The organism is Acidobacteriota bacterium (genome assembly GCA_028875575.1).
In the GTDB taxonomy this organism is placed as follows: Bacteria; Acidobacteriota; Terriglobia; order Versatilivoradales; family Versatilivoraceae; genus Versatilivorator.
This window is the reverse complement of the sequence record JAPPDF010000033.1, coordinates 1-57,671: the sequence shown is the minus strand read 5'-3', so window position 1 is coordinate 57,671 and position 57,671 is coordinate 1. Positions and strand designations below refer to the sequence as shown.

Genomic DNA, 57,671 nt, shown 5'->3' with positions numbered 1-57,671 from the left:
CGGAACCGTCAGACGCAACCAGCCGCGAAAAGCCGTGTTCCGGGCGGAGCAGCCCATTGACCATGCCAACGGTACTCTCCTGACCTTTTATCTCACCCAGAAACACGCGGGCGGCGATGACCAGGGGACCGGAAACCGCAACCTGGGCCGCTTGCGGCTCTCCATCACCGCCGAGGCCGATGCCGATGCCGATCCCTTGCCCAAGAGGGTCCGGGAAATCCTGTCCGTCGAGCCCGCCCGGCGAACTCCGGAACAGATCGGAGAAGTCTTCAGCTACTGGCGGACCACGGTGCCCGAGTGGGACCGCTTCAATCAGCGCATCGAGGAGTTGTGGCGCCAGCACCCCACGGGGACCACTCAGTTGGTGCTTTCCGAACGCCAGAGGCTCCGGCCCACCCACGTGCTGTCTCGGGGAGATTTCCTTCGTCCGGGCAAGCGAGTCAAGCCGGGAGTTCCGGCCTTTCTGAATCCCCTGACGGAGAACGGTCCCGCCGACCGCTTGGCTTTCGCCCATTGGCTGGTGGACCGCAAGGCTCCCACGACGGCCCGCACCCTGGTCAATCGGGTCTGGCAGGGGTATTTCGGCATGGGCCTGGTGCGAAGCAGCGAAGACCTGGGAAAGCAGAGTGAGACGCCCTCTCACCCCGAGCTACTGGACTGGCTCGCAGTCGAGTTCATGGAACGGGGATGGAGCCTCAAGTCCCTGCATCGCCTCATCGTGACTTCGGCCACCTATCGCCAGTCATCCAGTGCGGCTTCCCAACAGTACCGCGAGGATCCTTACAATCGTCTGCTGGCCCGAGGCCCGCGATTTCGAGTGGACGCCGAGGTGGTCCGCGACATTGCTCTGGCCGCCAGCGGCCTGCTTAGCCCCGAGGTCGGCGGTCCCAGCGTCTACTCGCCGGCGCCCAAGTTTCTCTTCGTTCGGCCTGCCAGCTTCAGCACCAAGGTCTGGGAGGAGGCCCAGGGATGGAACCGCTACCGGCGGGGGATCTACACCTTCCGTTACCGCTCCGTTCCCTACCCCATGCTCCAGACCTTCGACGCTCCCAGCGGAGAGTCGTCCTGTGTGCGCCGGCCTCTTTCCAACACTCCCCTTCAGGCTCTGACGACTCTCAACGAACCGGTTTTTCTGGAAGCGGCTCGAGCCCTGGCATTGCGGACGCTGCGCGAGGGTGGAGACAACCGGGAGCAGCGGCTCAACTATGCCTTTCGCCGTTGCGTGGCACGGCAGCCCACCCGGGAAGAGGTCGGCCGGCTGCTGGCCTTCCTGCGTGATCAGAAGCGCCGACTGGCCGACGGATGGGCCAGCCCCTGGGATCTGGCCGGGTATAGTCCCGAAGAACGCCCGAGACTGCCGGATGGGACCACCCCGGTCCAGCTGGCCGCCTGGACAGCCCTGTCCCGCGTGCTGCTGAACCTGGATGAGACCATAAGCAAGGAATGAAAGAAGTAGGAAGTTAGAAGTGGGAAGTAGGAAGTTAGAAGTAGGAAGTAGGAAGTTAGAAGTAGGAAGTAGGAAGTTGGAAGTGGGAAGTAGGAAGTTAGAAGTAGGAAGTAGGAAGTTAGAAGTAGGAAGTAGGAAGTTGGAAGTGGGAAGTAGGAAGTTAGAAGTAGGAAGTAGGAAGTTAGAAGTAGGAAGTAGGAAGTTGGAAGTGGGAAGTAGGAAGTGAGGAAGAAGGAAGAAAGAGTAAGGAAGAAGGGTAAAGCCATGAGCAATCAGCATAGAAACGGAACTACGGATCCCCATGAGATCTCCCGTCGCTGGTTTCTGGCCCAGTGCGGTGTCGGACTGGGGTCGGTGGCCTTGGGCCACCTGCTGGGAGAAGCCGGCCTGGCCGCTGCCCGGCAGCAGCGCAGTGATCCTCTGGTTCCCAAGGCGCCCCACTACGCGCCCAAGGCCAAGAACGTCATCTTTCTCTTCATGGCGGGGGCCCCCAGCCACCTGGAACTGCTGGATCACAAGCCCGAGCTGACCCGGTTCGACGGGACCATGCCGCCCGCCGAGCTGCTCGAGGGGTATCGGGCGGCCTTCATCGACCCCCATTCCACGCTGCTGGGACCCAAGTTCAAGTACAGCCGCCACGGCCAAAGCGGTGCCGAGATATCGGAGGTGCTGCCCCACCTCGGCACTGTCGCCGACGACATTGCCATTGTAAAGTCCATGACCACCGACGCCTTCAACCACGCTCCCGGCCAGATTCTGATGAACACCGGATCCCAGCAGTTCGGCCGGCCCAGCCTGGGGTCCTGGGTCACCTACGGCCTGGGCAGCGAGTCCCGGGACCTGCCTGCCTTCGTGGTCTTCAGCTCGGGCAGCAAGGGACCCAGCGGTGGCAACGCCTGCTGGGGGAGCGGCTTCTTGCCCACCGTCCACCAGGGCGTGACTTTCCGCAGCGCCGGAGAACCCGTCCTCTATCTTTCCAACCCGAAGGGTGTCGATTCCGGCCTTCAGAAGGCGTCGCTGGACGCGGTTCGGGACCTGAACCGTATGCGGCTGCAGGCGATCGGGGACCCTGAAATCGCCACGCGCATCAACTCCTTCGAGATGGCCTTTCGCATGCAGTCCAGCGTGCCCGATCTCATGGATATCTCCACCGAACCCCAATCCATCCTGGATCTCTACGGGGCGGAACCCGGGAAGTCCTCCTACGCCAACAACTGCCTGCTGGCCAGGCGCCTGGTGGAGAGAGGCGTCCGTTTCGTGCAGCTCTTCCATGAATCCTGGGACCAGCACGCCAACCTTACCAAGCGCATTCATGAGAACTGCCGGGACACCGATCAACCCTCGGCGGCGCTGATCAAGGATCTCAAGCAACGGGGGTTGCTGGATGAGACCCTGGTGCTGTGGGGAGGCGAGTTCGGTCGCACGCCCATGGTGCAGGGACCGGAAACCGACGGCCGCGACCACCATCCCAACGCTTTCGCCATGTGGCTGGCCGGCGGGGGCGTCCGCCCCGGCACCACCTTGGGAGTGACCGACGACCTGGGCTTCAACGTGGTAAAAGACAAGGTCCACGTGCACGACCTGCACGCCACCATTCTCCATCTGCTCGGTTTCGACCACACCCGGCTGATCCATCGTTTCCAGGGTCGGGACTTCCGGCTGACGGATGTGCACGGGAATGTGGTAAGGCAGCTCCTGGCCTAGACGGTGTGGAAGCCGGGCAAATCCGGCAGCGCGGCGAAGGATTTCGAACCGCCCCTTTCCCGACCATGCCGAACAGTGGCGGCTCCCTTCCACCGTGCTTCCCCACCATCCATTGCACGCGAAACGCACACAAAGGAGATCCCATGTCGAAGGTATTTCCGGCTCTCATTGCGATGGCTCTGTCCCTAGCGGGATGCGCCGCCAATGAGCAGTCCCCTGTTTCCGAAGAAGCCGCCACGCCGGATCGCCCCCTGGAAATCTACTGGGTGGATGTCGACGGGGGAGCCGCCACACTGATCGTCACTCCCGGCGGCGAGTCCGTCCTGGTGGATGCCGGAGAGGACAGAGATAGCCACGCCGACAGGATCCATCGGGTGGCCAGCCAGGTCGCCGGCCTGACACGGATCGACCATTTCGTGGCTACTCACTGGCATGGAGATCATTACGCCGGAGCGACCCGGGTGCACCAGCGGATCCCCATCAGGAACTTCTATGATCGGGGGTTTCCCAGCGAAAGCGACTATGCCGCCAAGGGCGATTTGAAGCGGGCAAGGGAGGGGATCGCCAAGTATCGGGAAACCACCCGGGGTGGTTCCCGGACGCTCAAGCCCGGCGATGAGATTACACTGAGGCAGTCAGCGGGACTGCCGAACGTGGGGCTGTACTGCCTGGCCTCCGCCGGAGAGTTTCTGCCGGCAACCGGAAACTTCACGCGCAATCCGTTTTGCGCTGCAAGGACGTCCAAACCACCGGATGAAACCGACAATGGCCAGAGCCTGGTGTTGTTGTTGAGCTACGGCGACTTTTCGTTCCTGGACACGGGAGACCTGACCTGGGAGTTGGAAGCCGAGCTGGTCTGTCCGGTGAACCGGGTCGGCAGGGTGGATCTCTTTCAGATCAGCCACCACGGACTGGACTCCAGCAATAATCCGGTCCTGATTGAAAGCATTCGGCCGCGGGTCGTAGTCGTCAACAACGCTCCCAAAAAGGGGGCGGAGCCCGAGACCATGAAAACCCTGATGGGGGTGGAGGGGATCGAAACCATCTGGCAGGTTCATCGCAACCTTCGGACCGGTCCCGAGTTGAATACCCCGCCGCGGTTCATTGCCAACGCCGAGGGGACGGCCGGCGAGTTCATCAAGGCCACGGTCCGGGCGGATGGGACCTTTTCGGTGCAGATCGGCAAGGAAGGCACCCTCGAGAGCTACGCCGGAAATTCCTCAAAAGCAGCATCGGCCGAGAATCAGGGTTGATTTTCGCCGCGCCCGCATCCAACTGCGACCTCAAGAAAACTTCCACTGCTTCACCCTTGGGGGGTGGGCTCGTACCGCCTCCTCATTCACCTCGGTACCCCAGCCCGGTCCGCTGGGCAGATGCAGGTATCCCTCCACGATGCTGGGCCTCACGGTGACCAGGTCGTCGTACCAGGGAACCGTATCGGGGTCGATCTCCATGATCCGCACGTTGGGAGCGACCGAGCAGAAGTGCGCGCTCATCAGGGTGGCCAGGGGGCTGTAGAAGTTGTGGGGGGCCACGTTCACCTCGTGGATGTCGGCCAGGGAGGCAATCTTCAGCGATTCGGCCAATCCGTTCCAGGGGATGTCGATGATGGCCACATCCATGGACTGCTGTTCCAGGTAAGGCTTGTAGTCGCGCCTGCCGAAAAGGCATTCACCCGAGGCAAGAGGGATTCGGGTGCCGCGGCGAATCCACTGGAGCGCCTTGGGATCCCGGCTGTCGATCTCCACCCACAGCAGGTCGAAGGGCTCCATGGCTCGGGCCATCTTCAGGAAGCCCTCCGTCTTGAAGTTGAAATTCAGGTCGACCAGGATATCCATGTCGGGACCTGCGCCTTCCCTGAAGGCTTCCAGTTGGTCGCACATGGCCCGCAGGACCGACCGTTCCGCGTTCAGGGCCGGAAACTCGTCGACCAGGGAGAAGCCGGGGATGTGCAAGCGCGGTTTCCCGTCCAGCAGGAAGATGTTGGTCTTCAGAGCCGTAAATCCCGTGGCCGCCACTTCCTTGCCCACGGCCGCCACGTCAGCCAGCGTTTTTACCGGAGGAAGCCTCATCTCCTCGTGCCAGGCCACCCGGTAGGTTCCGCAATGGGACCAGTAGAGGCGAATCCTGTCTCGCACCGGTCCGCCCAGCATCTCGCAGACTGATATTCCCAGCGACTTGGCCTTGAGGTCCAGCAGCGCGTTTTCGATGGCCCCCAGGGCCTGCTGCACCAGGCCACCGCTGGCCTGGCGCCTGACGGCATAGAGCATGGCGCCGATGGCCTCGTAGGCCCGAGGGTCTCTTCCCAGCAGCGTGGGCGCCAACTGTTCAATGACGGCCGACACCCCCATTCCGCCAAAGGACTCGTTGAATTCGCTCCATCCGGTGAGACCGTCGTCGGTGGTGATCTTGAGGTAGTCGAAGTTGCGGCATCCCGCGTCGGCATGCAGGCATTCCAACCGGCTGATCTTCATGGTCTCTCCTTGTTCAAACGTTCAATAGCTAGAAAACCGGAGCTTCTTGCAATATTCGCAGCGGGGCAGGCCATCTTGTCCGCAAACCTGAGGTTCTGCCTATTTCATAATCGGGTGCGACTTGGTGAAAAATGCTGTCTAACCACAAAAAGCACAAAATTCACAAGTTGTGTTTATGTGCCTTTTGTGGCCATTCCCGGTAAACGTCGCGCTGCCGAATTTTGCAAAAGGCTTAACCGGTTTAACTGGACAGGATCCTTGTTCCCGATAGGCTCAGATGATCCGCGCGGCAGGGCACGCCGCCCGCCTTGCCTGCCATCCCCCACTCGGCTATAATCAGCCGACTTTTGAGCTACCGAACTTGCAGCGCCCGTAGCTCAGCTGGATAGAGCGTCGGCCTTCGAAGCCGCAGGTCGGGGGTTCGAATCCCTCCGGGCGCGCCAGCTCTATTGAAAAATACCGGGCGACGGAACCTCCGCCCATCCTCCCCGCCGGATCCATTGGCACGGGGCCGGAAAAAGACCGGGGGAACCGAACGTAATTGTAACCCGGCCTTCCCACTCACATCGATCGCTGCCGCGCGCGATCAGGGAACCCATGACATCTTCAGACCAACAGAACCGGCCTGCCCTGTCCCAGGACGGCGCCTGCCGCGCCTGCTTGCTTCTGGCTCTGGTTTGCATCCTTCTGATCCCGGTCTTCGTGTTCACCGGCGCGGCGCGGTTCATCGGACCGGCAGTTGTCGTGCTGTTCAGCCTGCTGGCCATTGCCGTGGGCAAGAGCCGAAAATATTCGGCCTTCGCCTTCACGCTTTGGGTGGCCGCCTTTGTTGCCGCGGCCATGTTTTATCCCGCCGCCTTTCACACCTGGTCCGGGTTCGAGCTCAGCACGCTGATGGTGCCGCTCATACAGATCATCATGTTCGGCATGGGCACCCAGCTGACTCCCGGTGACTTCCTCCGGGTGTTTTCCTTTCCCAAAGCCGTGATCATCGGTCTGGTTCTGCAGTTCTCGGTCATGCCCTTCGTGGGGAAGGGACTGGCAATGCTGACCACCACCGATCCGGAGATCGCGGCCGGCATGGTGCTGATCGGCTCCTGTCCCGGGGGAGTGGCCTCCAATGTGATGACCTTCCTGGCCAAGGGAAACGTGGCCCTTTCGGTCACCATGACCTCCTGCTCCACCCTGGCCGCTCCGCTCATGACCCCGGCCATGACCAAGCTCCTGGCCGGCACCTACGTTGAAGTAAAGTTTATCGCCATGATGGTGGCCATCATCAAGATGATCATCCTTCCGGTGGCGGGAGGGCTGGTGGCCAACGCCATCCTGACACGGCTGGGAGCCACCCGCCCCAGCCTCAAGGTGGTTTCCACCTCCATCATGAGGGCCCTGCCTTTCATCTCCATGTTCTCGATCTGCTTCATCATCGGGATCATTACCTCCCTGTCCCGCGACTCTCTGCTGGCCGGCGGCTTCGTGCTGACCATCATCGTGGCCGCGGTGATCCACAACGTTGTCGGTTATCTCTTCGGCTACGGAGGCGCCCGAGCGCTGGGCCTGGGGGAGACCGACTCCCGTACCGTGGCCATAGAAGTGGGCCTTCAGAACGGAGGCATGGCTTCGGGATTGGCGGTCAAGGTGTGGCAGAGCTCCATGGCGGCCCTGCCCTCGGCCGTTTTCGGACCCTGGATGAACATGTCAGGCGCCATGCTGGCCTCCTGGTGGTCCAGCCGGCCTCCACGGGATGAAGCAGTGACTTCAGAGCAATCCCAACCAACCGCTCCCGCCCCCGGCAGCAGCCGGGATTCCCGGGGATAGGTTTCCTCAAGTAAGTTCACGACGGACCACGAAGCCATTTGCAAGCCTCAAGTATCACTCCCCTGGAGGGAGACGGTGGGCGGCGCCCGCAGTCGAACCGGTGGGGGGGAGGGCAGCGGCGGGATCGCCAGATAGGAGATTCAGCCCGCCGTCGAGCAGGAGGGGGACCACCGCGGCGCCCCGTGAGTGGAATTCAACGGTATGTGAGCAGGGTCGTTCTGGAAACCCTGTACGTTCCGGGAGGGCAATTCCAAATCACCGCTTAGGCGGCTATAGTCGTTCATTTGTAAAACGCTACGTATAAAAGACTTCACGTGGTTCATCAACCTGGGAATGGGAGTAGCTATGCTCGACTTCCGATAGTGTAGGCCGTTACTCCCGCACCGGAAGGCTGCCGGTTTTGCTTGTTGCCTTGGCCGTTCTGATGAGGTTTCCACCTGGATTCGCCGAGACTCAGAGCATCGAGCAGTTCCGCAAGGTCGCCTGGCAGGCAGATTCCAACGCTCAAGACGTCCTTGGCCGACGGTAGGCCAACTGGGAAGGAGTTCGCGGGGACTGCAGCGAAGCCGTGGTGCGGTTCCCTTGTCTCTAATCCTGAGACATCCTCTTTTCGACCTCCAGGACCGGCAGCGTGATGAAGATGCGGGTGCCGGAGTCCATTTCCAGGGCTGCGGCGGTGAACTCTCCGTCCCCGACCGCAGTGCAACGCACCGATCCGGAAAACTCCGAGGTGTCGGCCGCGGTAAACGCCTGGTCGATCGACCAGGAGGTCTGCCCGTTGGCCGCCAGAGGAATGGAGACGGCGTCAACCAGGACGCCCTCGCGCAGCAGCTCGCAGTCCACCCGCGTCTCGGTCGATTCCAGGTTGTGAATCGCGACCCCGGTCGTGATGCCTCCCTGCCGGCGCCGCACCGGGAAGATGACATCGCTCGTGGCTGCGCTGGCTCCCACCACTGCTTGGCCAACGTGGGGGAGGTCGAACCTCAGCATCCCGCCCATGTGACCCTCCGAGAGTACTTTGACCGATCCGGTCACCACCGGCCCCCGCCCATGGGTAGAGACCGCGAGTTCTCCCAGCGGCTCCATCTCGGTCCGGACCGTCAGGCCGCCGTCCTCGGTGACCTCCAGATCCCCTCTGGTATCCACGACCGTTTCCGGAGCGATTGGATTGCCTTCCGGGTCGTAGAAGTAGATCACCGGGCGCGTCGGAGGAATGGCCGCATGGAAGGGGCTGATCCGCGGGCGGCTCGGTCGCGTCTCCAGATTCACGAACACCAGTTCGGAGAGGATTGACTCTCCGTTGGCGAAATGCGCAAAGTCGAGGGTCGTCGCCTCGGTGGCCGTGTTGGCAAAGGCCCGGTACACCTCCAGGACCGGCAAGGTGGTAAAGATGCGGGTGCCGGAGTCCATTTCCAGGGCTATGGCGCTGAACCGCGCCCTTCCCTCGGCATCGCAGCGCACCGATCCGGCAAAGTCCGAGGTATCGGCCGCGGGGAACGCCTGGTCGATCGACCAGGAGGTCTGCCCGTTGGCCGCCAGAGGAATGGAGACGGCGTCAACCAGGACGCCCTCGCGCAGCAGCTGGCAGTCCACCAGCGTCTCGGTGGATTCCAGGTTGTGAATCGCAACCCCGGTGTTGATGCCTCCCTGCTGGCGCCGCACCGGAAAGACGGCTTCGCCGAGGGGCGTGCCGGCTCTCACCACCGCTTGGCCGATGTGGGGGAGTTCAAACCTCAGCATCCCACCGAGGGGACCCTCCGAGACCACCTTGACCGACCCGGTCACCAGCGCCTCCCGGCCGTGGGTAGAGACCGTGAGTTCTCCCAGCGGCTCCATCTCGGTTCCGACTGTCAGGGCGCCGTCCTCGGCGACCTCCAGATCTTCTGCGATATCCACCACCGATTCGGCGGCAATCGGGCTGCCCTCCGTGCCGTAGAAATAGAGTGTGGGACGAACCGGCCGGGTTCCCACATTCACGAACACCAGGTCAGAGGTAATGCCCTCCCCATTGACAAAATGCGAAAAGTCCAGCACTTCCGGAGCTTTCGGTGCAGCCTCGACTCGGTTGGAAGCCGAACCACTGCCGACGCGGTTCACGGCACGCACCTCGAAGAGATAGGTGGTGCCACTGTCGAGGCCGCTGACGGTATGGGTGGTATCGGTGGAGCCGGTGGAAATCCAGGGGGGACTGCGGTCGATGCGGTACTCGTAGTCAGTGATTGCAGCGCCGCCGTCATTTTCCGGAGCTTCCCAGCTCAGCACGACCTTTCCGATCCCGCCCACCACCGTCAGGTTGCGGGGAGCCCCCGGCGCGGACGGTCCCGGTGGTGGAGGCGGAGACGGCGGAAAACGCCGGGTGGCGCAGAAGGCTCCCTGGAAATTGATCGTTGCCAGCCACGTGTGCAGCGAAGTTCCCCGCTTCACACACAGACCGGTGTTGCGGATGTCCAAGACCTGCAGCTGGGGCAGGCTCTCTAATTCCGCAGGGACCCTTCCAGTCAATCGGTTGTCGTTGAGATACAGCCCCGTGAGCTGGGTCAAGGCTCCCAGCTCGGCACCGAGCGTTCCGGTCAGTCCATTGGAGGAAAGCCGAAGTTCTTCGACGCGGCCCTCTACATCCGTGGATACACCGTACCAAGTCGATGGTCCGCCCCCGCTCAACCAGTTGGTCTTATCGGTCCAGTTGGCGCCCCCGGTCGCGTTGTAGAACACCCTCAGCGCCCCCCGTTCCTGGGCCGCAGCCAACCCGGCCGGGATCATTCCGGTCAACGGATTACCCCAGAGCGACAGTTCCACAAGTGTCGGCAAGTTCGCCAGCTCGACAGGGATCTCCCCGCTCAACTCATTGTCGTGGAGACGCAGCCTCAGGAGGTTGGCCAAGTTACCCAACGCAGAAGGGATCTCCCCCGTCAGCTGGTTCCCGTCGAGATATAGCCGCTGGAGGTTACTCAACTGCCCCAACTCGGCAGGGATCTCCCCGGTCAACTGGTTCCCGCCGAGCCCTAGGGTCTCGAGGTTGCTCAACTGCGCCAACTCGGAAGGGATATCTCCCGTTAACTGGTTCTTGTCGAGACGCAGCCATAGAAGGTCGCTCAACTGCCCCAGCTCGGCAGGGATCTCCCCCGTCAACCGGTTCTCGTCGAGATATAGCTGCTCGAGGTTGCTCAACTGCCCCAACTCGGCAGGGATCTCCCCCGTCAACTGGTTCTCGTCGAGAAACAGGGCCCCGAGGCTGAACAACTGCCCTAACTCGGCAGGGATCTTCCCCGTTAACTGGTTGTCGCGGAGAATCAGGGCCCAGAGGGTGGTCAAGTAGCCCAACTCGGCAGGAATCTCCCCGGTCAACTGGTTGGAGTAGAGGTTCAGGGACTGGAGGTTGCTCAACTGCCCCAACTCGGCAGGGATCTCCCCCGTCAACTGGTTCTGGCTGAGCCCCACTTGGCTAACACGACCGTCGCTGTCGGTGATGACCCCGTACCAACTTCCCAGCGGGTCGCTGCTCAACCAGTTGGTGTTGCCGGTCCAGTTGGCTCCCCCGGTCGCGTTGTAGAGTGCCTCCAGAGCCGCCCGGTCCTCGGCCACCGACCCCTGTGCGCGGGCGTTTCCGATGGTCAGCAGCAGCACGGCCACCAAGACGCAGACAGCGCGCCCCGGCACCATACCGGCCAGGTTCCACTGCATCGGCCGATTCCTCTGTCTACTATTCATTGCATTGCTCTGTCGATCCATACCGGTATTTCCCCGCTTTGGATATCGTCGTCTCCCTCATATTCCGATCTGCCTCAGTGCCGCACGGGAGAACACTTGTGGACCCGCTCAGCAGTTCGGTCAGGGGGACTGCAACTCAGCTGAAAACACGCTTTGATGACCCAGGACGGTTGAGACTGGAAAACCGAACGGTTTTGGCAAAAAAAGATGAAAAAAAGGAACAAACCCCAGGTGCTACCGGTTGCCGGCCCCTGAGACATCGCAACACAGTGCACATCTCTTCCTGTGTTTCGCCCGATGGTCCCTTTCGTTCCCCATCCCCGCTGAAGACCCATTCCGGTTTGAGCGCGCGGCTACCCGCTGGCCGGACGCAGGCTCTTCAGGATCGATTCAGAAAGAGCCGCCCCGGGGCAGGGGTGGTGGTGAGGGTTGTTGGGAGGAATGAAGAGGAGGGGGAATGACCCGCAGGCGGGATCCGGCTCGACTACTCGGTCGCGGGGCAGCTCATGCCGAGAATCCACCGAATCGCCGACATCAAGGCTGGTCTGGTTTTCCAGAAGCTGACCGTGTCCCGATCGAGCTCAGTCCAAACCGCCTCGATGGCCTTCCGGGAGGGATCACTGTGGAGGGAGCCTGTACTTTATCTGAGACAGCCCATGCGTGGATAGTTGCGTAGAGGTTGGGCAGGCCGCCGGGAGCAACCGGGAGCGACGTTGTGTCCTGGAATATTCTCGGGGAACTGGTGCCCAGGCGGTTGGAGCCGACCGATCCTGTGATCGTCGAGTTGCGAGAGTGGTCGCGCCTGAGCCAAGACTTGACGCAGAAGCGAGTTCGCCTGGCGAACTGGATGCGGGAGCCGTTGTGGATTGCAAAGGATGTCGGTAGCAAGTCAAGCCACAGCAGAATTTAGATAAACCACTGATAAAACAGACAGGTATAGACCCTATGGGACGACCAAAAACATCACTGGAATACGAATGACGGTGGCCTGTACGGCTACGGCAGAACCGGGATTGCTCAGCCGCCGACTTTTGCGGGTTTACTGCGCCAGCAGTTCCTCGATCAGCCTCTGGAAGGCGGGATAGGGGTGGGCTCCGGTCAGGGTTTGTCGGACCCTTAGGGTGGGTTGGGTCTTGTCCGTCAAGCCAAAGAAAAAGGAGGGGGTTCCGCGGACCCCGACCCTCTTGCCCTGACTCAGGCCGTCCCGGACCTTTTGAGCGTATTTGCCGCTTTCGACACAATCCAGCAAGGCCTGGGTGTCGAGCTTCAGGCTGCTGCCGAAAGCTTTGATCGTCGTCTGGGTGAGGGATTGGGGGTGCCGGAACAACAGGTCGTTCATTTCCCAGTACTTGCCTTGATCGCCGGCGCAGTGGGCCGCCTGGGCCGCTTTGGATGCCCCGGCGTGGGACGCCAGCGGAAAATCTGCAAAGACATACTTCACCTGGCCACTCTCGACGTAGTCCTTCACGATGCGGGGAGCGACTTGCCGGTCGTGGCGGCGGCAGAAAAAACACTGGTAGTCCGAAAACTCGATCATGGTCACCTTGGCCTCTGCGGATCCCATGAAGGGCAGGCCACGGATATTGATCTTGAGGAAGTGAGCTTGTCCGCCGCCCTGGACGGCGAGAAGGCGGCCGATCCGGGAGTTGCCGTCCCCCGGCCCTTTCCTTTCCGCCTGCGCCAGAGGGGCAGGTTCCCGGTCTTTCTGGGGTGCAGCCGTTTGCACGGCCCCCAGCACAAGGGCTACCGCCATCCAGCCGCGAAGGATACTCATGAGGTTGCTCTCACTAGTAGTCGGATTCCGGCAGAACCACCTGGCGAACCAACTCCTCCAGGGGAAGCCGGGACATGGCCCGAAGCGCGCCTCTCCAGTCGGCGCTGTTGTTCATTTGAGCGTTGAGAGCCAGGTGCCTGACAGCCGGTTCCGCCACCAGGGCCAGGGCTTCCAGGGGCAGGCCGGACCGGTCGGCCAATTCGGCCAGCGTCAGCATGAAGTGACCCAGTCGTCTGGAGAGATGGTGGGTCAGCAAGGAGTTGTTGAACTCTTCGTAGGGTGGTGGCGGGCGCCGTTTGCCATAGCTGCGGTCAGCCAACTCGGATCCGGCAAAAAATCGGTCCTGATGGGATGGAACCAGGGCTGAGGCGCGCTCCAACGCCTCCCGGACCGGCCCATTACCCAGATGCGCGGCCTGCTGTTCGTGCCACAGGCGATCCCCCAGGTAATAGAGATCGGAGGAGCTGAGCAAGGCGGATATGCCTTCCAGTTCCCGCGTGGCCACGGACTCCAGCAACTGGGCTCTCCGGGTCGGCCCCAGCAACCCCTCGACAATTCGCGCCACGTCCTGTTGCATTTCCGGCTGCAAGGCTGACCGGGCCAGGAATTCCCGCGCCAGCCGAATCTTCAATGCCACCAGGTGCATGCTGAGCGGGTTGAGGTGTGACCAGGGCAGGGATCTCACCCCGGAAAGCTGTGCGGCCGCGAATCCCTCGACCACCGGGTCCGTTCCTATGGATTCCCCGGCTTCGGCTTTGACCAGCCCGATTTCTCCCGTCAGCGTTGCAATCTGACACAACGCTCCGCGGAGGTAGTTCCCTGTCTGGCGGCGCAGCGTCTGCCGGGATGCCGCCGGCCAGTAATAGCGACCGCTGCTGCCAAGGGTGACGTGGAACTGATGCTTCCTGGTCAGCAGCGGATCTTCAGCGACCACCAGGTCCCGGGGAGAGAAGTAGTAGGCGTAGACCCATCCGACCAGGGCGTCCTTGAAACTCCCGTCGAGATGACTGACCACTTCCTGAGACAACTCGGGAACGGCATCCGAGCGGTTGCCTTTGACGACCGCATTGTTCAGTTGACGGACCCACTTTGAGGTCCGGCCCCGCTGCAGAAAGACCGCATTGCCCCGCTGCGCGTCGGTCAACTGATTCTCGAGTTGTTGCTCCAGTTCATGGAGTTCCCCCAGATTCCTCTTGAAAGCATCCAGGACGGTCTGGTCCCGATTCCCCCGGACGGCCTGGGCCGCATCGTATAGTTCCAGCAGACCGGTCAGTGAGGGGACCCGCTGCAGCCGCAGGACCTCCTCGATTCTTTTCCGATTGATCGAGCCGGCATCGATGGCTGCCGTCCGGCCGTTGGACTCGAACTCGACCTGCCTGGATCTCCCTCCGAGGGCCGCCATCAATTGCCCGTCGATGCCGGCCGGTTGCGGTCCCAGGATCTTCAAGCGCCCGGCATTGCCTTGCGGATAGGATGACGAATCGCTTTCCGCCGGCGGAGGCGGGACGGGCAAACCCTGCTCGAGACGCCGCAGGATGGCCACCGTGGCCCCGGTGAAGTCCGCCTCGGTCCTGGCGTCGGCGAATCTCTGGCTGAGAGTATCCAGAATCGAGGAAATTTCCGATTCGTCCAGAGCACGGTTTTCCGAGAGGAGCACCAGGGTCTGGAGCAATCCGTGGAACAGTCCCAGGGTGTCGTTCAGGCTGGCGAGGTCCACGTCCTCGACATTGCGGGCCGCCTGGAAGAACCGCTGGAGTTGCTGGGTGGAGGGTCGCGGCAGAGATGCCAGATAGGGGAATATCTCGCGATATTTGGGATAGCGCCTGGACAGCAGCAGGGCGGCTTCCTCTGCCATGGGCCGATCCCAGTGCCGTTCCAGGTGCACCGCCGCCAGAAAATTCTCCACCATGCTGTACTTCTTCATGCCGAACTGGTACTCCGCCAAGGGCAGTCGAAGCAGGATTTCGTCTTCGGCTTCCGGGGAGACTGTCGGGGCGGCCAGCCCCGCGGATCCGGGGATCTCATCCGGTCTGCCCGACCATCCATGGGATACGGACCAGACCCTGGCGCTACCCGGAAATCGAATCCGTCTCTCCCCGTTCAGCGGCAGTTCCCGCACCATGTTCCTGAAGGGGATGCGATGGTTGACGATGCGCCGCTTGGCTTCCTCGGAACCCGTGAAGGGAAAGGCTGCATAGAACTTGGCCAATCGCCCCGGGCTGCTGGTGAGAAAGCGCTGGTTCTCTTCGGGCAGGTTGATGAGCGTGTGATAGAAGGCCAGCGGCTTGCCGTTGTCCTGGTTGAAGAGGCGCCGAACAAAGCGCTTGGGTCTGTCGGTGCGAGCCCCCAGGAGCGACTCCCAGGCGGACGCCGCCGTGGCCCCGCCGGGCAGAAGCAGTTGTCCCTCGATGGCCGACAGGGCTGAACCGTAGGCCAGAAGGCTGTTGGGATGCACCTCCAACAGTTCCCGGCTGGTGTAGGTTTCCACCACCAGGCGCCGGGCCTCGTCGTTCATTGCCGCCAGTCCCGCGTAGAGACGGGCGGAGGGAATGTTCTCCGCGAACGCTCTCAAGAGTCCGCCGACCGGGCGATTCCCGTCAAAGAAACGCCTCAACCAGAACCTTTCTTCAAAGATGATCGGCACCCTTTGATCGCTGAACGTCAACTGGTAAGAGTCTCCGGCCTCCAGTTGCGACTTCATCTCCATTTCGTCCACGCCCAGGGCGGAAGAGAAGGTTTGCCTGAGTGCAGCCAATTCGTCGGTGCCGAGCTCCACCCGGACCCTTCCCTCGGACCGTCTGATGGTCCACCCCAGGAGTGCGAGGACCTCCCGGGTCTTCCTGAGACGCGACTCGTTCCCGGTCTCGAGCAGGATCTGAAACTCCAGCTTCTTGGAGCGGGCCTGGGAGCGCAGAGCCGCAACCGAGTTGAAGTAGTGGCGCAGGGCCTGGACGTACCCGGCCCCGGCCTTTCCATAGGTTCGGCGTATCAGGTGGGAGACGAAGTCTGATACGAAGGTTTCGGGGGGCGTGTTCTCCCGCAAGCCGGCTGCCCTCGCCAGGCCCCGCACTCCGCCGGGAACCACCAGCAGGCCCTTCTTTGGGGTTGTTTCCGCGATCGGATCGATGGCCGGAATATCCGCTCTTCCCAGTCGCTGCAGACGCGCGGACATGCTCGCGGCCCGGGCTCGATCCCCGTCCCGCAGGGCAACCAGCAGGCCTCGTTCCAGCACCCGTTCCAAGCGATCCGAACTGGCTTGCTCGGCTTCCAGGACCTCGACCAGGCTCTCATAAGCTTCGGCCGCCCGATAACCGAAGACGTCCCGAACCCGGGCCAGCCTGTCCAGGATCTCGACATTTCCGGGAAAGGTGGCGGCCGCGTTTTCGACCGCCCGTCGCATTTCCGGAATCCGGTGGCTTTGCTTCAGGAGATCGACCTGGAACTGGTGAAGATCCACCGAGCGGGGGACGACTTGCAGCCCCTGGTGCACGGAGGCCAGAGCTTCATCGATCTCACCCAGATTCATCTGAACCCGGGCCTGCCCCAAGTAGGCGCCCGGCAATCCCGGGTCGCCATTCAAGGCCTTGCGATAGAAGTCGAGCGCCTGGTCATCCAGGCTTTCCTTTTCACAGAAGTCGGCGAAACGCATCTGGAGCCCGGGCGTATTGGGGATCTTGCCGGCGGCCTCCTGCAGCACCTCCCGGGCCTGGTCTTTCCGATCCCGCGCCAGATGGATTCGAGCCAATCCAAGGTGCCCGTCTCCCAGTTCAGGCCTGAGCTCGACGGCTCTGCCGTAGGCCTTGAGAGCCTCCTCGGCCCGGCCGGACTTCTCCAGCAAACTGCCGCGACGGGCGTGGAGGTCGGCTCCCTCCGGAAAGCGCTGCAGGGCGGAACCGACTTCCTGCAGCCCCCGGGCAATCTCCCCCTGCGCCTCACGGATCCCGATGAGTTTTGCCAGCACGGCCGATCTGCCCGGATCGGCGTTCATGGCCCGCCGGTAGGCCTGCTCGCTCTGCTCCCACGCTTGAAGGTCGAAGTGGAGGTCTCCAATCTCGGTGAAGACGGAAGCGTTGCGCGGCATCAGCGAGGCCAGGGGGGTCATCAGTTGCAGGGCGGTTTTCAGCTCGCCCTGTCGGCGGTAGACTCCTGCGGCGTACCTCAGGGTGGGAGGATGAAAGGGGTTGAGGTCGAGGGCTTCCTTGAGCGAAGCCTGGAGCACTTGGCCGTTCCTTTGAGCTGCCGCCTGGCGGGCGTTGCGAAGCGCGCGCAAGAGTCGGGCGAAGTCTCCTGGCAAGACCGTGCCGCCATCCAGCGACCGGGAAAGCGCCGGGAACTCCGTCACCACCTGTCCGTCCGCCCGGTCCACCAGTCGGGCCCGGTACTGAACCACGCCCTTGGGCAGGGCGACCTCCGGCATCGGGATTTCGGTGCAGGAGGCCGGCAGCAGGGCATGGGTGAGCTCCCCAATGGTTTCTATGACGGAACCGCAGGTGGCCCGGGCGACGGTGCCCCAGACCCCTTCGCCGGCGTCGGCTTCCTCCGAGGTCCCTACGCCCTCGGACATTTCGGCGGTGGATGGCGTGCCGGGAGCTGGATCGCCGGGGATCCGCCAATAGATCAGACGGACCCTTTGCCGGCCGAATCGGTCGGCCAGATAGGCGGAACAGTAGGATCTCAACTCCGGATCGGAGATCAGCGGCTCCGGAGCGATCAGTATCAGGGTTTCCCACGGGACCGACGGCTGCGGCAGAAGCTGTCCTGCCTCCTGGTAGATGCCGACCGCCCGTTCATCCCTTCGGGCCGGCGGCTCCGTCTCGTCGTCGGTCAGGCTCTCGCTGCCGGATCTGAGCCCGGCCAGGTCGTGCGGGAGCGCTTGTGCGGAGGTTTCCCAGGAACTGACCCTGCCGTCGGCCACAACGTGAAGCCGGAATCGCCCCAGCCGGTCCTCCAGCATCGCCAGTTTCCGCGCCCTGAGCTCGACCTCCTGCCAGGCCCGCTCGGAATAGCTATCCGGCAGCACCAGAACCGAAATCCTCGCCGGGAGCTGCAGGGGCGCCGCCGTCACCACCTGAGCTCCGGCGAAGGTTTGAAACTGGTAGCGGTTTTCGTCTCCGGACAGTACCCGTGGAGACAGAAAAGACCCGGCCAGGTGCAGGGAGGCCGCCCCCCAGGCAAGCAGCAGAAGCGGAATCCAGATCAGGGGAAGCGCGACCGGCCTCACCGGGCGGAAAAGGGGAATCGTCGGCCGGTCTCGGCGAAATGGGGTCATGGGGACCGATCGGGAGACTTGGAGAGCGATAAGACCACCCATTCTAAGGAGGGGTTAGCGATTATTCAACGAAAGAATGGCCCGGCCCTGTCCCCCGCCGGGTCGCCGGGCACTTGACGAGCAAGAGCTTTCTTTCGTCCGGATTTCCAACCGGGTATTGCAGATGAGGAGGGTTGTAACGGATTTAAAAGACCGTTGCTGACCGCCTATGCTGGGCGATCCGCGTTAGTCATCGGATAAGCATAAAGGTTGAAAGAGGCAGGCTCACGATGCGGGGGTCGTCAACTCCACCGGAATAATCCTGCGTGACTAACAGGCCAAAGGTGGCGTTGTTGACTGCCTTTTCGAGAAACGACCGAATGCCCAGCGTATCCCTTAACGGATCGATCCTACGTTGATATTTAATTTCTACCGGAATGCGATGAACGCCAACGGTCAATATGAAATCCACTTCACGGTCGGTTCCTCTTTCGGGGAAGTGAGCGATGTCCAAGCCTGGAATTGTCGAGGCAACCGAGCCGAAAATACTCTCGGCCAGATGTCCGGCAACCGTAGTCAGCTCCGGGCGCTCTGCCAGAGCCTCAGGCGTCAATGGTATCTGCTCCTGTAGCCAACTGGCTCGCAACCCGTGATCTACCAGACAAAGTTTGGAACTCCCTCGCTTTCTCTTCAGCCGTATCTCGAGCGGAGGAATTAATCGGAGCAGAAGCGTCTCACCGAGAAACTTCAAATAGTGATTCACCCGCTGGCTGCCCACGTTGGCTCCGAGTGATTGTCGGGCTTCGTCGGCCAGCACCGAAACAGTCGGTGTCTGCCCGGCATAGCGGCAAGCCATGCGGAAAATTTCCTCGAGCAATTGGGCGTCTCTCTTTCGACCGCGCTGGCCCACGCGGAGATCGTGTTGGATCACGCGCTTGATAACCGTTTCGTTCAACTGGTCGGCCAGTAACGCCCACTCGTCGTCCTTCTGCTTGTGGACGATCGGATAGCCTCCCCGTTCTGAAAAATGGTGAAAGGCCTCTTTCACAAATCCGGTATTCTCTTGTCCATACTCACACAATTCCTGCCAGAACCCCTTGTTAGTCAGCTCATGCAGACCATTTTCGCGGAGGAACGGCTTTAGGGTCTCCGATTCTCGCAAGGCCGCAATTTCGGTTAATGAGAGCACTCCCGCCTCGACCGTGCTGATTCGTCCTGCCAGGCTGTCCCGACCCATTTCGATTCTCAGTGCGGAACTCCCCGTGACCACGACCTTTACGGAGGCGTTGTCCACCAATGATTTGAGTTGCGCGTCCCAATCCTCGATATTTTGCACTTCGTCGAAAAATAGATATGCCTTGTGTCCGGCTTGTGCCAGCGCGTTAAAACGGTCCTCGGCGATATTTCGTTCGAACCAGTCCGAAATGGACAAAATCGGCTCGGGTGTCTTTCGCAATGACGGCAATTCATCGAACTGAACCCGAAGGATGTTCTTGGCGGGAGTGCCTTCTTTGAGCAAGTCCGCAATCATCTGAAACTGCGCCGTGGTCTTTCCGACTTGGCGGGGGCCGCTCACCACGACAATGGGTGCGATCTCGGCCTCCAACAGACGGCGAACCCGTGCCACCAAGTGGCGACGCGTCTCGGGTTGAAGGGGCATGGGATCGCCCTCCCACCAAGGATTGTGGCGTCTCAGGGTGAGGGCCACTTGGGGCGACAGCCCGGCATCGGAAAAAAGCAAGCCCTGTGTGCCCGCCATTCTCGTCTCCCTCAACTTCTTTGCGGTCTCTACTCTTCAGGCCAAACGCACCTGTCGAAGTCTAGCATCGTCCCGTTTTCGCACCAAGCTGCAGGTCGCCCATTGGGATCAAGGCGCACTCAACCCCGACGGCTCCTGTCAGAGCCCCTTTTCGCTCCCTGCTCACGGCGACTGAATTCGTGATTCGGAATTTTGCGAACAGTTAGGAGCAGGAGGTCGGAGTCGGTGGATTGAGAGGGTGTCGCCCGGGACTCGGGATCAGGGCCTTATGGCTTGTTCCTAAGCGGCTTCCGGTTCCCGGGCAGGCCGGTCCAGCAGGTGCCACAGGAACCCGAGCACGGATAGGGTGCCGATGGTGATGGGGATGACCCAGATCCCCTGCTCCAGGGTTCCGCTGTGGTCTCCCACAAAGCCGATATAGTAGGGTCCCATGGCCGCGCCCAGGTGCCCCAGAGCCTGGGTGATCCCGAAGGCCCGGGCGGCCTGTCGGCGGAATCGCAGCGCCGTGAAGGACTGCAGGGCAATGGCGTCGCCGCTCATACCCATCCCCGCCACGAAGGTCATCGCCAATGCGAGCTCATAGCTCCCGCTGAGAATGGTCAGGACATAAAAAGTGGCTCCCACGCCGGCGCTGCAACCCAGCAGAATGCGCTCGGGGATGCGCCCGCCCAACCAGGTCCAGATCACCCGTCCGGCAATGAAGCCGGTAATGTTGACGGCAATCATCGATCCCACCTGGGTCTCGGAGAGAAGCAGGCGCTTGGCGAAGAGCCGGCCCAGCCAGACCACTGCGCCCATCTGTCCGATCCCGTGCAGGGTGAAGGCCAGACCGATGAGCCATAGCGAGGGAGATAGAACCAGGCGCCGGCCGGGCGATTGGCCGCCCCCGTTTGCTGCCGCGGGAGTCCACTCCGGAATCGAAGGAACCGTCAGACGGGTCAGCAGGTAGAAGCACATCAGGCCGGCATAGGGAATCCACCAGGGCCATCCTCGTTCCAACCAGGCATGGTCCACGTAGGCTCCCAGACCCAGGGGAGCCAGAGTGCCGCCAATGGCCATGGTCAAGGCCAGCGCCGCGAAGACCCGTTGGCGGGATTCCTGAAATTGGTGGGCCGTGATGGTGGCATAGACTACGGTGAGCCAGACCTGCCCCGCCCCCATGAGGACGGCGCCGGCTTGTGCCATCAGCCAGTTCTGGGCGCCCCCCAACAAGAGAAAGCCCAGCGCGCCGACGGCGAGGCCCCGTTTTACCGACACGGACGGGCCCCTGCTATGGGTGACCTGCCCGGCCAGGATGTTTCCGGCAAGGGCGCCGAGGAAAAAGAGCGCCTCGGCCCTTCCCTGCATTTCATAGCCGGCCTGGAACAGCTTCTCGAAAACCTTGAAGGTGACCGGCAGCAGGTTGATGGTCATGCCCACCAACAGGCTCAAGCCGATCGAGAACCAGAAGAGCCTGTTCCCGGTCGGAAGCGGAGGCTTCCCCGGAGGGGACGCGGGAGGGGAAATGTCGGGAGGTCGCTCTCCCATTGAGGGCTCCTGGGAGTGAGTCCAGCGGAGCCTAGCAGAGGCCGGTTGAGATCGTCAACAGGGGCAGTACGGGAACCTCGATCCCGCACCGCTACGGCTCCTGACCCGCTCTCTGGAATCTTTGCAGGCGACATGCTATAGATTACGCCCGCCGTTGGGTCCCTGCCGGCCGGGAGGATAGAGAGTGCGCGCCCAAGAGAAGACGGACTATCCGGAGGGTCTGTTCGACCTGGAGGTGACGATTCGAGAGCTCCACAGGCTGAGCCGGAATCTCTGGTGGAGCTGGAACCCGGATGCCCGCGAGATATTCGCCGAACTGTCACCTCTGGTCTGGGACGCCTCCCGCCACAACGCAGTGGCGGTTCTGGGGGCGGTTTCCGAGGCGGAATTGAAGTCGCGTCTGATGGACAGGGACTTCGCCGCCCGAACACGGGAGGTTCTGGTCGCCTTCCACCGGTACCTGACCCGTGAGCGGACCTGGTGTTCGGCCTACGCGGCTCCTTTCCTCAATAGCCCCGTCGCCTACTTCTGCGCGGAATTCGCGCTGCACGAATCTCTGCCGCTCTATTGCGGAGGACTGGGAGTGCTGGCGGGGGACCACGCCAAGTCGGCCAGTGACCTGGGGGTGCCATTCGTCGGGATTACCCTGTTCTACCGGCAGGGCTACTTTGAGCAGCTTGTCAGCCGCAACGGCTGGCAGGAGGAGCATTACCCCTCTCTAGACAGAAACAACCTGCCGCTGGAGCCGGTGCTGGACAGCCAGGGCAAGCCGCTGCTGCTTTGGATAGAGTTCTCGCAGAGCCGGATCTGGTTCCGGGCCTGGCGGCTCCGGGTCGGCAGCGCCGCCATATACCTTCTCGATACCGAGCTTCCCCAAAACGACAGCGCCTACCGCGGTCTCACCTCCAGAGTCTACGGCGGGGACATGACGACCCGCATCGGCCAGGAAATGGTCATGGGAATCGGCGGCGTGCGACTGCTGCAGGCCCTGGGAATCACTCCGGCCGTCCACCACTTGAACGAAGGCCACTCCGCCTTTCTGGCTTTGGAACTGTTGCGTCGCCGGCTGGATTCGGGCTCCGATCTCGAGGAGGCGGAGACCTGGGTGAGAGACCGCTGTGTGTTCACGACTCACACACCGGTGGCCGCCGGTCATGACCGTTTCAGCCCGGAATTGATGGAATACGCCTTTGCCGGCTATCGGTCATTGCTGGGCATGGAGGCTCAGCAGTTTCTCGCCTATGGTCGAACCAGACCGGAGGATTCCGGGGAGTACTTCTGCATGACCGTGCTGGCGCTCAAGATGTCGAGAGGAGCCAACGGGGTCAGCCAGCTCCACGGTCAGGTCAGCCGGGAGATGTGGAAAGACCTGCTGAATTCCCCGACCTATCGGGGACCGTCCATCGGACACATCACCAATGGCGTCCACGTGCTGGGTTGGATGTCTCGTCCGGCGCGGCGTTTCTGGAAACGGCACCTGGGACCGGAGTGGGAAAAGCGCTCGATGTACCCGGACCTCTGGAAGGTGATTTCAGACGAGGAGGCGATCAGCGACGAGGAGATCTGGGCGCTACGCTACCACCTCCGCCGGGAGCTGATCGAATTTGTCCGCAAGCATGTGCCGGACACCTTCCCCGCCAGCGGCACAGAGAGGGCCCGGGCCTTCGAGACCATGCTCTCGCCGGATGCCCTCACCATCGGCTTTGCCCGGCGTTTCGCCACCTACAAGCGGGCTCCGCTGATCTTCGGCGATTTGACGCGAATGGCCGAAATGGTCAACGACCCCGAGCGTCCCATCCAGTTGATCTTTGCCGGAAAGGCCCATCCCCAGGATGTCCGGGGGAAGGAATTCATCCAGCGCATCCTCGACATCTGCAAGCGCAGCGAATTCCTGGGCAAGGTCGTCTTCCTGGAGAACTACGACATGAACGTGGCCCGGCGGTTGATCTCGGGTGCGGACCTCTGGCTCAACACGCCTCGCCGTCCCCTGGAGGCCAGTGGAACCAGCGGCCAGAAGGTGAGTGTTCACGGGGGATTGAATCTGAGCATCCTGGACGGCTGGTGGAGGGAAGGCTATGACGGCAGCAACGGGTGGGCCATCGGAGAGGATGAGCACCCGGCCGACGAAGCCGCCCAGGACCAAGCCGACCTGGAGTCGCTCTACGGGACTCTGAGCCGGAACATCATCCCGCTGTTTTTCGAGCGGGATTCTCGGGGAATCCCCAGGGGCTGGATCGCGAAGATTCGCCGGGCCATGCAAACCCTGATTCCGCAGTACAACACCGACCGCATGGTGACCGAGTACGTCACCCGCTACTACCTGCGGGGGAAGTGACCTGGCCGGGATCCAATTCAGCGCAAAGGCAGTCCATGAACTGACGGGCGGTGCGCCCCGAGCGGGCGTTGTAGCGTTGGGCCCATTGCAGTGCGCGCCGTTCCAGGTCCCCGGGCTTCACGGTGAGGCCGCGCCTCCCGGCCATGGCCTGAACGATGGCCAGGTACTGCTTCTGATCGGGAGCCACAAAGGACAACTGGATTCCGAAGCGGTCGGCCAGAGAGACTTTTTCCTGCAGAGTGTCCTGGCGCCTGATCTCGTCACCCTGCAAGTCGTTGCGGTCCGAGAAGAACTCCCGAATCAGGTGGCGGCGGTTGGAGGTGGCATAGACCACCACGTTGCCGGGGCGCGATTCCAGGCTTCCTTCCAGCACGGCCTTCAAGGTCTTGTATTGAGTCTCCCCTTCCTCGAATGAGAGGTCGTCTACAAAAACGATGAAGTGCTGCGGCCTCTCCCGGAGCAGGCTCATCACCCGGGGAAGGTCATTCAGGTCGTCGCGGGAGACTTCCACCATGCGCAGGGAGGATCCGGCAAAGCGGTTCAAGAGCGCCTTGATGGCCGACGACTTACCGGTCCCTCGATCGCCGTAGACGAAGACATTGTTGGCCGGGTGACCCGCCAGGAAGTAACCGGTGTTCTGGACCAGCCACTGCTTCTGGTCCTCGTACCCAACCAGGTCTTCCAGGGTGATGGGGTCGGGCGATGCAATGCCCTCCAACGCGCCGCCCCGGGATCGGGGATTCCAGTGAAAAGCCTGGAACTCGCCGAAAATCCCGGTGCCGTTCCGGGAGTAGAAGGCGGCCAGCTCCGGCACCAGGGGACTCCAGTCAGGAGTCCGGATCAGCCTTCGTTTCATATCCAGGCGTTGGTCGGAGAGCGGCTCGCAGGGAACCTCGTCCGGTCGCAGCCGATCCCAGCCCGGCCAGGCTCCGTCCCAGCCCATCATCCGGAAAGCGGCCGCCACCTGCTCGCTCCGCAAGGCAAAGAGCTCCCGCAACCGGTCCAGGTCCGCTTCCAACTGGAGCACAAGAGAAGGCCCCAGCCGGTCCAGGCCGTGACACTCTGCCCCTCGGGAAAAGGGATTCTCGTCGCGCAGCATCAGGTTCAGCAGGTGGTTCTGCCAGGGGGTGCCCACGGCCGCGTCTGTTCCGGGAACGGACTGCGAAGCCAGGCCGGAAAAAAAGGAGGCGTAGCTGGCGGCAACCCGCCTGGAAACCTTGGCGGTGTGGAGTCGGCTGCCGGCGATTCCTCCCAGGAAATCGAGCAGAGCCGCCACCACCGGGTCTCTCAGGACGGCCCGGAAGATCACCAGTCGATGCGCTTGTCGAACCAGCGAGCGCAGCGATTCGATGGCATCGTCCACCTCGGAATCCAGAACCGGTTCCGCTCGCTTTCTCATCGAATCCTCCCTCCGGATGTCGAGAAAACTTAAACGTTTGGACCTGGATTGTCAATTGGAGGGCCGGGTTCCGGCGCCTTGACATGCCGGGGGGTTTTGTCAATCATGGAGTGGCGTTGGCAGGAGGCCCCCCGGGCAGAGGCACGGGCCAAGGGCGTCAGACACTTTCTCCGGAGCGCCGGTCCATGATTCATCTGAAGTCGTCCAATGAAATCGCGATCCTGAGAGAATGCAACCAGATCGTGGTCGACATCCTCAACACACTCAAACGCCACTGCCACCCCGGCATCACCACCCTGGAGCTGGACAAGATTGCGGAGGATTTGACCCGCAAGCACAAGGCAAGGGCCGCCTTCAAGGGCTACAACGGGTTCCCGGCCACTCTCTGCACCTCGGTCAACCACCAGGTGGTGCATGGGATTCCCTCCAGGCAGGTCCTGAAGGAAGGCGATATCGTTAGCGTCGACTACGGAGTATTCCACCGTGGTTTCTATGGTGATGCCGCCCTGACCCTGCCTGTCGGCCGCATCTCCGCGGGTACCGAACGTCTGTTGCAGACCACCCGGGAGTCGCTGGTGCTGGGGATCGAGAAAGCGGTTCCCGGAAACCACCTGGGAGACATCTCTGCGGCGATACAGGCCCACGCCGAGGGCCGGGGCTATTCCCTGGTGAAGGAGTTTTCCGGGCACGGCATCGGGAGAAACCTCCACGAGGAGCCGGCGGTGCTGAACTACGTGGTCAACGGGCGCGGCATACTGCTGAAGCCCGGCCTGGTCCTGGCCATCGAGCCCATGGTGAGCCTGGGCACGGACAAGGTGCGGGTGTTGCCCGATCGCTGGACGGTGGTGACCCAGGACGGCAAGCCCTCAGCCCATTTCGAGCACAGCGTCGCCATCACCGAGAATGGCCCGGAGATCCTGAGCCTGGGAATTTAGGCGGCCCGTGACCGGTGTGCCGGGACCCTTGGCGAAAAGGGAAGGGAATTCCCTCAACAGGTGGAGATCGTGAAAAGGGGCGCCGGCGGACCCTGCCGCGGCGCCCCTTTTGGCTTTTGCACCCGAACAACCTTCCGGCAGCCCTTCAATCGTCCGACCTGCCTCCCAACAGACCGGCTCGCAGCAGGAAATAGAGCAGGGTCAGCAGCGTGCTCACCACCGCCGCCACGTAGGTCAGGGCAGCGGCGTTCAACACCTTGTCCATTCCCTCGCGCTCACCCGGATAGATCAGGCCGCGCTCCAGCACCAGCGCCTTGGCGCGGTTGGAGGCGTCGAATTCCACCGGAAGGGTGACGATCTGGAAGAGCAGCACCGCCGAAAAGAGGACCGCCCCGATCAGCACCAGGGTCGGATCGATGAAAAGGCCCAGGAACATCACGAAATATCCGATGTTGGAGCCGATGCTGGCCGTGGGAACCAGCGCCGAGCGCAGGCGAAGCGGTCCGTAGTTCTGAGCGTGCTGGAGCGCGTGACCCGCCTCGTGGCTGGCGATGCCGATGGCGGCCACCGAAGTGGAGCCGTAAACCCCGTCGGAGAGGGCCAGGGTCCTGGTGACCGGGTTGTAGTGATCGGAGAGCATGCCGTGAGAGCGTTCGATGCGCACGTCGCGGACGCCGCCCTGGCGCAGCAGTTCCGCCGCCGCCTCGGCACCGGTGAGCCCGCGCATGGACCGTACGGCCGAGTATTTCCTGAAGTTGGACTTCACCCTCCAGCTCGCCCATAACGACAGGATCAAGCCGGGAGCTATAAACAGGAAATACGTGAGATCGAACATGGGAAACATCAGCGCAACTCCTTATTCTTCTTTATTCTCGCTTGAGTGTAAAGGAGGACGGGAGGAGCGTCAAGCGGTCCCGGCTTCGGCTATTCTTCAGGTTGAGTGGCCGGTGGGTATCCCCGTCCCTGGAGAGGTGCAGCCGCGAAGCCGCTGCCGGGGTGGGTTTGACCCTGCCGGGAAAACCGCACTCTTCAGGACCTGAACCTCTGGAGGAATTGCCGCCGCCGTCGCGGCTCGTTGACCTTTGGGTGCACTTCTCTCCATGGGCTCACACCCACGGCCATCTACTGCCACGGCTTGCACAGTTCAAAAGAGCTTGGACTCATCATTCGCCCGATACCGCACCTGCAGTTCCAGTTTTTCGATCCGAATGGACTCCTCCAGATCGCTCGTAGACCGGCTGAGCACGGCACCGATCAGGTTGTCGCCGACGGCGAACAAGCGCGGATTCAGGTCGTGAAATACCAACCAGCCGTCTTCCAGGACCGGCGCGGGTAGCAGGCTGTTGTGGATCCGTAGCTGCAGGCGTTTCTCGATGCCTTTCCTGGCCGGGTAGTTGTAGAGAAAGCTTCTGTGGCGGAAGGCGCGGATCGTACCGCGCTCGATTCTGGTGTCATCGGGGGGGTTGGGTTTCTTCGGGGAATTCGAGGATAGATAGTCGCCGGCGCCGGCGTCATGGAGCAGGATACGCAGCCTCAATTTCGAGATACGGTCGGCTGCGGCACTCAGGTCGTCACCCACAAACAGTTTCAGAAGGGTGTCGGTCTTGCCGTCTCCGGATAGCGGACAGGGCAAGGGTGCCAGCATGTTGGTGTAGCCGAACATATAGCGCGGCGTGTACCACTTCTCCGGGTTGGGCACCACGGGATCACCATGACCGCCACCCCGGCGGGACAGGACGAAGACCTTGTCCTTGTGCTTCATCAGTTCAGGATCACCCATTTCCCGATAGGCCTGCTGGTGTACCTTGGACTGCTTGGCATTCATCGCAGGAAGGGGATAGCCGGCGATGGCTGGCGCCCAGGAGAAATTGAAGGTCTCAATGCCGTCGGCTCCTTGCCGGTACCAGTTGGAAAACACGCCTCGAAAGACCTCGATGGGCGGGTAACTGTAGCCGTCGGGGCCGTGGTGATCCTGAATGACGGGGTAGAGCTTGATGTGGGTTCCGTCAGTGATCCGGCGGAACGCGTAGACATCGACGTCCAGGGAACGGGTGCCCAACACGAACATGTCGACCAGACCTTCCCTTGCCCAAGTCTCCACGTCAATGCCGTCAAAATGGCAGCTCTCGATCCTATGGCTCACTCGCACGGCCAACAGAAAGGGCCGGCCACGCTTCCGGGCAAGCGTCTGCAGCATGGCTCGAACCGAGCGCACGAACTCTGTCAGATGATGGCGGTTTTCCCACTGACGTCCAATCGGTAGCAGCAGCGGACTGCGTTGCATGTCCAGCTCAATACCGTCGAATTCATAGTTCTCGGCTGCCTCGCGCAGCACGCTCAACTTAAAGTCTCTCACCGGCTTGAAGGCAAAGTTGAACAAGATCACTTGATGAAGCGTGGGGTGGTCCGGCCAGGGGCGAATGGTCCATTCGGGGTGCTCTTGCTTGATGGCAACCGGGGCGGTGGTTCCAAGGTCCGAGTCTCCTGCGTTGAGGCGGTAGGAAAAGAAGGCTTCCAAACCTCGTTTTTTGGTCGCCTCCAGATAGAGGCGCATGACATCGATGCCCTGATTCACCCAGCGCCGGTACTTTTCGCGATCGTATAGCGGTAGGATCTTGCTGGGATAGGGCGCCGTCTGACCCTGGCCCCAACTCCACCAAATACTGTCGATGTGGCTGCCGGGTTCATCGGCGAACCCGAAGGCCTCATCCACCTGTGCCGGCAGATCCTTGACGAACCGATCCACGTGCCAGGAGGCGTCGATGTTGACGATCACCCGCCTGGGTCGATTGACGGCGGCGATGTGTGCTTCACTGAGGCTGATGCTTGAACTCGTTTCAGCCGCAGCCACGTCGGTGGCAATTAACAAGATGAGAACCGACCACAGTATGGAGATCATTGGGACCTCATCCCGCAAGGTTGGGTCCCGGCGGGGCGGGCGATAGTATGCTAGGATGGAACTCTCAGCGTGACAGTGTAGCATCGCACGGCCTCCTCCGGTCGGATTTGAGTGCCGCTCCTCCCGCCCGCGCCCGGCAGCCATAGGACTGATCGCCTCCGAATCACGCCCACACGGGGTCGGAAAAGGAAATGATAGGCATGCAGCCTGACCCCCACGGCGCCCCTCCAACACCCCGGTCGGACTCCGCAACCCCTGAGAACGAGGGTGAAGTCCTGGCTCAGGTACTGACCCTGAAGGAGCACGACGAACCGCGGATATCGATGGGAGACAGCGAGCGGGCCGAGCTGGTCCGGTACGACCCGGTTCGCCACTACCTGTTGGAGATCAGCAAGTATCAGCCCCTGACTCCCGGAGAAGAACGGCACCTGGCCCGTCTCTACAGGGACAGCGGGGACAGGGAAGCGGTCCGCCGGCTGGTCACCTCCAACCTCAAGCTGGTGGTGAAGATCGCTTTTCTATACAACAAGGTCTACTCCAACCTCATGGACCTGATCCAGGAAGGCAACCTGGGTCTGCTCCAGGCTGTGAGGAAATTCGATCCCGACCGGGGCACCCGCTTGCCCACCTACGCCTCCTGGTGGATCAAGGCCTACATCATCAAGTTCATTCTGGACAACTTTCGCATTGTGCGCGTGGGAACCACCAACGATCGCCGCAAGCTGCTGATGAATCTGCGCAAGGAAAAGCGGAAACTGGAAGCCCAGGGAATCGCGCCCACGCCCAGGCTGATCGCCAGGAACCTGAACGTGAGCGAAGGGGATGTGATCGACGTCGAGAACAGCATCAGGGCTCATGACCTTTCCCTGGATGCCACGACTTCCGGCGACTCCGACCTCTACTATCTGGAAACCCTGGCCTCTACCGAGGATCTGATCGACGAAAAGCTGGCGGCCGGAGAGTTGAAGAGCCTCATCGAATCCAAGTTCGCCCAATTCTCCCAGGACCTCGGAGAAAGGGACCGGGTCATTCTCCAGCAGAGACTGATCGCCGAAGAGCCCCTGACTCTTCAGGCCATCGCGGACCGGTATGGAGTGACCCGCGAGGCGATTCGCGTGTCTGAAAAGAAGCTGGTGGGAAGAGTCAAGGACTACATGAGGGAGGCGCTGAAGGGGCTTCCGGAAGTGGATTTCAAGCTGGGTGAGGGATAGCGCAGTCCGGCACCTCGCCTGGTAGTCAGGGCCATCTCCCCCTGAATCCCCCCACTGTAGGGGCAACCCTTTTGGTTGCCCGGTGGTTCCGGGTCGCCCGGTCAGGGCCGCGTAGGGGGCGCCAACAAGGGACGCCCCTACCATTCCACCTGGAATATCGGCGTGATTCGGGTGCCTTGACTGTTCTGTCACCCTGAATTCGGTAGCGTGGGATACTCCCCGCCCAGCGGTGTTGACTCGTAGAGAGGCCTGGCTTAAGATTCCAGATAGAAACAAATCCGAAAACGAGGGTGGACGAAACCATGATGACCTGGTGTCGGATGAGACAAATGGCACTCTTCGGAGCCCTGGCGCTGGGCCTCGTCCTTGGCGGCAGTCGCCTGTCGGCGGGCCCGGAGGGAGAGGAACCCTCTCAGCCCGAGCGGGGAGAAGAGAGCAGAAAAGTAGAGAGGGGCGGCCCTCAGCAGCGACAGTCCGACCCGGTGATCGTTCGAAAGCGGAAGCCCAGGCCGAGAAAACGCCGCCTGAACCCGGCCCGTCCCAAGGGCTCCAAGCCCGAAGAGAACTTCACCCTGGCGGTCGACATCGAGCTGGTCAATCTGGATGTGGTGGTCACCGACAAAAAGGGGAATTTCATCCCCGAACTGACCGCCAAGAACTTCAGGGTCTTCGAGGACAAGGTCGAGCAGAAGGTCACCAACTTCAGCCCCACCTCGGCGCCGCTAACGGTGGTGATGGTGCTCGAGTCCACCAGGAACCTGGCTTGGTGGTGGTACGACGACGCGACGATGCCAGCGGCCTATTTTATCCAGATGCTGAGGCCCGACGACTGGGCGGCGGTGGTGGCCTACAACCTGAACCCCAGGATTCTGTCCGACTTCACCCAGAACAAGCGCGAACTCTTCGGGTCGCTCACCCGCATGGCCTTTCCCGTCTCTCAGGAATCCAACCTTTTCGACGCTCTCCAGTTCACCCTGGACCGCCTGGACGAAGTAGACGGCAAGAAGGCCGTGCTTCTGGTCAGCACCGGTGTGGACACCTTCAGCAGGATCACTTTCAGCTCGGCCTTGAAGCGGGTACAGGCGACCGACGCCGTCATCTACTGCCTGGGTATCGGCCAGAGAGGGCGCATGAGCAACGAACCCTACATGGGAGCCACCACCCGGTTGACCTATCTGCAGGCCGACAATCAACTCAAGACCTTTGCCAAGGTCACGGGCGGCAAGGCCTGGTTCCCCCGTTGGCAACAGGACCATCCCGCCATCCTGCGGCAGGTCGGGATCGAGCTCAGGAACCAGTACAGCCTGGGCTACGTTTCGACCAATGCCGACCGCAACGGAAAGTTCCGCAAGATCAAGGTGGAAGTCGTTGACGAGAACGGGAAACGCGTCAAGAGAGTCAAGGCGCGAACCCGCACCGGCTACCACGCCGTCAAGAGTTGACCTGAAAATAGACCGAAACTCGCCCGGCTGGATCCCCGATGCCGGGCTGCCGCAAAACGCGGGCTGGAGGGGATGCCCCCAAGCCGGTCTGCAATCTCCCTCCGGTGAGTCCGCGGTTCCAGCGGGCTCAAGGTTCTCTTTTCCCTCCGGGCGATCCGAAACAGCCACCGTCGTTGCCCGGAGGGGCTTACAATGCAAGCTGGACTTGGCTCAGCCCCGCACTGAGACATCACACACCCGGAAGCATCATGTTGCGAAAAGCCGCCGTTGCCGGCCGTTTCTATCCCTCACAGCCTGACCGGCTTCGCCGGGACCTGCAGGAGCACCTGGGACCGCCCCGGGCACGACGCCAGGCCCGAGGCGTGGTGGTGCCTCATGCCGGCTACCTTTATTCCGGCGGTGTCGCCGGAGCCGTGTTCTCCGGAATCGAGATACCCGAAAGGGTTTTGATCCTCTGTCCCAACCATACCGGATTGGGAGCCTCTCTCTCGATCATGTCTCGGGGAGAGTGGCAGATCCCACTTGGCCGGATCCCCGTCGATGAAGAGTTGGCTCGGAGGCTTCTGCATCACTGCCCGTTCCTGACGGAGGATACCGAAGCTCATCGCTTCGAGCACTCGCTGGAAGTGCAACTTCCCTTTCTGTTGCATTTGAGGCCGGACCTTCGCCTGGTGCCCATCGCCCTGGGCCGTCACGATTTCCCCGCCTTCCAGCGGCTGGGGAAGGGTATCGCGAAAGCCTTGCGGGATCTGTCCGGGCAGCCGGTGCTGGTGGTTGCCAGCAGTGACATGAACCATTTCGAGCCGGATGCAGTGACACGCATCAAGGACGAAAAAGCCATCTCCAGGATCCTGTCTCTGGATGCCCCAGGCCTCTACGAGGTGGTCCGAAAGGAGTCGATCAGCATGTGCGGCTACGGACCGACCATCGCAATGATGTATGGAACCGAAGCCTCGGCCCGGACCTGCCGGGCCGAGCTGGTCCGCTATGCGACTTCGGGAGACGCCGGCGGAGGAAGGAAAGAAGTGGTGGGTTACGCCGGCATCGCCATTTACCCCAAGGCTTCCGGCTCGGGCGGCCGAACGCCCCCGTAACAAGTGCGGGCGCAGCGGGCCGATCAGCCGGAGGGGTGGCGGTCGATCTGTCTGAGGAGTCTTCGGGCCGTCTTGCGGGCCAGGTTCATGAGGGAAGTGTTCTCGGAAATTCTCTTCAAGATGGGTGAGAACCGTTGGGGGTCCACAATCGTTTTCCTGTCCAGGAACCCTCGCAGTAGATCCAGTTTTCTGGGAATCCCCAGCCGGTCATGCTTCAAGGTCAGCTTCAAATCGAGGAGGAATCTCTCCTGAGCGGAGAGGTGATCGAAAAAGGTCACGATCTTGCGGAAGGTCTTGTTGTCGGTGTGGCGGAACACCACTTCCCGTGTTTGCGGGCCGCTCATCAGGCGTATGGTGCGCGTCCCGGTGTCGGCCACCCGCCGCGAGCTCACGAAGTTCTTGTCCCGATTCAGGAAGTCGGCCTGGGCGAACAGTTCCAGGAGATGCTGGAGGGTGTGGGGCTTGAGTTGGAAATCCACCGCCACCGGCTCTCCATCTCCCAGTCTCAGCACGTACCGGGTCCTTCCATCCGTCTCCACTTCAATGCGGTGCAACTCGGTGTTGCCCCTGGAGTAGTCCTTTTGCCAGAACACCCGAGTGGGCTGGTCGGCGCCACTCAAACCGCCAGCCAAAAGGAGCAGCGCCAGCGGCCCGGCTGTATGGACTCGGGACGGGCGCATGGACTCAGCTTCGGGAGGGAAGGGGGACATTGGTCTTGGAGATTCCTCTCCTGATGCGGCTTTCAGTGGTCATAACCTGGGCATGACACAGGGCCAGAGCCAGTGCATCGGCCGCGTCGTGGGGCTGGGGCGGGCTGGCCAGTCCCAGCAGTCGTCCGACCATGGCCTGAACCTGCTGCTTGTCTGCCCGGCCATATCCGGTGACTGCGTTCTTGATCTCCAAGGGACTGTACTCCACGATGGGGATGCCCGCCAGGGCCGCCGTGCAGATCACCACACCCTTGACCTGGCCAAGCTTCATGACGCTCTTGAAGTTGGTGAGATAGAACTGGTCCTCTACAGCGGCAACCTGAGGGGTGTAGGAGTCGATGAGTTGCCGAAGCTGCCGCTGAACGGTCACCAGCCGAGCGCCCAGGGAGTGTTTGGCGGGAAGAGAAATGGCCCCGAAGACGACCGGTTGCGGACGCCCTTCCTCACTGTCGATGATGCCGTATCCGGTCGACCGTGAACCGCAATCGATACCCAAGACTCTCATGGGGTCCCATGGTCGCCGGCGTCTTTCGGCAACCTGTCCACCGGCGGTTCTTCCAGAACCGATCCCGTCCACGTTCCCGGTGTCATCCTAAGAGGCGGCAGCCTCCAGTTCCGCATCCGCGATGTCGAAGTTGGCGAAGACCTTTTGCACGTCGTCGTGGTCTTCCAGCGATTCCATCAGGCGCAGCATCTGCTGGGCCGGCTTTCCCGCAAGCTGCAGGGTGGTCTGGGGAATCATGGAAAGGTCTGCCGATGCCACCGCCAGATCGTGACTCCGCATCTCCTCCAGCACCGCTTCGTAGTCCTGAGGTGAGGTATAGATTTCGTAGACCTCGCCCCCATCTCTCATATCCTCGGCCCCAGCCTCCAGGGCCACCGTCATCAAGCCGTCTTCGTCTGTGCTGGACTTGTCGACGAGAATCAGGCCCTGTCTCTGGAACAGGTGAGCCACACATCCCGACTGACCCAGGTTGCCCCCGAATTTGGAGAAGACGTGGCGGATATCCGACACCGTCCGGTTCTTGTTGTCGGTCACGGCCTCGACCAGGATGGCCACGCCGCCGGGGCCGTAGCCCTCGTAGGTCGCGTCTTCATAGGTGAGCCCCGGCAACTCGCCCGTTCCCTTCTGCACGGCCCGCTTGATGTTCTCCCCGGGCATGTTGGCGGACTTGGCCGCAGCCATGGCCGCCCGGAGCCTGGGGTTACCGTCCGGGTCCCCGCCGCCCAGCCGCGCGGCCACGGTAATTTCCTTGATCAGGCTGGTGAACAGCTTGCCCCGCCTGGCATCGGCAGCACCCTTCTTGTGCCTGATGCTATGCCATTTGGAATGTCCCGACATGGCTCTTTTTCCTTGGTGACCCGCAATCAGAGAATAGCAAAAGCCCCCAGGGGACTCAAGCCGTAGCAGGAGTCCCGGCAGGCCGCCGGTTCACAAGCGGTTGATGAGACTGGCCACAAACCCAGCCCCGTACCCGTTGTCGATGTTGACCACGCTCACGTTGGAGGCGCAGCTGTTGAGCATCCCCAACAACGCCGCCACCCCGCCGAAGCTGGCGCCGTATCCGACGCTGGTCGGCACCGCCACCACCGGCGCCGAAACCAGTCCCCCGACTACACTGGGGAGGGCGCCCTCCATTCCGGCTGCCACGATCACCACCCGGGCCGCCAGCAGCCTTTCCCGAGCGTCCAGCAAGCGGTGGATGCCGGCCACGCCTACGTCATAGAGGGTTTCCACCAGGTTCCCCATGGCCTGGGCGGTCACCACCGCTTCCTGGGCCACCGGAATGTCGGCGGTGCCCGCCGAAACCACCAGAATGGTTCCCTTGCCCCGAATCTCCTCGTCCTGCTGAATCACAACGGTCCCGGACTCCTGGTGGAAGCGGGCCTTGGGAGACAGGGCCTGGACTCGCCGGAAGACCTCCTCCCGGGTGCGAGTGACCAGGATATTGTGATTTCGGGGAAGCATCCGCTTGACGATGACCTCGATCTGGTCTGCCGTCTTTCCCCGTCCGAATACGACTTCGGCAAACCCCTGGCGAAGGGCGCGATGATGATCGATCTTGGCGAATCCCAGGTCCTCGAAGGGAAGATGGCGCAACCGCTCCAGCCCCTGATCGACCGAGAGCTTGCCGCCCTTGATCTCCTCCAGCAGGTTCCTGAGGCCCTTTGCATCCATGGAAAGTTCTCCGGCCGGTCAACTGGCTCTCTTGAGTCGAAACGACATTGACGGATGAGCCGAGTTCTTCAGATCTCGAATTTTGGATTTGGAGCAAAGCTACTTGTGACAATTCTTCAATCAACAGAGACTCTTGCAAAATTTGCAGCGGGTCAGGTCATTGTATCGGCAAACGTGCGGTTCTACCTTTTTCGATATCGGGTGCGACCGGGTGAGCCATGCCGGTTTACCAAAAAAAGCACAAAAGTCACAAAACGCATTTTCTGAGATCGTTCTGCTCTCTATGTGTTTTTGTGCCTATTGTGGCCATACCCGAAAACGATCCCGCTGCCGAATCTTGCAAAAGGCTCAACAATCAGAAATCAGCAGTCAACGGAAGTCAAGCAGATTCCCGGCAAAGTCCTCGGGCCGCAATCAAGGCCCTCCAACCGCCAACAATGGCGGCTGGCCGCCGATTCGGGGGATGATGTACCATTGGGCTGACGTGAAGAGCTCGAGTCCGATTGGATCCCTGCACTCCACGAACCACCGGGTATTAGTGACTTTGGAGATCACCCTCGCCATCACGGGAGCCAGCGGAGCCATTTATCCGCAACGCCTGCTGAACCTGCTGGCCGCGGAGCCTGCCGTTTCCCGCATCAACCTGATTGCCTCCGGAGCCGCCCTGCGCGTTCTGAACGATGAGCTGGACCTCAAGCCTCTCACTCTCCACAACCTCGCAGAGAAGCTGGTGGAGAACCATCACCACAAGATCGAGGTGCTCAGCAACGACGATATCGGGGCCAGGATCGCCAGCGGCTCCCACCCGGTGGACTCCATGGCGGTCGTTCCCTGCAGCATGGGCACCCTGGGCAGCATCGCTCACGGCATCTCGCGGAACCTGATTCAGCGCTCCGCCGATGTCATGCTCAAGGAGAGACGCAAGCTGGTGCTGGTGGTTCGGGATACCCCCTTCAACCTGATTCACCTGGAAAACATGCGTCTGGCAACCCTGGCGGGGGCGGTGGTTTTTTCGGCCACTCCCTCCTTTTACCACGGAGAAACCACACTCGAGGGCATCATCGACCAATTTCTCTACCGGGTGATGCAGCAGCTCGGCCTGAACCCGGAGGCGGCCTTCCGCTGGTCGGGAGACAAGGGGGCCTGAGGCAGGCCACCAACCCACCATGAGCCTTTTCTCCAGCACGAAGATCACCTTGGCCATGATCAAGTTCGAGCACACGGTCTTTGCACTCCCGTTTGCCCTGCTCAGCGCCCTGCTGGCAGCAGAAGGATGGCCCGGCGGCCGAAAGATTCTGTGGATCGTGGTGGCCATGGTGGGAGCCCGAAGCGCGGCCATGGCCTTCAACCGCCTGGCGGACGTCCGGATCGACGCTCTCAATCCCCGGACCAGCAGCCGGGCCCTGCCTTCCGGACACCTCAGTCGCCTGTTCGTCATCCTCTTCACCCTGGCCTCGGCATCCGTTTTCGTCCTGGCGGCCTACCAGCTCAACCCGCTCTGCTTCATTCTGTCCTTCCCCGTCCTGCTCATTCTGCTGCTCTACTCCTACACCAAGCGATTCACCCGGCTCTCGCACCTGTACCTGGGGCTCTGTCTGGGTCTGGCGCCGCTGGGCGCCTGGATTGCTGTGCGAGGCGAGATCGGCTGGCCGCCCCTGCTGCTGGGCCTGGCGGTATTGCTCTGGACGGCCGGGTTCGACATCATCTACGCCTGTCAGGATGTGGACTTCGATCGCCGTCAAGCCCTCTTTTCCATCCCCGAGGGATACGGCATCCAGCGGGGGCTGAAGGTGTCCCGCGGGCTGCACATCGGCATGCTTCTGGTCCTGCTGGGGTTAGTCTGGACTCAGGGCCTGGGCTGGATCAGCCTGCTCGGCATCCTGCTGGTGGCCGGACTTCTGTGGCAGGAGCACCGGCTGGTTCGCCCCAATGACCTTTCCCGGGTCAATGCGGCCTTCTTTACGCTCAACGGTTACGTCAGCATTTTGCTGATGCTGGCCCTGGGACTGGACGAACTCGTCAACTGAGGGAGCCCTCGCGCGGCAACGGTCGCCAGACGCCGGGGCGTTCAGCGGACGGCCCGTTGCTCTTCGAATTCGACCCTCTTTTCCGGCAGTCAACCCGATTACCCCCATGTCTGGAATGCCCCGCTTCTTCACCATTGACCGAATGCAAGTCCCCGTGTGCCGTCTGGGTTTGGCCACCCGAGGCAATACCCACCTCACCAGGGAGGATGTCCTTTTGGCGCTGGAGCGGGGCCTGAACTACTGGAACTGGTGCGGCCACCAGGACGGAATGGCCGAAGCCATCCGAGAACTCGGCTCCCGACGCAAGCGGGTGGTGATCGCCGCTCAGCTCCGGGCGCGGGACGAGCAGGGAGTCCAAACGGAGTTGCAACAGGTTCTGGACAGGCTGAAAGTCGACTGCCTGGACGTGGCTACCCACTACTACGTGGAACGGTTGGAGGAATGGAGGCAGATCGCCGGCCCGGGGGGCGCCCTGCAGGGATTGCGAAAGGCTCAGGACCGCGGCCGGGTCGGCGCGATCGGACTGACCACCCACCAGAGGGAGCTGGCGTTGCAGATTTTGAGAGAGAGGCGGCTCGACCTGCTGATGATTCGTTACAATGCGGCTTATCGCGGCACCGAAGACCGGATTTTCCCGCAAGCCGCGGAACTGCGGTTTCCCCTGGTTGCCTTTACCGCCCTTCGATGGTGCGATCTGCTGAAGCCGACTCCGCATGACCCCGCCGAATTCACCCCGCCCCCTGTCCGGGATTGGTATCGGTTCGTCCTGGCCCATCCGTCGGTCTCGATTGTCTTGGCGGCACCCGGCAACCGGTCGGAGCTGCTGCATGCCCTGGGGCTCCTGGACGACTGGAGACCTCCAACCGCCGAGGAGCTTCAATCCATGAGGGCCCACGGGGACCGGGTGCACCGCCATGCCCGGGCCTTTGTCTGATTTTTTGTTGCCGCCGGATTCAATCCGTTCTTAAATGGCAAGGAGGCCTGGAAAGGGGCCTGCAACCGGGGAGACCTCATGCCCAAGCTGCAGCCACGGGTGGAATCGATCAAGCGCTGGACCATCCAGGATTCCCTGGACGCCTACCACATCGCCAAGTGGGGACAGGGCTACTTTTCCATCAACCGGAAAGGGCACATCACCGTCCACGCCGCCAAGGACCCCGAACGGGCCATCGACCTCAAGAGCCTGATCGACCAGCTGCTGACCCGCGGCATTTCTCTGCCCATCCTGATTCGGTTCACAGACATCCTGAGGCATCGACTCGCCGAGATTCACCAGGCGTTTCGGAACGCCATCGACGAGTTCGAGTACGAAGGCGCCTATCGCTGTGTCTACCCCATCAAGGTGAACCAGCAGCGCCACGTGGTGCAGGAAATCCTGGACTTCGGACGGGAATACCAGGTGGGACTGGAAGCCGGCTCCAAGCCGGAGTTGCTGGCCGTTCTGGCCGTCACTCACGGCCGAGACGTTCCCATTATCTGCAACGGGTTCAAGGACGACGAGTTCATCGAAACCGTCATGCTGGCGCAGAAGATCGGCAAGAAGGTCATCCCGGTGGTGGAACGCTTCACCGAGCTGGAGCTCATCGTCAAGTATGCGCAAAAGCTTCGGGTGAAGCCGCAAATCGGAGTACGGGTGAAGTTGGCCAGCCGGGGGGCCGGTCGCTGGGAGTCCTCGGCCGGCTATCGCTCCAAGTTCGGATTGACCTCCACCGAAGTGGTGGAAGCCGTCCGATACCTGCGTGAGCGCGAGATGGCCGACTGCCTGCGGCTGCTGCACTTCCACCTGGGGAGCCAGGTGACCAACATTCGAAAGATCAAGGAAGCCATCACCGAGGCGGCGCGAGTCTACGCCGAGCTGATCCAGGCCGGAGCCGGCCTGGAGATGCTGGATGTGGGCGGAGGCCTGGGGATCGACTATGACGGCTCCCAGTCCAGCTTCGAGTCCTCGGTGAACTACACCCTCCAGGAGTATGCCAATGATATCGTCTCTCGCCTCAAGTCGGTCTGCGACGAGGCAGGAGTCGCCCACCCCACCATCGTCTCGGAGTCGGGTCGGGCCGTGGTGGCCTATCACAGCGTCCTGGTCTTCAACGTGCTGGGGGTTTCGGGTTTCGAGGGGTTCCGCATCCCCGAGTCCCTGCCCGAGAATTCTCCCCAACCTCTTTCGGACCTCCACTGGATTGCCCGCAACCTTGGCGGGAAGAACTACCTGGAGGCCTATCACGACGCGGTTCAGCTCAGGGAAGACGCCCTCAACCTCTTCAACCTGGGATACCTCAGCCTGGAGCAGCGCAGCATCAGCGAGAGTCTCTACTGGTCCATCTGCCGCGACCTGCTGGGGATCATTCGCGACCTGGACCACGTCCCCGAGGAGTTCAGCAGCCTGGAAGCCCTCATCTCCGACACCTATTTCTGCAACTATTCCATCTTTCAGTCGATGCCGGACAGTTGGGCCATCGACCACCTCTTCCCCATCACTCCCATTCACCGCCTGATGGAGGAACCCACCCGTCGGGCCATCCTGGCGGATATTACCTGCGACTCCGACGGACGGGTGGACCGATTCATCGATGCCCACGGTGTCAGACCGGTCCTTCCGCTCCACCCCTTTACGGGGGAGCCCTACTACCTGGCCGTGTTTCTGGTGGGGGCCTATCAGGAGATTCTGGGAGACCTGCACAACTTGCTGGGAGACACCAACGCCGTCCACGTGAGCCTGGAACCGAGCGGGGAGGTGCGGGTGGATCACGTGGTCAAGGGCGACCGGGTCAAGGACGTGCTGGGCTACGTGGAATATTACGCCGACGAGCTGCTGTCGCTCATGCGCCGGGACATCGAGCGCGCCGTTCGCGACAGGAAGATCTCGCTGGAAGAGTCGGGACGACTTCTCCGTTTCTACGAATCGGGTCTTCGGGGATACACCTACCTGGAAGAGTCGCCGGCTCCCTCCTCGAAGAAGGCGGCCCGCATCCGCCGCATGACGGCTTCACCTCATTTTTAGGGATTGGCAGTGGCCCCGGCGCCGCTCTCGGACTCGGCGGCTTCCTGAGCCCGTGTTGGCGGCCCAGCCCGTGCCTGTACCCTCGGCAGATCCAGCGCCCATTGCCGCAGGATCCGATACCCGCGGTCGGAGGGGGTGTAGCGCCTGCCTCCCTGGTGGCCGTCCTCCTTGACCGTCTGGATGTTGAGAGGCTTGCGCAGCAGCTTGCTCTTCTCGAGATTCTCCGAATCCACCCGAGCCTGCAGGATCAGGTAGTTTTTCAGCATCTTGGGGGCGGAGAGGTAGCCGGTGCCGTCGGGGCGAGCCAGTTCCATGGAGGGCACCCGTCCGGGGACTCCGTGACAGCTCATGCAGGCCATCTGGTCGTGGCGCTGCGGTCGATTGAGCTCCGGGGCCACGTGGTCCTGGAAATAGCGGAAGCTGGCCAGGAACTCCTCGGGAAGAGAGGGGGCCTGCCCGAGCCCCAGCCGCTCCGCCAGGGGTTCATTGCGGACCGCCTCCTGGAGATCCGCCATCCAGACCTCCGGTTCCGAACGCAGGATGTTGCGGGCGGCCTCCTCGATTCTCTCGTTGGTTTCCGACTCGACCAGCCCCTTCAAGGCCGCCAATACGGCCGGGTCCTGCCGATAGCGGGTCAGATAGGAAAGGTTGACGGCCGTCCGTCGGCTCAGCTCCGGGGTCTCGGCCTGCAGAAGCTGCAGCAGCAGCGCCCGTGCCCGCCCCCGGGCCTCCAGCAGGTCCCGCGGCAGCACGGAGGACTCCTTGCCATCCGCCGGAGCCGGTCTCACTACCGGCACCTCGTCCTGAAAGGTGGACAGCCAATCGATGCTGGGAAGCCAGAAATGAGCTTCCATGGGATTCCTGACGCCCTCGGGAAAGAGCCGCGCCAGAAACGGGGTCTGGAAGTCGGGGTTGGCGGCCAGCATTTTCCCCATCCGATCGGCAATGAACCAGTCCGGGCTCAACGGACTCTCGGTCTGAACCGCCTCCTCGACTATCCGCAGGATTTCCCGCAACGACTGCGAATCGGCCGGGTCCTGGTAGGAGGGCACCAGCAGTGAATAGAGGATCTGCCGCTGCTCCCGGGTTTCGGGAACGGTAAAGCCGGCTCGGCTCAGCAGCTGGAGCACCGGCTCCGCCAGCGTCTTTCGGCGGTCATAGTCCAGGGCCCCCCGATGAATCTGCTCCACCATTGGATGGATCAACTCCTGCGTTGCCGGCAGGGTGACGGAGCTGGGATCGGCCAGGGCGGCCGCGGCCAGGGTTCGCAGTTCCTCGGGACCCTCGGTGGCGAAGCTCATCAGGCGGTCCTGCAGGTCCGGGTGGGGGATGCCGGCTGCCGCTTCCAGGGACAGGCGGACTCTCTGGGCGCCATTTCCCTGTTGATCGCCATCCCAGTAGCGCAGCACGGCTTTCCCCATCATTTCACCGGCGCCCGGGGTGATGTATCCCATCTGCCCGGGGCCGCCATCGCCACCGGAGGTGTTGTAGAAGGTGGCCGCTATTTGCGCCAGGCGGCGGGCCAGGCGGTCTTTTCCGGTCGGCGCCAGGTCGGCATCGTCCATCCGCGATTCCAGAGACTGGAACAGGGAAGTCAGCTCGGGATACTGGTGGATCTTGCTGCTGTTGGCCTTGTGGCCGTTGGCAATGAAGAGGGCATGGCTCTGGTATCGCACGCACTGTTCCACCAGGGCCTCGGTTTCGGGACTCGCCAGCTTGCTCAGCCAGGCCTGCTGGATGGCCGGGCGCAGCGGAGGATTCCAGACCCACCACTGCCAGGCAGCCTTGGCCGCCCAGGCCCGTACGCCCGGATGCGGGTCGCGGGTCAGGGATCTGGCCAAAAGCCCGGACAGGCGGGACTGGTCGAATCCCGGGCGAGTCAGAACGGCATCGGCGCGCATCCCCAGAGCCTTGAGAACGGTTTCCCGAACACGGTCGTCACCGGAATCGTAGGCCTCAAAGAGCTCTTCAAATCCTCGATCGTCCAGAAGGGTCTGTTCCATGGCCCAGGCGGCCGCATCCCGAACCATCTTGACGGGATCGCCCATGGCCGAGATCAGCGCGCCTACGCCATTTCTGCCGTGGATGCCGCCCAAGCCCATGAGGCCCCAATAGCGCACCAGGGGGCTGTCGTGAGCCGCGGCCCGGACCATCAGGTCGGCCAGCCCGGGGTCTTCCGAGTGCGACAGATCTCTGACCCTGGCCAGGGTGGTCCTGAGGGAGTCTCCGGGCGAGAATTCGAATCGCTGCCGCGGATGCTCCGGCGGTGGCAGGGGGAAGAGCCGGGAGAGAGCGTGCAGCACGTAGGCCGTGGTGACGAAACCGGTCTTGGCGCTTTTGTTCCAGAGTCCATAGGGCTTTTGCATTCCCAGCAGTGCCTGGACTCCCGAGTCCACCGCCGGATCACCAGCGCCATGCCCGAGTGCTTCCAGGGCGATCAGGGCCAGGGCCGTGGGCGCGGGATCCGACTTGCCGTCGGTTTTCCAGCCCGAGCCTTCGGGAAGCGGCTGCCCGGGGTCGAAACCCCAGGACCCGTCCGGATTCTGGATGGCCCTCAGCCGCTGCTCGTCCTCGGCTACCTGCCTTTGAATCCGCTGCCACAGGTCCAGGGCAGCTTCTTCCGACAAGAGCTCATAGTCCGGGAACTCGGCCGGGGGCAGCTCTTCTTCGGACTCATCGGTGGTCGGTGGCGGCTCGATCCGAGGAGGCCGAGGCGGGAGTCCCTGTTGAACCGAGTGCATCTTGCGGCTGGCTTCGAGGTAATCCCGGGGAAAGAATCGGCGGAAGAACTCGATGCGGTGCGAAAGATCGTCGCTGTACTTCGGCTGCACCTCCAACAACTTCAGGGCCTTTTCCTCCACGGCCGCGAAGTAGCGGGGATGGCCGGTACGGTTCCAGGCGGTGCGCAGGATCTCTCCGGCATAGCTGAAGACGACCGATTTCCCCACGTTGGAACCGGGACCGGCGGCATTGATCCCGCCGGGATCGGCGGTCTGAAGCACATGGTTGGCGGCGCGAACCAGCTGCTGCGAATGGAGCTTGCGCGGAGGGAGCACGCGCTCGGCGGTGCAGACGTTGTGGCCGGCCACCCGGGTTCCGGCGGGACCGTCACCGACGTCCAGGGGAGCCAGGCTGGTGTTGTTGGCGGCCTCCTTGAGGTAGTTGGTCGGCCTGAGGGACTCGTACATCACGTTGACCAGCCGTCGGAAGTTCTGAACGTTTTCGATCGGGTACCCGTTCTCGACCGGAACCGCCGAGCCCCAGACGCCGGCCTGGGTATGGCAGCTCATGCAGTGGGTCCCGAGCAGGTTGCCGGTGTCGCGGATGCGGCGCTCCACGCTGGCGCCGCGAGGGCGGTTGGTCAGCCAGGCGTCCACCTGGGCCAGGTGGTCGTAGAGGCCCTGGCGCACCGCCATCCGGGGGTCCCGGTAGGGCGCCGGTTGCAGCAGCCGCAATTCGATCTCGTAGCCCGGCGCGTTGGCCTCCGCCCGCAGGAAGTAGACTCCGCCGGGTTGCAGCAGGCGGTTGACTTCGGATCGGTGGTCCTCGGACTGCTGGTGAACCCGCTCGTTGTCGTTGCGCCCCCGGGTGTATTCCACCAGCGGCAGCAACGCCATCTTGCCGGGGGCGGTTTCTTTCCGGTCCCGGGAGGGTTCGGCAGTGGCGGGACCGACCTCGTCGGTCGGGTTCGGAAGCGCGTAGAATCTGAGACGGGCGGCCAGGGTGTGATCGGGAAGCGTCAGGTTGCAGGTCAACAGCCGGGGCTCGGTGCCGGTGAACTCGAGGCGAAACCAGTCGTCGCCGGAACGGCCGACCTTGCCGTTGTCGAAATACTCGACGTCGTCGGCCCCGGCGGTTACCAGAACCCGCTGCACACCCTCGCCGTCGGGAAGCGGAATGGGCTGAGCCTGCTCGGGCGTATCGTTGGGTTCCAGTTCAAGGTGGAAATGAAGGTCGGGCGGCTCCTCGAGATCCAGACCCCTGACGCTGGCGAACAGGGAAACCTGCGCCCCGGAAGGCCAGGGCGTGTTGCGGGGGAAGGCATCCACCCGGGGTGCGGTCCCGGTTTCGCGCCAGCGGGGTCCGCCGAAGACCGGGTCTTCATCGATGACCGGGGCCAGGCTGAGGACATACCTTCCCGACACCGGAGCCCTGTAAATCAGGAAGACATCCGGATCCAGGGCATGGAGCACTTTTCTCCAGCGGGCGGTGGGCCGGGTGTATATGCCGAAGACATCGGGCTCTCTCCCGTCCTGGGCGGAGCCGGCAGTCTCTTTGGAGACGTCGGCGCCCTTGGCCCCATTGGGGTTTTCCAAGTGCCAGCTCACCGCTACCCGGCCGTTGGGCGGCAGGAAGGAGGGACTGGAGACGGCCACCGAAATCTCACGGACTTCGCCGCGACGCAGGTTGAAGGTCCTTTCCCACCGGCTTTCGGATTGCAGGGAGACCTCCACCCGGTCGGCGCCGGTGTCGGCGGAAACCCTATCCGCTCGACCGGCAAGCACGCCCACGAGAACCAGAACGGCGGCCACTCCACCAGCTCCGCATTTCCCGATGACTCGTAGCTTGTCCATGGTTGTTTCCCGTGGTTTTGACATCCCTGAAGACTGGACCCACTTCTTCGCGCGTCGGGCGAAGCGGTGGAACACTGCCGTCATGGCTTCCCGCTGAGGGAGAATTCGATCCAGTTCAGGTAATTCTGGGAGCCGTCCACCACTTGCAGAGCAATCACTTCCGGAACCGCATAGGAGTGGAGACGGACCACCTCTTTCTCAAGGTCGGTCAACCGCTCGCGAGAGGTTTTGATCATGACCATGACTTCGTTGTCCTCGACCACCTTGTCTTCCCACCAGTACCAGGAACGAACCCCGGGAACCAGGTTGACGCAGGCCGCCAACCGCTTGGCCACCAGTTGCCTTCCGATCTTCCCGGCCTCCTCCAGGCTGGAGCAGTTGACCAGCACCACCACCTTGTCTGTCATGGCTGTCTCCTCGCCCCGGGGACTCCGTCGAGACCGGGAAGCAGTGCCGACCCGGCTAACGGAAACCGGCCAAGGGGATGTTCATTATATCCGTTTTGGGCTAGACTAGCTTCCTGCTTTGCCGGCCAATTACAGCGAGCGATGGCAGCTTCATCGCAACGCAACCGGTCGGAGGGGAATGACTGCCTGCTTCCGGTCGGGAGCAAGAGGGACAATCTTGGTTTCCAGGAAAGCATCCAGGAAAAAATCCTCCCGGTTGAGATCCATACTGGCGGTCATTATGGGGCTGCTGTTGCTGGGCTTGGCGGTGCAGGCCATTTTCGGTCCGACCGGCCACTTGGAAATGCAACGCCTGGAAGAGGAAAACCAGTCCTTGACTCGCGAAAAGGAAGCCCTCGAATCGGGAAATCGGCAGGTGATGGGAGAGATCGAGTCCCTGAAAACCGACCCCGCCACCATCGAGAAAATCGCTCGTGAAGAGTTGGGTTTGGTTCGAGAAGGCGAAATCAAGATCGTCACCAAGCCTGACCCCCGGGATTCCCCCGGCGCCGCGGCCAGCGGAACCGACCCGGTGGCCCTGCCCGGGGACCCGCCTCCCCAACAAACTCCTTGACTCCCAACCCCCCGGAAAATAAGATTTCGGGGCGGGGTGGAGCAGTCTGGTAGCTCGTTGGGCTCATAACCCAAAGGTCGCGGGTTCAAATCCCGCCCCCGCAACCAATACTCCCTCCTAGGCGCCTCAACGACCGCTTTTCTCCCTGGCGTCTCCCCTTCTGGCGCGAACTCCCCGCCCAGACCGGCTCACGAAATTACAGCACAGAGTTTGCACGGTCAGTCATGCTGACCGGTCTAAATCCGCTACTGTGCTAGTATCCTCACAAAAGGGCATTCAATGGCCACGACTGGTTTCGACACTCTGAAAGTCAGCCAGGATCTCAAGGCCGCCGGCTTCAACGAAGCCCAAGCCGGAGCCATCGTCCGATCCATGGCCGGAGCCTTCCAGGAAATGGTTGCCACCAAGTCCGACTTCGGAAAATTGCAGGCCTCCACCACGGCCGAATTCGCCGCTGTCAGGACCGATATCGACAAACTGCAGGTCTCCACCAGGGCCGAATTCGCTGCCGTCAGGACCGATATCGACAGACTGCAGGTCTCCACCAGGGCGGACGTTGACAAACTTCGGACTTCGACCACGGCCGAATTCGCCGCCGTCAGGGTCGAAATCGATAATCTGCGGGCTTCCACCACGGCCGACATGGCCGGACTGCGGGCCTCCACCAAGGCCGACATTGCCGACCTCAAGGCCGAGGTCTTCAGGGCCTTGTGGATTCAGGGAGCCGGAATCGTCGGCATCCATCTGGCCATCGGTGGATTGCTGTTTGCCGCTATCCGATTCCTGGATTAGTCCTCTCCTGCTTGTCTGGAACGCCCCTTTTTCGCCCCTCATGAGCCGCCCGGTGGTATGGGACGGCGGCGCACCCAGGTGAAAAGTGAAGAGTGGTCAGCGGAAGGTGCTGGGATAGGCAAGCGCCTGATGAGCCGGTTGCATTATTCTCAATGACCGTGCCGAGATCCACAAGACACTGGACGGATCGATCCCAGTCTTATTTGAAGGACTGTGCCGAGAGCGACACGATGCTTGGCGTGTCGACCGAGTAGCTCTTCACTCTCCACTCTTCACTCGTCTCAAGCATCCCTGTTTCGCCCTGTAAGATCCGTCCCGTCGTCGCGGAAGGGGGGCGGCTAATCTGATACGACCCGGTCAGGTAACGGCTTCCAATGGGGATGGGTCTGCGCCCTCATCTTATCCAACTGCCGGTATCCTCATACCTCCCATCGCCATGACAGCGGACATGACGGACACGGTAATCAGGTGTGCTTTGACGCTCCTGCTGCTTGTCTGTGCTTTTGATGGATCCGCAGCCCAGTCGGGTCGGATTTCGGGCATGGTCGTCGATGAGACCGGCGCGGTGTTGCCCGGCGTCAAGGTCACTCTGAGCGGCGGTCCGGACACACCGCGCGAGGTGCAAGCTGACCCGGGTGGCCGGTTCGTATACACGGGCCTGGTTCCGGGCACCTATACGGTGACCGTCTCCCGGATCGGCTTCGGTGCGGCGAGGGTGGAGGGCGTCGCCGTCGGGACCAATCCGGTGGAACTGCCGGCCATAACCCTGCGTCTGGCCGCATTCGAGGAAGCGGTGGTCGTGACGGCCACCCGCTTCGAGGAGCCGACCCAGCAGGTGCCCATGAGCGTTTCGGCCGTGACCGGCGAAGATATCGAGCGGCGATCCATCGGGAACCTGACGGAGCTGGCGCGCTGGACACCCGGACTGACGGTGGTGGACCAGGGAGCGCGCGGCAGCAACGTGGTCATCGCCCGAGGCCTCAACACCGACTCGTTGAACGGGTCGGAGTTCAGCGGCAACAATTACAACAACGGTGTCGCCACCTATCTTGGGGACATTCCCCTGGCGGTCGATCTTCGGCTCAACGACATCGAGCGGGTGGAGGTGTTGCTGGGTCCCCAGGGAACGCTTTACGGCGCCGGCACCCTGGCGGGAGCCGTGCGTTACCTGCCGCGCCGGCCGGACACGGAGCAGCGTACTTTCGAGGTGCGAGGCGACCTGTTCGCGCTGGCCCACGGCGGCGCCCCGGGCTCGGATGCCGGCCTCACCTTCAACCTGCCGTTGGTTTCCCGCAAGCTGGCTCTGCGCGGCTCCATCGACCGCTATGCCGATCCGGGCTTCATCGACTACGACTACCTGCTGCGCAGGCCGGGCATCTCCGAACCGGAGCCGGACCTGAACGACTCGGAGGCAGTGGCCGAGAGCCTGAGACGTGAAGCGGATGCCAACACGGAGGAGACGATCTCGGCCCGGCTCTCCCTGCTGTGGGAGGCATCCCCTAGCCTGTCGGCCCTGGTGGCCTACCATCTGCAGGATCAGCAGGTCGGCGCGCGCCAGATCAATCACTCCCGGTCGTTCGACACCGGCCGCTATGTCTCCGCGCACCGCTTTCTGGAACCGAACGACCGCAGGAATCAACTGTGGAGCCTGGAGCTGACCTGGGCGCCGGGTGGCGCGGAATTGACCACCGCGGTCGGCTATTCGCGCTTCGCCGAGCAGGGGCAACGTGACCAGACGGACCTGCTGGTCCAGGCGTTCGGCATCGCGGGGTTGCTGCCGGGCGAGTTCCCGGCGCTGACCGAAGCCCGGGAGATTGACCCGGGAATCTCGGTCACCGACCTGACATCGCAGTTTCGATCCTTTGCCGCCTATACCCGCGAGGATGAGCGGGAGGAGCGCTTCAATTGGGAGACGCGGCTGGTCTCGACCAGCGAGGGGCCGTGGGGGTGGGTCGGTGGCCTATTCTTCAACAACTACGACAGCAGCGGGACCAGCTTCGAGTTTACGCCGGGACTGACGGAATTCTCGGGGGTAACGCCGATCCTGGGCGGAAATCCAGCGTCCGAGGCGGTCGAGTACTACTCGCTCGGGAACAGCACCGTGGGAGAAAGGGCGCTTTTCGGGGAGATATCTCGGGACCTGGGCAAACGGTGGCGCCTGACGGCCGGCGGGCGCTGGTTCGGTTACCGCGTCGAGACCGGCAGTCTTACCGAGTTCCCTTACACGCCCATTTACAACTCGCCGTTCACCGACTATGAGTCCAACGACCGCGGCATGTTGTTCAAGGCGAGCCTCAGCTATCGTTTCAACGAGCAGTCGAATGCCTATTTCACCCGCTCGGAAGGGTACCGCATCGGCGGCGGCAACAACTTCCGGGTTTGTACCGACGAAGAGATTGCCCTTCTCACCGACGCGGATCCCGACAACGACCCCCCGCAGTCGGGGTGCATCTATGAGGAACAGGCGCTGATCCGGCCCGATACCACCACCAACTACGAGGCCGGCATGCGCCGCTCCTGGCGCGACGGGCGGTTCAGCGCCAGCGGCACGCTGTTCCACGTGGACTGGAAAGACATTCAGGTAGCGGGGCTGACACCCTTCAGCTCCCAGCCGATCACGCTGAACGGTGGCGGAGCCGTGAGCCGCGGCATCGAGTTCGCGGGGGCGGCCGGTGTGACGAGCGGTGTGCGCCTGCGCGGATCGTGGTCCTACACCCATGCCGAGTTGAGCAAGGACTCGCTTGGCTTGCTGGACGGTGGCGCCGACGCCTTCAAGGGCGACCGCCTGTCGGGGGCGCCGCGACATCAGGGCAGCCTGCTGGCCAGCTACACCAGGCTGCTCGGAGACAAGACCGTGCTTCAGTTGCTGTACGGCTACACCTACGTGGGTGACGTGCTCACCCGGATCGGCTTGCGCGCCGGCGGCGAGAGGCTGCCGGCCTACGATCTCCACAACCTTTCGGCGTCGCTCTCGAGGAACGACTGGACCCTCACTTTCTATGCCGATAACCTGCTCGACGAGTACGCCGTCACCGGCGTGCGCCAGACCCCCGGCCTCATCGGCCGAACCAAAGAGGGATTCCGGTCACGGCGCTACTTCTCCAACGTCCTTGCCCCGCGGCGTGTTGGCCTGCGCATCCGTTACACCCTTTGGTAGGTTTCCGGCCATCGATCGCAACTGACCCCCTGCCTGATATCGAGAGTGGCGGGCTGGCAATCAGGCTGAGCTTTCAGGGTCGGTGGTAGCCATGAACGGGACATGTCCTTCCGGGCCACCTCCTACCTGGCCGGGCGCTGCAGGATGGACACAAGCTCCTCTCCGCCGAAAGTCGTCCTGGACACCGTCATTCCTGCCAGCTTGAAACCGTTCTCGCCCTCCAGAGTCAACTCCTTCTGCAAGGTGGAAGTCCTCTTTGTCGCGAGCAGCTTGTACTCGTACCTGGCCTCGCCGGCTCCGTCGCGCTCCATGATCACCACCGTCTCCTTGCCGCCAAAGGTAGTTTCAAAGACGGTCTGCCCGGCATGCTCAAACCCCTCCCCGGCAGCCTGGTTCATTTCCTTCTCCATGGTGGAGGTGCGGTTGGTGGCCAACAGCTTGTATTGATAGCTTCCGGAAGCGCTTTCCCGTCCCTTCTGCATGATGACCACGACTTCGGAACCCCCGAATGAGGTATCTCCCCCCATGACTGCTGCCAGCCGGAAGCCCCGTGCCGCAGCCTGGTTCATTTCCTTCTCCATGGTGGAGGTGCGGTTGGTGGCCAGAAGCTCGTAGTCGATACGGTCCGGATCTCCGCTTGCCGTTACGGTGCCTACGCACAAAAGGAAGCCGACCAGCAGCATCAAGGGTCTCGACCGTTCTTGCCGCGATCCTTTGTTTCTGTTCATTTGCCTTCTCCTATTGTTTGGGTGGTGACCCCAAGCGTGCTCCCTTCCGTTGCCCGGGTCAACCGGCCTTTTTAAGGTCACCCGATCTCAAGGGACAATGGGGCCAAAGCCGCCAAGTTTCCTCAATTTTCCAGGCGGGTGCAGCCCAACCTAGTAAACTGTTCCCGGTCCTGTTCCCCAACTCCAAGACGGAGGTAATCTGCGGGACAGGGTTCTTCGCGGGTGCAGGCGGTGGGAGCACACACCAGGGAGGCAGACATGGCGCTATTGAGAGAATACGTCCGCAGTATCGTCATTTTTGTAATGCTGGCGATCTTGGTCTCATTGCCGGCGGTGGCAGAGATCATTACGGTGTCGGTACCGTTCGTTTCTCCCAAGGGGGACTACGTCACGCAGCAGGAGGATTACCACACGTTCCGCATTCCCGGCATGATTGTTACGCAGGATGGGTCGGTTTTGGTGTTCGCGGAAGGACGCCGCGGAGACGGCAGCGACCCGCGTCGCGATGAGAACGCCCCCATCGACTTGGTGATGCGCCGGAGCACCGATAACGGTCGAACCTGGCAACCGATGGTTGTCATCGAATCCGGTTTCCGCCCAGGCGGGGACCTGCTCGATTTCGCCGACCCGACGCCGGTGCTCGATGCCAAGACCGGGACGGTGTTCCTGTTCTATGGACAAATGCCGGACATTGCGCCCCGTAATATGGCCTACGGGCAAAGCCCGGACTCCAAGGACGGCAACCACATCGTGTGGTTCCGTTCGAGCACCGATAACGGCCAGACCTGGTCGGACCGCAAGCAAGTGGTCTATCCGGACGAACCGCACGAGACCAGTGACGGCCTCTATTGGCGTCAAGCCGAACCCGGTCCGGGCAGCGGCATTCAACTTCAATGGCAGGACCAAAAAAGATCGCGCAACGGCCGGCTGATTATTCCAGCCAAGCGCGGCGGATCAAGATCACCAGACGGACCGGTTACCGTTGAGCCGTTCGTCTATTATTCCGACGACCACGGTAAGAGCTGGCAGGTCGGCAACGTCACACCGGGGCCTGATGCCAACGAGGATGAAGTCGTCGAGTTGATCGACGGCAGAGTGCTGCTGGACGCTCGGCCAGAAAGCGGCAAGTTCCGCCGGCGCCATATCAGCACCGATGGCGGTGTCACCTGGGGGCCCGACAATCCGGACACCATACCCATCACGGAAGTAGACGGCTCTCTGGTCCGCTATTCCGCCAAACGCGCAGGTCACGACCGCGATCGCATCCTTTTTTCCGGACCGCGCGGGGAAAACGGCCTCAACCGCAACAACATCACGGTCTGGACCAGCTACGACGAAGGAAAGACCTTCACCAATCCGGTTCAACTCAACAACGGATTCGCCGCCTATTCGGTCATGCAACGATTGGCCGACGGCACCATCGGCATGGTGGTGGAAACAGCGAAGGGTGCGGCCGACAGGTACGGCGAGATCACCTTCTACCGGTTCGACCTGGCCGAGTTGGAAAGCGGGTCCCGGCGCCCGTAGGCAACGGCTGGCAGCCCGCCCGTTTCGAGCGGAGCGACGTGTCCAAGCCGGCCTGCAGTTTCAATCCAGCAAGGGGATGAGGTTCGCAGGGAGGAAGAACGGTTCCCACCATGGCCACGTCCAGGCTCGATAAGGGCACACCGCCGGCTCCGATTCCTCGCACCTTCGCGGAATATGTAAAGTCCTTCGGTCCGGGATTCGTGGTCATTCTGACCTGGCTGGGTTCCGGAGACATCCTCTCGGCCGGCATTTCCGGAGGCAACTACGGCTACGCGCTCATGTGGGCCATGGTGTTTGCCCTCCTGATGCGGTTCTTCTTCGTCACCACCATCGCCAAGTATCAGCTCTGCAATCCCCACGGAGAAGGGGTGCTGGACGGCCTGGTCCGTCTCCACCGCTGGTACGCCCCCTTTCTGCTGGTGGTGGCCGTGGTCGTCGCTCACATCAATGGGACCTACATGGTGGCCGGTGTCGGGGAGATCATGGTGGAGCTGACCGGCCTGGGACGCGAGTGGCAGTGGGCGTTGGTCTGGGTCGTGGTCGGGCTGGCCATTATTTTCCGGCCGGTGTACGCCCGTGTGGAATGGGTGTTCAAAGGGTTCATGGTCCTGATGACGGTCTCGCTCCTCGGCACCGCCATATGGGTCGGACCCAACCTGGCAGGCATCCTGAAGGGTGTCCTAACGCTCCAGCTTCCGGCCACGGAGGGTCCCTTCGGCGCCATGGTGGTGGCCATGGCCATGGTGGGGGCCGTAGGGGGCTCGCTGATGAACCTGGTCTATCCCTATTTTCTGGAACAGAAGGGTTGGCGCGGTCCGGCCTACCGTCGGGTGCAGACCTACGACTTCATGCTGGCCATGGGCGCCATGATCCTTTTCAACCTGGCGGTCTGGACCCTGGGGGCCGAACTGGTGCACGCCAGCGGCAGCCGCATCGGGACCCTGGACGACCTGACCGGGCTGCTGGGAATCGTGCTCGGCAACGGGGGTCGGCTGCTGTTCTTCCTGGGTCTGTTCGGCGCCGTCTACACCTCGCTGCTCGGCTGCGGCCTGGGCCTGGGCTGTCTGGCAAGCCACGCCTACCGGCGCTGGCGGACCCCGGAAGCAACCCCCACCGACCACCGCCTGCATCCCGTCTACCGCTTGGTGGCGGTCTGGACCCTGGTCTCGCCGCTGGTCTGGGTCTTCACCGAGCGAGCCGACTTCGTCAGGCTGACGCTGCTGGTCAACACCCTGATGGTGGTGCTCATTCCGGCCCTGGCCGGGGGCCTCTGGTGGATCACGGCCAGTCCCCGCCTGATCGGCCCGCGCTACCGCAACCGCTGGTGGGAGAATCTTCTCATGGGATTTCTGTTCGTTCTGGCGCTGTGGGGAGCGGTGGAGTCGATCAAGTCGGCAGCGGAGATGCTGGATTAGGCGAAGTTGTCCCCAGCGGCGCCAAGCAGGTAGACTGCTGAAGTTTGAAGTTTGAAGGGTGAAGAGTGGTCGGCCGAGGGTTTTGGGAACGGACTGTGCTTATTTGAAGGACGGCGCCGAGGCTGACACGGTGCTTTGCGTGTCGATCCGATACCTATCCACTGGTCACTATCCACTTGTCACTTAAGTGCGCCCCCGTCCGACATGACGGGTCGGCGGATGCAGAGTGAAACAGGGGTAATTCAGACAGGGCATCATGCGGATTTCGATCGATCAACTGGTTCAGGAATTCCTGATCAACGGCTACGTGGTCTTTGAGGATTTCATTCCCACAGCCAAGGCCGAGGCGCTTCACGCGGAGCTGCTGCCTATGCTGGCGAAGGTGCGGGCCCTCAATTCCAGGGTCCTGAGCGGGGATCTGGACACGGGCCGCGGCCGAGTCACCGAACCGCTGCGCTACAAGATCGAAACCCCCTGGAGGATGCCCTTTTCCGATCCCGCCCTCTATGAGAACGCCACCGTCCTGCAACTGCTTGAACGGCTGTGGGGGAGCAGAGATTTCCTGATCAGCGACTACATCTCCTACCATCCCTGCCCGGGTTGCGGCGTCATGAACTGGCACCGGGACGGGGAGCTGTTTGCGGCCAACGTGGTGTTGCCGGCCTTTCCCTCCCTGTCACTGAAGGTCGCCCTGGTGGATACCAACAACCAGAACGGCAGCTTCGAGCTTCTGCCCAGCACCCATCACTGCGGCGTGCCCGAGTTGAGCCACGTGCCGGGTTCCGGCGGCGCCCACAACCTCAACCGCTTGATCGAGTCGGGGCGTTATCCGTCCAGGATGCGCCTGAATCTGAAGCGCGGCTCGGCCTACATCTGCGATGCGCGGGTGATCCACCGCGGGACGCCCAACCGCTCCGACCACGTGCGGATGGAGCTGGACATCGGCTACCGGCTTTCCTGGTATGATCCCCGCAACCATCCCATCGGGATGACCCATCGGGACTTCGAGGAGCTGTCGGAACGGGGGAAGCAGTTGCTGAGCCTGAGCCAGAGGCTGGAAGCCCTGATTTGAAGGGCCACGCCGGGGACCGCAAACCGGCAACGGCCATGATCCTATTACCCGACCAGGAGGCCGTTAAGCCATGAACCAGATCGAGAAGATCAGAGACCAGTGGAAGCGGGGAGAGCTCTCCCTGGGCACGGCGGTCGCCCTGACCGACGCGGCCGTGAGCGAGCTGTTCGGGGAGGCGGGCTACGATTTCGTGTGGATCGATTGCGAACACTCGGCCCTCAGCTACTCCCAGGCGCTGGACCACATCCGGGCGGCGCGAGGCGCGGGCGCCGCGGCTTTTGTGAGGGTCCCCTCCAACGATCCGGTGGTGATGAAGCCCTACCTGGAACTGCATCCCGCCGCCGTCATCGTTCCCCGCATCGAAAGCCTCCAGGATGCGGAACGGGCCGTGGCCGGCTTTCACTACCCGCCTCGGGGCTCGCGCGGCTTCGGTCCGGCGCGGGGGGTGCGGTTCGGGGCGGTGGCGCCGCCGCAGTACCTGGCCGAGATCGACCGGAACATGATGCTGGTGCTCCAGATCGAGCACATCCGGGCGGTGGATCAGATCGACGCCATCCTGGAGCTTCCGGGCGTGGACAGCATCGTGGCCGGACCGGGCGACCTGAGCGCCAGCATGGGACTGGGCGGCCAGGCCGGACATCCGGACGTGACTGCCGCCTGCGAAAAGATCTACCGGGCAGCCATCCGGAAGGGGATCCCCGTCGGCCATTCCACCGGCTTCGACCCGCAGGGCATCCGGCGCTGGCTGGCCCTGGGGCTCTCCTGGATCGCGGTGGACGGCGACTGGATCACCCTCTACCGGCACGCCTCCGAGGTCGCCAGGCGGATTCGAGAGATCCATCCCTCCTCAAGCTCCTGAACCTCCGGCAGATGAAGGCGAAAAGGAGTGATCCACTAAGGGCCGCGAAGGAACTTGAGGTCTCCCGTAAACCCCCGCTTGATCGTGGAGCCCGTCCACGTCCCGCAGCGTAACGTCTTGTCCTGTTAATCCTGTCTATCCTGTGCATCGATGTTCAATAATGCAGCAAACCGAATTAGCGGGACATAGCTCCTGCTCCCGTTGGGTCATGCACTTCCGTTGTTTCACTTTGTAGGATTCGTGCCGCTCTGTGGACTGGGGGCGTGGCTAACCTGTAGCTCGATCCGCCGTGCCGCTGCCCCCATGACATCCGCCGGGCGGGATCCGGCCGCTACCTTTCCCTGAGAAAACCGCCATGCCGCTTGAGGTTCCCACCGCAGTCGAGACTGCCGCCTTCCACCGGCTCGAATGGCTGGACTACTCCATGATCGGGGCCTATTTCACGGCTACCGTGTGGATGGCGATCGTCTTCTCCCGCCGGCAGCACTCCGCGGAAGAGTACTTTCTGGGGGGGCGGCGCATGCCCTGGTTCGCCGTAGGGCTGAGCCTGATGGCCACCCTGACCTCCACCGTGAGCTACCTGGCCACGCCGGGCGAAGTCATCAAGTACGGGATCATCGGCGCCATGGGCGGTCTCGTCTTCTATCCCTTCATCTACCTGGTGATTGCCTACGGGCTGATCCCGGTTTTTCTGCGCCTGCGGGTCACCAGCATCTACGAGTACCTGGAGCAGCGGTTCGACGTCGGTACCCGCATGTTCGCCTCGGCCGTCTTTCTGGTGGTTCGGCTGAGCTGGATGGGGCTGGTGCTCTTCTCTTCGACCATGGCGCTGGCCCAGATCACCCAGCTGGATCGGCTGCTCATCCTGGCGGGCATCGGGCTGATCGCGGTGGTCTATACCACTCTGGGCGGGATGCGCGCCGTGATCTGGACGGACGTGGCCCAGTTCTTCATTCTCTTCGGCGGCGCCCTCTTCACCGTTGCCTACGTGGCTGCCGAAACGGGAACCGGCCCCGGCGCCTGGTTGGAGTCCATCGCGGCAGCCGATCGGCCCGGCCAGCCCATTTTCAGCTTCGATCCCTTTGAACGGGTCACGCTGGTGGGGATGGGCCTGCTGGGCTTCTTCTGGTACGTCTGCACCTACGCCGGCGACCAGGTAGCCGTGCAGCGGCTGATGTCCACCGCTTCGGCACGATCGGCCCGGTGGTCCAGCGCCTGCGACCTGATTTCGGGCTTGCTGGTGACGCTGGCTCTGGTGGCTGTGGGCATGGCTCTCTACGCCTATTACCAGGGCCAGCCCCCGGCCGATGCCGACCAGGCCTTTCCCTATTTCATTCGTTCGCAGCTTCCGCGCGGCCTGGCGGGGCTGGTGGTGGCGGCCCTGTTCAGCGCCGCCATGTCCAGCCTGGATTCGGGGATGAATTCGGTGGCCACCGTCATCAGCGTGGACTACGTGGAACGCTGGCGTTCCACGCCGCTGGCAGCGGGGACTCAGCTCCTGCTGGCCCGCCTGCTCACGGTGGCCGTGGGGCTGTCCTCGATCTTGATGTGCCTGGTGCTGTTTCTGATTCCGGAAGGCATCCGGGGCAATCTGCTGGAGCTTGCCCAACGGGTGAGCAGCTTCCCGGTGGGCGGACTGGGAGGGTTGTTCCTGGCGGCCATCTGGGTGAAGCGCTGTACCGGCCCCATAGCCGTTCAGGCCACCTGCGCGGGCATGCTCTTCGGCCTGGTGGTCGGCTGGGGGCACACCTTCGGCGTCTTTCCCGAGGAGCGGCCGCCCTCCTTCATGTGGATTATTCCCTCCTCCTGCCTGGTGACGCTGTTCTACGCGGTGGT

General features: G+C 62.4%; 38 protein-coding genes and 2 tRNA genes (1 of these 40 running past the window's edge). 24 read left to right on the top strand and 16 right to left on the bottom strand.

Annotated features, from left to right (window positions below; all coding sequences use genetic code 11):
- The 4 genes from OXI69_04400 to OXI69_04385 all read left to right on the top strand — a co-directional run.
- Window positions 1-1,447, top strand: partial view of a PSD1 and planctomycete cytochrome C domain-containing protein gene (locus OXI69_04400; protein MDE2665370.1) — the end only. It extends 1,598 nt beyond the left edge of the window; the window shows 1,447 of its 3,045 coding nt (coding positions 1,599-3,045); the start codon falls outside the window, past its left edge; its stop codon occupies window positions 1,445-1,447.
- A gap of 19 nt (window positions 1,448-1,466) precedes the next feature.
- Window positions 1,467-1,673, top strand: coding sequence for a hypothetical protein (locus tag OXI69_04395; GenBank protein ID MDE2665369.1), 207 nt, complete (start codon window positions 1,467-1,469; stop codon window positions 1,671-1,673).
- A gap of 38 nt (window positions 1,674-1,711) precedes the next feature.
- Entirely contained in the window at window positions 1,712-3,151 is a 1,440-nt protein-coding gene (locus tag OXI69_04390) for a DUF1501 domain-containing protein (GenBank protein MDE2665368.1), read from the top strand.
- A 143-nt stretch (window positions 3,152-3,294) separates the two neighbouring features.
- The gene (locus OXI69_04385; GenBank protein ID MDE2665367.1) at window positions 3,295-4,404 is read left to right on the top strand and encodes an MBL fold metallo-hydrolase; all 1,110 of its coding nucleotides are present in this window, start codon (window positions 3,295-3,297) and stop codon (window positions 4,402-4,404) included.
- A gap of 30 nt (window positions 4,405-4,434) precedes the next feature.
- Here the strand turns inward: OXI69_04385 and OXI69_04380 are convergent, their stop codons facing one another.
- Window positions 4,435-5,625 (bottom strand): mandelate racemase/muconate lactonizing enzyme family protein, encoded by a 1,191-nt coding sequence (locus OXI69_04380; protein MDE2665366.1) that lies wholly within the window; start codon window positions 5,623-5,625, stop codon window positions 4,435-4,437.
- Window positions 5,626-5,991: 366 nt separating this feature from the next.
- Between OXI69_04380 and OXI69_04375 the strand changes: the two genes are divergently transcribed.
- Both OXI69_04375 and OXI69_04370 read left to right on the top strand, forming a co-directional pair.
- Window positions 5,992-6,068, top strand: a tRNA-Arg gene (locus OXI69_04375).
- A gap of 154 nt (window positions 6,069-6,222) precedes the next feature.
- The gene (locus OXI69_04370) at window positions 6,223-7,443 is read left to right on the top strand and encodes a bile acid:sodium symporter family protein (GenBank protein MDE2665365.1); all 1,221 of its coding nucleotides are present in this window, start codon (window positions 6,223-6,225) and stop codon (window positions 7,441-7,443) included.
- Between the two features lie 588 nt (window positions 7,444-8,031).
- On the opposite strand, the gene OXI69_04365 is transcribed toward OXI69_04370, so the two are convergent.
- From OXI69_04365 to OXI69_04345, 5 genes are all read right to left on the bottom strand, one after another.
- Complete coding sequence (locus OXI69_04365; GenBank protein ID MDE2665364.1) at window positions 8,032-11,124, bottom strand: fibronectin type III domain-containing protein; 3,093 nt, start codon at window positions 11,122-11,124, stop codon at window positions 8,032-8,034.
- 1,066 nt (window positions 11,125-12,190) lie between these two features.
- A complete protein-coding gene (locus tag OXI69_04360; protein ID MDE2665363.1) occupies window positions 12,191-12,925 on the bottom strand; it encodes a thioredoxin domain-containing protein in 735 nt (244 codons plus the stop codon).
- Window positions 12,926-12,938: 13 nt separating this feature from the next.
- Window positions 12,939-18,194: a tetratricopeptide repeat protein gene (locus tag OXI69_04355; protein ID MDE2665362.1), complete on the bottom strand. Its 5,256-nt coding sequence runs from the start codon at window positions 18,192-18,194 to the stop codon at window positions 12,939-12,941.
- Between the two features lie 229 nt (window positions 18,195-18,423).
- The gene (locus tag OXI69_04350) at window positions 18,424-19,932 is read right to left on the bottom strand and encodes an ATP-binding protein (GenBank protein MDE2665361.1); all 1,509 of its coding nucleotides are present in this window, start codon (window positions 19,930-19,932) and stop codon (window positions 18,424-18,426) included.
- A 279-nt stretch (window positions 19,933-20,211) separates the two neighbouring features.
- Complete coding sequence (locus OXI69_04345; GenBank protein MDE2665360.1) at window positions 20,212-21,459, bottom strand: MFS transporter; 1,248 nt, start codon at window positions 21,457-21,459, stop codon at window positions 20,212-20,214.
- A 184-nt stretch (window positions 21,460-21,643) separates the two neighbouring features.
- On the opposite strand from OXI69_04345, the gene glgP reads away from it, so the two are divergent.
- Window positions 21,644-23,794: an alpha-glucan family phosphorylase gene (gene glgP / locus OXI69_04340; protein ID MDE2665359.1), complete on the top strand. Its 2,151-nt coding sequence runs from the start codon at window positions 21,644-21,646 to the stop codon at window positions 23,792-23,794.
- Here the strand turns inward: glgP and OXI69_04335 are convergent.
- Complete coding sequence (locus OXI69_04335; GenBank protein MDE2665358.1) at window positions 23,766-25,193, bottom strand: ATP-binding protein; 1,428 nt, start codon at window positions 25,191-25,193, stop codon at window positions 23,766-23,768. The genes glgP and OXI69_04335 overlap by 29 nt on opposite strands.
- 185 nt (window positions 25,194-25,378) lie before the next feature.
- Here OXI69_04335 and map point away from each other — a divergent pair, with 185 nt between their 5' ends.
- Window positions 25,379-26,128 carry a type I methionyl aminopeptidase gene (gene map, locus OXI69_04330; protein MDE2665357.1) on the top strand — a complete coding sequence of 250 codons (750 nt, stop codon included), beginning with the start codon at window positions 25,379-25,381 and terminating at the stop codon, window positions 26,126-26,128.
- A gap of 145 nt (window positions 26,129-26,273) precedes the next feature.
- On the opposite strand, the gene OXI69_04325 is transcribed toward map, so the two are convergent.
- Together OXI69_04325 and OXI69_04320 are read right to left on the bottom strand one after the other, a co-directional pair.
- Complete coding sequence (locus OXI69_04325) at window positions 26,274-26,972, bottom strand: zinc metallopeptidase (GenBank protein MDE2665356.1); 699 nt, start codon at window positions 26,970-26,972, stop codon at window positions 26,274-26,276.
- Window positions 26,973-27,272: 300 nt separating this feature from the next.
- Window positions 27,273-29,027: a family 10 glycosylhydrolase gene (locus tag OXI69_04320; protein MDE2665355.1), complete on the bottom strand. Its 1,755-nt coding sequence runs from the start codon at window positions 29,025-29,027 to the stop codon at window positions 27,273-27,275.
- Between the two features lie 200 nt (window positions 29,028-29,227).
- Here OXI69_04320 and OXI69_04315 point away from each other — a divergent pair, with 200 nt between their 5' ends.
- The 3 genes from OXI69_04315 to amrB all read left to right on the top strand — a co-directional run bounded on the left by OXI69_04315 (window position 29,228) and on the right by amrB (window position 32,774).
- The gene (locus tag OXI69_04315) at window positions 29,228-30,238 is read left to right on the top strand and encodes a sigma-70 family RNA polymerase sigma factor (protein ID MDE2665354.1); all 1,011 of its coding nucleotides are present in this window, start codon (window positions 29,228-29,230) and stop codon (window positions 30,236-30,238) included.
- Between the two features lie 329 nt (window positions 30,239-30,567).
- A complete protein-coding gene (locus OXI69_04310) occupies window positions 30,568-31,680 on the top strand; it encodes a VWA domain-containing protein (protein MDE2665353.1) in 1,113 nt (370 codons plus the stop codon).
- Between the two features lie 248 nt (window positions 31,681-31,928).
- Window positions 31,929-32,774, top strand: a complete 846-nt coding sequence (gene amrB, locus OXI69_04305) for an AmmeMemoRadiSam system protein B (GenBank protein ID MDE2665352.1) — start codon at window positions 31,929-31,931, stop codon at window positions 32,772-32,774.
- Window positions 32,775-32,797: 23 nt separating this feature from the next.
- Here the strand turns inward: amrB and OXI69_04300 are convergent, their stop codons facing one another.
- The 4 genes from OXI69_04300 to larB form a co-directional block, all read right to left on the bottom strand.
- Entirely contained in the window at window positions 32,798-33,454 is a 657-nt protein-coding gene (locus OXI69_04300) for a hypothetical protein (protein MDE2665351.1), read from the bottom strand.
- Window positions 33,455-33,458: 4 nt separating this feature from the next.
- Window positions 33,459-33,989, bottom strand: coding sequence for a crossover junction endodeoxyribonuclease RuvC (gene ruvC / locus OXI69_04295; protein ID MDE2665350.1), 531 nt, complete (start codon window positions 33,987-33,989; stop codon window positions 33,459-33,461).
- Window positions 33,990-34,076: 87 nt separating this feature from the next.
- Entirely contained in the window at window positions 34,077-34,826 is a 750-nt protein-coding gene (locus tag OXI69_04290) for a YebC/PmpR family DNA-binding transcriptional regulator (protein ID MDE2665349.1), read from the bottom strand.
- Window positions 34,827-34,916: 90 nt separating this feature from the next.
- The gene (gene larB, locus OXI69_04285; protein ID MDE2665348.1) at window positions 34,917-35,663 is read right to left on the bottom strand and encodes a nickel pincer cofactor biosynthesis protein LarB; all 747 of its coding nucleotides are present in this window, start codon (window positions 35,661-35,663) and stop codon (window positions 34,917-34,919) included.
- A gap of 544 nt (window positions 35,664-36,207) precedes the next feature.
- Here larB and OXI69_04280 point away from each other — a divergent pair.
- From OXI69_04280 to speA, 4 genes are all read left to right on the top strand, one after another.
- The gene (locus tag OXI69_04280) at window positions 36,208-36,810 is read left to right on the top strand and encodes a UbiX family flavin prenyltransferase (protein ID MDE2665347.1); all 603 of its coding nucleotides are present in this window, start codon (window positions 36,208-36,210) and stop codon (window positions 36,808-36,810) included.
- Window positions 36,811-36,829: 19 nt separating this feature from the next.
- On the top strand, window positions 36,830-37,690 hold the full coding sequence (ubiA, locus tag OXI69_04275; protein MDE2665346.1) for a putative 4-hydroxybenzoate polyprenyltransferase: 861 nt from the start codon (window positions 36,830-36,832) through the stop codon (window positions 37,688-37,690).
- A 142-nt stretch (window positions 37,691-37,832) separates the two neighbouring features.
- Window positions 37,833-38,624, top strand: a complete 792-nt coding sequence (locus OXI69_04270; GenBank protein ID MDE2665345.1) for an aldo/keto reductase — start codon at window positions 37,833-37,835, stop codon at window positions 38,622-38,624.
- A gap of 78 nt (window positions 38,625-38,702) precedes the next feature.
- Complete coding sequence (speA, locus tag OXI69_04265; protein MDE2665344.1) at window positions 38,703-40,691, top strand: biosynthetic arginine decarboxylase; 1,989 nt, start codon at window positions 38,703-38,705, stop codon at window positions 40,689-40,691.
- Here speA and OXI69_04260 read toward each other — a convergent pair.
- The gene (locus OXI69_04260; protein ID MDE2665343.1) at window positions 40,688-45,265 is read right to left on the bottom strand and encodes a hypothetical protein; all 4,578 of its coding nucleotides are present in this window, start codon (window positions 45,263-45,265) and stop codon (window positions 40,688-40,690) included. The genes speA and OXI69_04260 overlap by 4 nt on opposite strands.
- A gap of 80 nt (window positions 45,266-45,345) precedes the next feature.
- Entirely contained in the window at window positions 45,346-45,672 is a 327-nt protein-coding gene (locus OXI69_04255; GenBank protein MDE2665342.1) for a divalent-cation tolerance protein CutA, read from the bottom strand.
- Window positions 45,673-45,928: 256 nt separating this feature from the next.
- On the opposite strand from OXI69_04255, the gene OXI69_04250 reads away from it, so the two are divergent.
- The 4 genes from OXI69_04250 to OXI69_04235 all read left to right on the top strand — a co-directional run bounded on the left by OXI69_04250 (window position 45,929) and on the right by OXI69_04235 (window position 50,234).
- Window positions 45,929-46,285, top strand: coding sequence for a septum formation initiator family protein (locus OXI69_04250; GenBank protein ID MDE2665341.1), 357 nt, complete (start codon window positions 45,929-45,931; stop codon window positions 46,283-46,285).
- A gap of 30 nt (window positions 46,286-46,315) precedes the next feature.
- Window positions 46,316-46,392, top strand: a tRNA-Met gene (locus tag OXI69_04245).
- A gap of 172 nt (window positions 46,393-46,564) precedes the next feature.
- Window positions 46,565-47,077, top strand: a complete 513-nt coding sequence (locus OXI69_04240; protein MDE2665340.1) for a DUF1640 domain-containing protein — start codon at window positions 46,565-46,567, stop codon at window positions 47,075-47,077.
- A 541-nt stretch (window positions 47,078-47,618) separates the two neighbouring features.
- Window positions 47,619-50,234: a TonB-dependent receptor gene (locus tag OXI69_04235; GenBank protein ID MDE2665339.1), complete on the top strand. Its 2,616-nt coding sequence runs from the start codon at window positions 47,619-47,621 to the stop codon at window positions 50,232-50,234.
- Between the two features lie 122 nt (window positions 50,235-50,356).
- On the opposite strand, the gene OXI69_04230 is transcribed toward OXI69_04235, so the two are convergent.
- Complete coding sequence (locus tag OXI69_04230; protein ID MDE2665338.1) at window positions 50,357-50,962, bottom strand: hypothetical protein; 606 nt, start codon at window positions 50,960-50,962, stop codon at window positions 50,357-50,359.
- Between the two features lie 258 nt (window positions 50,963-51,220).
- Between OXI69_04230 and OXI69_04225 the strand changes: the two genes are divergently transcribed.
- The 5 genes from OXI69_04225 to OXI69_04205 form a co-directional block, all read left to right on the top strand.
- On the top strand, window positions 51,221-52,489 hold the full coding sequence (locus tag OXI69_04225) for a sialidase family protein (protein ID MDE2665337.1): 1,269 nt from the start codon (window positions 51,221-51,223) through the stop codon (window positions 52,487-52,489).
- A 110-nt stretch (window positions 52,490-52,599) separates the two neighbouring features.
- Entirely contained in the window at window positions 52,600-53,904 is a 1,305-nt protein-coding gene (locus tag OXI69_04220) for an Nramp family divalent metal transporter (protein MDE2665336.1), read from the top strand.
- 256 nt (window positions 53,905-54,160) lie between these two features.
- Window positions 54,161-54,976, top strand: a complete 816-nt coding sequence (locus OXI69_04215) for a phytanoyl-CoA dioxygenase family protein (GenBank protein MDE2665335.1) — start codon at window positions 54,161-54,163, stop codon at window positions 54,974-54,976.
- A gap of 70 nt (window positions 54,977-55,046) precedes the next feature.
- Complete coding sequence (locus OXI69_04210) at window positions 55,047-55,835, top strand: aldolase/citrate lyase family protein (GenBank protein MDE2665334.1); 789 nt, start codon at window positions 55,047-55,049, stop codon at window positions 55,833-55,835.
- A 355-nt stretch (window positions 55,836-56,190) separates the two neighbouring features.
- Window positions 56,191-57,671 (top strand): sodium/solute symporter (locus OXI69_04205; GenBank protein ID MDE2665333.1); only part of this gene is annotated, 1,481 nt, incomplete at its 3' end.

Bases quoted from the DNA above. Each gene is read 5' to 3' on its own strand.
- OXI69_04390 (MDE2665368.1), top strand. From the start codon at position 1,712: ATGAGCAATCAGCATAGAAACGGAACTACGGATCCCCATGAGATCTCC.
- OXI69_04385 (MDE2665367.1), top strand. From the start codon at position 3,295: ATGTCGAAGGTATTTCCGGCTCTCATTGCGATGGCTCTGTCCCTAGCG.
- OXI69_04380 (MDE2665366.1), bottom strand. From the start codon at position 5,625: ATGAAGATCAGCCGGTTGGAATGCCTGCATGCCGACGCGGGATGCCGC.
- OXI69_04370 (MDE2665365.1), top strand. From the start codon at position 6,223: ATGACATCTTCAGACCAACAGAACCGGCCTGCCCTGTCCCAGGACGGC.
- OXI69_04365 (MDE2665364.1), bottom strand. From the start codon at position 11,124: ATGCAGTGGAACCTGGCCGGTATGGTGCCGGGGCGCGCTGTCTGCGTC.
- OXI69_04360 (MDE2665363.1), bottom strand. From the start codon at position 12,925: ATGAGTATCCTTCGCGGCTGGATGGCGGTAGCCCTTGTGCTGGGGGCC.
- OXI69_04355 (MDE2665362.1), bottom strand. From the start codon at position 18,194: ATGACCCCATTTCGCCGAGACCGGCCGACGATTCCCCTTTTCCGCCCG.
- OXI69_04350 (MDE2665361.1), bottom strand. From the start codon at position 19,932: ATGGCGGGCACACAGGGCTTGCTTTTTTCCGATGCCGGGCTGTCGCCC.
- OXI69_04345 (MDE2665360.1), bottom strand. From the start codon at position 21,459: ATGGGAGAGCGACCTCCCGACATTTCCCCTCCCGCGTCCCCTCCGGGG.
- OXI69_04335 (MDE2665358.1), bottom strand. From the start codon at position 25,193: ATGAGAAAGCGAGCGGAACCGGTTCTGGATTCCGAGGTGGACGATGCC.
- map (MDE2665357.1), top strand. From the start codon at position 25,379: ATGATTCATCTGAAGTCGTCCAATGAAATCGCGATCCTGAGAGAATGC.
- OXI69_04325 (MDE2665356.1), bottom strand. From the start codon at position 26,972: ATGTTTCCCATGTTCGATCTCACGTATTTCCTGTTTATAGCTCCCGGC.
- OXI69_04320 (MDE2665355.1), bottom strand. From the start codon at position 29,027: ATGATCTCCATACTGTGGTCGGTTCTCATCTTGTTAATTGCCACCGAC.
- OXI69_04315 (MDE2665354.1), top strand. From the start codon at position 29,228: ATGCAGCCTGACCCCCACGGCGCCCCTCCAACACCCCGGTCGGACTCC.
- OXI69_04310 (MDE2665353.1), top strand. From the start codon at position 30,568: ATGGCACTCTTCGGAGCCCTGGCGCTGGGCCTCGTCCTTGGCGGCAGT.
- amrB (MDE2665352.1), top strand. From the start codon at position 31,929: ATGTTGCGAAAAGCCGCCGTTGCCGGCCGTTTCTATCCCTCACAGCCT.
- OXI69_04300 (MDE2665351.1), bottom strand. From the start codon at position 33,454: ATGCGCCCGTCCCGAGTCCATACAGCCGGGCCGCTGGCGCTGCTCCTT.
- ruvC (MDE2665350.1), bottom strand. From the start codon at position 33,989: ATGAGAGTCTTGGGTATCGATTGCGGTTCACGGTCGACCGGATACGGC.
- OXI69_04290 (MDE2665349.1), bottom strand. From the start codon at position 34,826: ATGTCGGGACATTCCAAATGGCATAGCATCAGGCACAAGAAGGGTGCT.
- larB (MDE2665348.1), bottom strand. From the start codon at position 35,663: ATGGATGCAAAGGGCCTCAGGAACCTGCTGGAGGAGATCAAGGGCGGC.
- ubiA (MDE2665346.1), top strand. From the start codon at position 36,830: ATGAGCCTTTTCTCCAGCACGAAGATCACCTTGGCCATGATCAAGTTC.
- OXI69_04270 (MDE2665345.1), top strand. From the start codon at position 37,833: ATGCAAGTCCCCGTGTGCCGTCTGGGTTTGGCCACCCGAGGCAATACC.
- speA (MDE2665344.1), top strand. From the start codon at position 38,703: ATGCCCAAGCTGCAGCCACGGGTGGAATCGATCAAGCGCTGGACCATC.
- OXI69_04260 (MDE2665343.1), bottom strand. From the start codon at position 45,265: ATGGACAAGCTACGAGTCATCGGGAAATGCGGAGCTGGTGGAGTGGCC.
- OXI69_04255 (MDE2665342.1), bottom strand. From the start codon at position 45,672: ATGACAGACAAGGTGGTGGTGCTGGTCAACTGCTCCAGCCTGGAGGAG.
- OXI69_04240 (MDE2665340.1), top strand. From the start codon at position 46,565: ATGGCCACGACTGGTTTCGACACTCTGAAAGTCAGCCAGGATCTCAAG.
- OXI69_04235 (MDE2665339.1), top strand. From the start codon at position 47,619: ATGGTCGTCGATGAGACCGGCGCGGTGTTGCCCGGCGTCAAGGTCACT.
- OXI69_04230 (MDE2665338.1), bottom strand. From the start codon at position 50,962: ATGAACAGAAACAAAGGATCGCGGCAAGAACGGTCGAGACCCTTGATG.
- OXI69_04225 (MDE2665337.1), top strand. From the start codon at position 51,221: ATGGCGCTATTGAGAGAATACGTCCGCAGTATCGTCATTTTTGTAATG.
- OXI69_04220 (MDE2665336.1), top strand. From the start codon at position 52,600: ATGGCCACGTCCAGGCTCGATAAGGGCACACCGCCGGCTCCGATTCCT.
- OXI69_04215 (MDE2665335.1), top strand. From the start codon at position 54,161: ATGCGGATTTCGATCGATCAACTGGTTCAGGAATTCCTGATCAACGGC.
- OXI69_04210 (MDE2665334.1), top strand. From the start codon at position 55,047: ATGAACCAGATCGAGAAGATCAGAGACCAGTGGAAGCGGGGAGAGCTC.